The sequence below is a fragment of the Deltaproteobacteria bacterium genome (assembly GCA_009692615.1).
In the GTDB taxonomy this organism is placed as follows: Bacteria; Desulfobacterota; Binatia; order UBA9968; family UBA9968; genus DP-20.
This window is the reverse complement of the sequence record SHYW01000038.1, coordinates 1-42,109: the sequence shown is the minus strand read 5'-3', so window position 1 is coordinate 42,109 and position 42,109 is coordinate 1. Positions and strand designations below refer to the sequence as shown.

At 56.6% G+C, this 42,109-nt stretch carries 40 protein-coding genes; 3 read left to right on the top strand and 37 right to left on the bottom strand.

Annotated elements, in window-relative coordinates; all coding sequences use genetic code 11:
- Positions 1–212: 212 nt before the first annotated feature.
- Positions 213–1,703 (top strand): amidase, encoded by a 1,491-nt coding sequence (locus EXR70_11335; protein MSP39073.1) that lies wholly within the window; start codon positions 213–215, stop codon positions 1,701–1,703.
- Between the two features lie 136 nt (positions 1,704–1,839).
- Here EXR70_11335 and EXR70_11330 read toward each other — a convergent pair whose 3' ends face one another.
- From EXR70_11330 to EXR70_11265, 14 genes are all read right to left on the bottom strand, one after another.
- Entirely contained in the window at positions 1,840–2,913 is a 1,074-nt protein-coding gene (locus tag EXR70_11330) for an amidohydrolase (GenBank protein MSP39072.1), read from the bottom strand.
- A 127-nt stretch (positions 2,914–3,040) separates the two neighbouring features.
- Complete coding sequence (locus EXR70_11325; GenBank protein ID MSP39071.1) at positions 3,041–4,084, bottom strand: LLM class flavin-dependent oxidoreductase; 1,044 nt, start codon at positions 4,082–4,084, stop codon at positions 3,041–3,043.
- 54 nt (positions 4,085–4,138) lie between these two features.
- Positions 4,139–5,239 (bottom strand): alpha-hydroxy-acid oxidizing protein, encoded by a 1,101-nt coding sequence (locus EXR70_11320; GenBank protein ID MSP39070.1) that lies wholly within the window; start codon positions 5,237–5,239, stop codon positions 4,139–4,141.
- Positions 5,240–5,293: 54 nt separating this feature from the next.
- On the bottom strand, positions 5,294–6,244 hold the full coding sequence (locus tag EXR70_11315; protein ID MSP39069.1) for an alkaline phosphatase: 951 nt from the start codon (positions 6,242–6,244) through the stop codon (positions 5,294–5,296).
- A 6-nt stretch (positions 6,245–6,250) separates the two neighbouring features.
- Positions 6,251–7,183, bottom strand: a complete 933-nt coding sequence (locus EXR70_11310; protein ID MSP39068.1) for a hypothetical protein — start codon at positions 7,181–7,183, stop codon at positions 6,251–6,253.
- Positions 7,184–7,231: 48 nt separating this feature from the next.
- The gene (locus EXR70_11305; GenBank protein MSP39067.1) at positions 7,232–8,332 is read right to left on the bottom strand and encodes an extracellular solute-binding protein; all 1,101 of its coding nucleotides are present in this window, start codon (positions 8,330–8,332) and stop codon (positions 7,232–7,234) included.
- Positions 8,329–10,059, bottom strand: coding sequence for an iron ABC transporter permease (locus tag EXR70_11300; GenBank protein MSP39066.1), 1,731 nt, complete (start codon positions 10,057–10,059; stop codon positions 8,329–8,331). Before EXR70_11300 ends, EXR70_11305 begins: the two co-directional genes overlap by 4 nt.
- Before the next feature lie 167 nt (positions 10,060–10,226).
- A complete protein-coding gene (locus EXR70_11295; protein ID MSP39065.1) occupies positions 10,227–11,318 on the bottom strand; it encodes an ABC transporter ATP-binding protein in 1,092 nt (363 codons plus the stop codon).
- Positions 11,319–11,384: 66 nt separating this feature from the next.
- On the bottom strand, positions 11,385–12,116 hold the full coding sequence (locus EXR70_11290) for a class II aldolase/adducin family protein (protein ID MSP39064.1): 732 nt from the start codon (positions 12,114–12,116) through the stop codon (positions 11,385–11,387).
- A gap of 184 nt (positions 12,117–12,300) precedes the next feature.
- The gene (locus EXR70_11285; GenBank protein MSP39063.1) at positions 12,301–13,467 is read right to left on the bottom strand and encodes an aromatic ring-hydroxylating dioxygenase subunit alpha; all 1,167 of its coding nucleotides are present in this window, start codon (positions 13,465–13,467) and stop codon (positions 12,301–12,303) included.
- A gap of 232 nt (positions 13,468–13,699) precedes the next feature.
- Complete coding sequence (locus tag EXR70_11280; GenBank protein MSP39062.1) at positions 13,700–14,878, bottom strand: aromatic ring-hydroxylating dioxygenase subunit alpha; 1,179 nt, start codon at positions 14,876–14,878, stop codon at positions 13,700–13,702.
- Positions 14,879–14,886: 8 nt separating this feature from the next.
- Positions 14,887–15,534: an RraA family protein gene (locus EXR70_11275; protein MSP39061.1), complete on the bottom strand. Its 648-nt coding sequence runs from the start codon at positions 15,532–15,534 to the stop codon at positions 14,887–14,889.
- A gap of 15 nt (positions 15,535–15,549) precedes the next feature.
- Positions 15,550–16,212: an RraA family protein gene (locus EXR70_11270; GenBank protein MSP39060.1), complete on the bottom strand. Its 663-nt coding sequence runs from the start codon at positions 16,210–16,212 to the stop codon at positions 15,550–15,552.
- 121 nt (positions 16,213–16,333) lie between these two features.
- Complete coding sequence (locus EXR70_11265; GenBank protein ID MSP39059.1) at positions 16,334–17,317, bottom strand: extradiol ring-cleavage dioxygenase; 984 nt, start codon at positions 17,315–17,317, stop codon at positions 16,334–16,336.
- A 462-nt stretch (positions 17,318–17,779) separates the two neighbouring features.
- Between EXR70_11265 and EXR70_11260 the strand changes: the two genes are divergently transcribed.
- Positions 17,780–18,871: a hypothetical protein gene (locus EXR70_11260; GenBank protein ID MSP39058.1), complete on the top strand. Its 1,092-nt coding sequence runs from the start codon at positions 17,780–17,782 to the stop codon at positions 18,869–18,871.
- 199 nt (positions 18,872–19,070) lie between these two features.
- Here the strand turns inward: EXR70_11260 and EXR70_11255 are convergent, their stop codons facing one another.
- The 17 genes from EXR70_11255 to EXR70_11175 all read right to left on the bottom strand — a co-directional run bounded on the left by EXR70_11255 (position 19,071) and on the right by EXR70_11175 (position 35,245).
- Positions 19,071–20,087: an ABC transporter substrate-binding protein gene (locus tag EXR70_11255; GenBank protein ID MSP39057.1), complete on the bottom strand. Its 1,017-nt coding sequence runs from the start codon at positions 20,085–20,087 to the stop codon at positions 19,071–19,073.
- Between the two features lie 29 nt (positions 20,088–20,116).
- Positions 20,117–21,142, bottom strand: coding sequence for a hypothetical protein (locus EXR70_11250; protein ID MSP39056.1), 1,026 nt, complete (start codon positions 21,140–21,142; stop codon positions 20,117–20,119).
- A 23-nt stretch (positions 21,143–21,165) separates the two neighbouring features.
- Positions 21,166–21,768, bottom strand: coding sequence for a thiamine pyrophosphate-binding protein (locus EXR70_11245; protein MSP39055.1), 603 nt, complete (start codon positions 21,766–21,768; stop codon positions 21,166–21,168).
- Entirely contained in the window at positions 21,765–22,271 is a 507-nt protein-coding gene (locus EXR70_11240) for a hypothetical protein (GenBank protein MSP39054.1), read from the bottom strand. Before EXR70_11240 ends, EXR70_11245 begins: the two co-directional genes overlap by 4 nt.
- Before the next feature lie 719 nt (positions 22,272–22,990).
- On the bottom strand, positions 22,991–24,130 hold the full coding sequence (locus EXR70_11235) for a cupin domain-containing protein (GenBank protein ID MSP39053.1): 1,140 nt from the start codon (positions 24,128–24,130) through the stop codon (positions 22,991–22,993).
- A 71-nt stretch (positions 24,131–24,201) separates the two neighbouring features.
- The gene (locus EXR70_11230; GenBank protein ID MSP39052.1) at positions 24,202–25,275 is read right to left on the bottom strand and encodes an ABC transporter substrate-binding protein; all 1,074 of its coding nucleotides are present in this window, start codon (positions 25,273–25,275) and stop codon (positions 24,202–24,204) included.
- 37 nt (positions 25,276–25,312) lie between these two features.
- Entirely contained in the window at positions 25,313–26,200 is an 888-nt protein-coding gene (locus EXR70_11225; GenBank protein ID MSP39051.1) for a xanthine dehydrogenase family protein subunit M, read from the bottom strand.
- The gene (locus EXR70_11220) at positions 26,197–27,225 is read right to left on the bottom strand and encodes an ABC transporter substrate-binding protein (protein ID MSP39050.1); all 1,029 of its coding nucleotides are present in this window, start codon (positions 27,223–27,225) and stop codon (positions 26,197–26,199) included. Before EXR70_11220 ends, EXR70_11225 begins: the two co-directional genes overlap by 4 nt.
- A 51-nt stretch (positions 27,226–27,276) precedes the next feature.
- Positions 27,277–27,960, bottom strand: coding sequence for an MBL fold metallo-hydrolase (locus EXR70_11215; GenBank protein ID MSP39049.1), 684 nt, complete (start codon positions 27,958–27,960; stop codon positions 27,277–27,279).
- A 49-nt stretch (positions 27,961–28,009) separates the two neighbouring features.
- The gene (locus EXR70_11210; GenBank protein MSP39048.1) at positions 28,010–28,486 is read right to left on the bottom strand and encodes a (2Fe-2S)-binding protein; all 477 of its coding nucleotides are present in this window, start codon (positions 28,484–28,486) and stop codon (positions 28,010–28,012) included.
- 4 nt (positions 28,487–28,490) lie between these two features.
- On the bottom strand, positions 28,491–29,708 hold the full coding sequence (locus EXR70_11205; protein MSP39047.1) for a hypothetical protein: 1,218 nt from the start codon (positions 29,706–29,708) through the stop codon (positions 28,491–28,493).
- Complete coding sequence (locus tag EXR70_11200) at positions 29,594–30,730, bottom strand: xanthine dehydrogenase family protein molybdopterin-binding subunit (GenBank protein MSP39046.1); 1,137 nt, start codon at positions 30,728–30,730, stop codon at positions 29,594–29,596. The genes EXR70_11205 and EXR70_11200 overlap by 115 nt, the downstream gene beginning before the upstream one ends.
- Before the next feature lie 289 nt (positions 30,731–31,019).
- Positions 31,020–32,078, bottom strand: a complete 1,059-nt coding sequence (locus EXR70_11195) for a hypothetical protein (GenBank protein MSP39045.1) — start codon at positions 32,076–32,078, stop codon at positions 31,020–31,022.
- 162 nt (positions 32,079–32,240) lie between these two features.
- Positions 32,241–32,780: a hypothetical protein gene (locus EXR70_11190; protein MSP39044.1), complete on the bottom strand. Its 540-nt coding sequence runs from the start codon at positions 32,778–32,780 to the stop codon at positions 32,241–32,243.
- A gap of 3 nt (positions 32,781–32,783) precedes the next feature.
- Positions 32,784–33,650, bottom strand: coding sequence for a UbiD family decarboxylase (locus tag EXR70_11185; GenBank protein ID MSP39043.1), 867 nt, complete (start codon positions 33,648–33,650; stop codon positions 32,784–32,786).
- A complete protein-coding gene (locus EXR70_11180) occupies positions 33,651–34,205 on the bottom strand; it encodes an OsmC family peroxiredoxin (GenBank protein ID MSP39042.1) in 555 nt (184 codons plus the stop codon).
- Positions 34,206–34,579: 374 nt separating this feature from the next.
- The gene (locus EXR70_11175; protein ID MSP39041.1) at positions 34,580–35,245 is read right to left on the bottom strand and encodes a GntR family transcriptional regulator; all 666 of its coding nucleotides are present in this window, start codon (positions 35,243–35,245) and stop codon (positions 34,580–34,582) included.
- Positions 35,246–35,513: 268 nt separating this feature from the next.
- On the opposite strand from EXR70_11175, the gene EXR70_11170 reads away from it, so the two are divergent.
- Positions 35,514–36,266, top strand: coding sequence for a class II aldolase/adducin family protein (locus EXR70_11170; protein ID MSP39040.1), 753 nt, complete (start codon positions 35,514–35,516; stop codon positions 36,264–36,266).
- An 87-nt stretch (positions 36,267–36,353) separates the two neighbouring features.
- On the opposite strand, the gene EXR70_11165 is transcribed toward EXR70_11170, so the two are convergent.
- The 6 genes from EXR70_11165 to EXR70_11140 all read right to left on the bottom strand — a co-directional run bounded on the left by EXR70_11165 (position 36,354) and on the right by EXR70_11140 (position 41,796).
- Complete coding sequence (locus tag EXR70_11165) at positions 36,354–36,872, bottom strand: hypothetical protein (GenBank protein ID MSP39039.1); 519 nt, start codon at positions 36,870–36,872, stop codon at positions 36,354–36,356.
- Between the two features lie 32 nt (positions 36,873–36,904).
- Positions 36,905–37,126, bottom strand: coding sequence for a DNA-binding protein (locus EXR70_11160; GenBank protein MSP39038.1), 222 nt, complete (start codon positions 37,124–37,126; stop codon positions 36,905–36,907).
- Between the two features lie 367 nt (positions 37,127–37,493).
- Complete coding sequence (locus tag EXR70_11155) at positions 37,494–38,978, bottom strand: UbiD family decarboxylase (GenBank protein ID MSP39037.1); 1,485 nt, start codon at positions 38,976–38,978, stop codon at positions 37,494–37,496.
- 27 nt (positions 38,979–39,005) lie between these two features.
- Complete coding sequence (locus EXR70_11150) at positions 39,006–40,010, bottom strand: ABC transporter substrate-binding protein (protein ID MSP39036.1); 1,005 nt, start codon at positions 40,008–40,010, stop codon at positions 39,006–39,008.
- A gap of 45 nt (positions 40,011–40,055) precedes the next feature.
- Positions 40,056–41,213 (bottom strand): cupin domain-containing protein, encoded by a 1,158-nt coding sequence (locus EXR70_11145; protein ID MSP39035.1) that lies wholly within the window; start codon positions 41,211–41,213, stop codon positions 40,056–40,058.
- Positions 41,089–41,796 (bottom strand): hypothetical protein, encoded by a 708-nt coding sequence (locus tag EXR70_11140; GenBank protein ID MSP39034.1) that lies wholly within the window; start codon positions 41,794–41,796, stop codon positions 41,089–41,091. The genes EXR70_11145 and EXR70_11140 overlap by 125 nt, the downstream gene beginning before the upstream one ends.
- Positions 41,797–42,109: the final 313 nt, after the last annotated feature.

The following is a 42,109-nucleotide window of genomic DNA, read 5'->3' as shown; positions in this document are numbered from 1 at the left end:
CCTCAACCACGGTGATCTCGCTGCGATATACTCGTTGAATTACGTCTAGTCGTTTCTCGTCTTTCATTGTCAGGGTTGTCATCCTTCCACCCTGACATAATTACGTTGCCGTTAACCCCTGACATAATCACTTTGCTACAACACTTACCGAATTCGAGACTGGACATTTCCAGTGCAGTTAAATATCATAGACAGTTACAAGGAGATCCGCTATGGCTCAATCATTCAATATCGTCGAAGCGACCATCGAAGACATCCACGCCGGCTACAACTCTGGCGCCCTCACCTGCCGCCAAGTCGTGCAGATGTATTTGGCGCGAATCGAAAGCTTCGACAAGAAAGGCCCGAACATCAATGCGCTCGTCACGGTCAATGCCGACGCGCTCAAAGAAGCCGACCGGCTCGACGCGGCATATAAGACTTCCGGCGCCGTCGGTCCGCTGCACGGCATTCCGGTGATCGTCAAAGATCAGGCCGATGTCAAAGGCATGCCGACCACCCTCGGCTCGCTGTTGTTCAAAGATTATTTTCCCGACCGCGACAGCTTCGTCGCGGAAAAACTGCGCCAAGCCGGCGCGGTGATCTTGGGCAAAGCCACCCTCGGCGAACTTGGCGGCGGCGATACCCACGGCTCGCTCTTCGGCTCAACGCGCAATCCCTACGACACGGCGCGCACCGTCGGCGGCTCGTCCGGCGGCTCAGCGGCGTCTGTCTCAGCAAATTTCTCCACCGTCGCCGTCGGCCAAGAAGGATTGGCTTCGATCCGCCGGCCGTCGACCTGGAACTGCATCGCCGGCATGCGCCCCTCGGCAGGTCTCGTCAGCCGCGGCGGCGTTTTCGGTTGCTGGCCGGAAGTCTTTGGCTCGCTGGGACCGATGGCGCGCACAGTGAAAGACTTGTCGACGTTGCTCGATGTCATGGTCGGCTACGACAAAGAAGATCCGCTCACCGCCCGCGGCGTCGGCCGCACGCCCGACACGTTTACGAAATTTCTCGACAAGGACGGTCTCAAGGGCAAGCGGCTCGGCATCCTGCGCGAATCGATTGGCTTGAATTCTGAACCGGACTCCGACGACTATAATAAAATTTCTGAAGTCTTCGACAAAGCAATCAACGAACTCAAAGCCGCCGGCGCGGTGATCGTCGATCCCGTGGCGATTCCCGATATCAAAGAATTGCTCGCTAAAAGATCGGGCGGACCGGGCGACACCGATCTATCGTTCAAGAACTACTACGGCCGCAGCGCCAAAGCGCCGTTCAATACGCCGCAGGAAGTGATCGCCCATCCCGACTTCGCCAAAGTCGTGCGCCGTTCCCAACAGCGCTTCAAGCGCAATCCGACGACAACGCAGCATTACGAAAGCCTGCGCGCCCAAGACCAGTTAATGACGAATTTTCTAAAAGTGATGGCCGACCACAAACTCGACGCCATCGTCCACAAATCCGTTGAGCACCAACCGACGCTGATCAAGGACGGCATCGCCGAGCCCTTCGTCGATCAAAAAGGCGCGCCGCACTTGAATACATTTTTGGTTTACGTGCCAACCATCGTCGTGCCGGCGGGCTTCACGCGGGATAATTTACCGGCCGGCCTCTGCTTCATCGGCCGCCCTTATGACGACGGGAACTTAATTAAGTTCGCCTACGCCTACGAGCAAGCAACCCAGCATAGAAAACCGCCGGCCAGCACGACTGCGCTGTAGCGCTGACGGGTGGTAAATATTTTCACCACGAAGAGCACGAAAGACACGAATGGTTCGGATAATTTAAACTCCGAACTTCGTGCTCTTCGTGTCCTTCGTGGTGAAACGTATTTTAATTCGTACGGTGGAACTGAAACTAGAGCGCGAACAGCGCTTTCGGATTATCGTAAGTGATCTTGCCGTACTGCGCATCGGTAATCATGCCGGTCTGTTTTAGATTGCGCAGCGCTTCGACTTCGGTGGACTGGTCGTTGTGACCGTAGTCGGTGCCGATGGTGATATTTTCTTCGCCGGCGTAACGCATCACGTAGTCGACATCGTCGTCAGTTTGGCAGGAAACATATTGCCGGTAAGCTTTGAGCGGGTTGTCCGGCAAATCTTTTTTCTGCGTCGCCCAGCGCCGCTGCAAATCTTTGACGACATAGGGAACCCACTGCGCCGCCGCTTCGGCCCAGTGGAAGCGCAGCGCGGGAAACAGTCGCGGCACGTCGCTCATGATCACCGAATGAAACGCGCCGATCACCGGCAGACGGAACTTCCAGAAGCTGCCGCCGCCGTTGTACTGCGAAACCAGATCGGCATTCTGCGGGCTGCCGTTGCCGACATGCACGCCGACCGCCAAGTCGAGCCGGCTCATCTCTTCATAGAGCGGATAGAAATAGGGATCGGTGATCATGCGCTGCCCTTCGATGCCGCGCATGAAAACACCGCAGGCGCCATGCTGCTTGCAGAATCGCAGCTCCTCTAACGAAGCGCTGATATCGAGCAACGGCAAGACGCAAATCCAACGCAGCCGGCCAGCGGCTTGACCATGAATATCGGCGAGCCAGCGGTTGTAGCCTTTGCAGATGGCGATCTCCCACGCCGGCTTGTCGCTGATCTGCTCGATGAACATGGTCGGGTAGAGAACTTGAACGTCGATGCCGAGTTCGTCCATGTGGCGCAGCCGCGCGCCGACGTTTTCCATCTCGCGGGTCTCACGCGGCGTGTTCATCACTCGGCCGGTACGATTGGCGACGTCGTCCATATCCTGCGCCGTCATCACCGCTCGAACCAAACCGCGAATCTTGCCGTCGATGAACCAATACTCAGAACCGCTGTCGCCGCGCGGCTTGACGATCACCGGACGAAACTTGCGATCGCCCGCTTCCATGAAGTCCCAAGTATGTTCCGACTCGACCACATGAGCATCAGAATCGATGGTTGGCATATTTACCTCCTGGGAATATCGACGAAATCCTTGTTCACCACGAAGAGCACGAAGGACACGAAGGGTTCGGATAATTTAAACTCCGACCTTCGTGCTCTTCGTGTCCTTCGTGGTGAAGTTTTTCTTCTCACACGCGCAGCGCCGGCATCACCTTGCTCCCGAATAGTTCAATCGAGTGCATCACCTGCTCATGCTTCAAGCCGCCGAATTGAAACATGCCGACCAAGCTGTCCGGTTTCGCGGTCTCGATCATCGCCCGCGCTTTCTTGATCACGGTCTCCGGGCTACCGATCAGCGACGTGCCCCATTCATCCAGGCGCTCGACGGTCAAACCGCCGGGATAATAAACGTAGCGCTCGGTGTATTTTTTCAAATCATCGGCCGTGAGCCCATCGCCGCGCCAGACGTTGTCCGTCGCCAACTGCCAGAAGCGCATCAGCTCCGGCACAGCTTCGCGCTGCGCTTGCTCGTCGCTGTCGGCGACATAAATATCGCGCACCATGATCGCGTCGCCGCTGCCGGTTAAGTGCGAATGTTTGGCGCGCTCGGCGCGATAACGTGAAATCGCCTGAGCGCAATTGCTCAGCGGCTGGCGCGATAGTGCTAAATTCCAACCGCGACGCGCCACCATCGCCGCGCTCTCCGGCGCCGTGGCGCCGTAGTAAATCGGCGGATGGGGTTTCTGCAGCGGCTGGGGCCGGCACGAGATCTCTTCGTAGCCCCAAGCTTTGCCGGAAAAACTGAAGGTCTCGCCGCTCCACGCGCGCATGAGAATCTCGATGCCTTCGTCGAAACGCGCCTGCGCGGTCTCGCGGTCGAGACGATGCTTCATGTCATCTTTCGGCACGCCGCGCCCCAAGCCAACATTGAGCCGGCCGCCGGTGAGAATATCCAACATGGCACACTCTTCGGCCAGGCGCATGGGATCGTAAAGCGGCAGCACGCTGACCAGGTTGCCGAAGCGCAGCCGTTCGGTGCGGCGCGACAGAGCCGCGATGATCAAATTGGGCGAGGCCAACATGCCGTAGTCCGAATGATGATGCTCGGCTAACCAAGCATCGTCGAAGCCGAGCTTTTCCGTGAACTCGATCTGCGTCAGCAATTCGTCAAAGGCCTGGCGCTCCGTTGCCCAAGGCCGCGCCTGATTGTAACTAAACGTCCCAAACCGCATGCATCAATCCTCCGTCAATTCCGAACGAACTCGACCACGACCCACGATCACGATTCACAACGGCGGCGCCTTCACAATCGTCGTCGCATCGATACTCGCAATCGTCGGCCGGCCGCACTTCGCCATGGTGATTTCCATTTCTTCACGCAAAATATTCAACACGCGAATCACGCCTTTTTCACCGTCGACCGCCAAGCCCCAGAATAGCGGTCGGCCGATGAACACCGCTTTGGCGCCCATGGCGAGCGCTTTGACCACGTCGGCGCCGCGGCGAATGCCGCCGTCGAGATAGATTTCCATTTTGCCTTTGGCCGCGGCGACGGCTTCAGATAAAACTTCGACGGTGGCCAACGTGTTGTCTAAATGGCGTCCGCCGTGGTTGGAGACGATCACACCGGCGGCACCGACTTCGGCGCAGAGCTCGACATCTTCGCCAGTCATGACCCCCTTAGCGACCACCGGCAAATCGGCGGCGGCGCGAATCCATTCCAAATCTTTCCAAGTCGCCGCCGGATCGGAACCGGCGCCGCTGCCGGCGGGCCGCGGCGCATTGGGATGTTCGCTGCTTTCGGAATAATTTACCCCGCGGGTGCGCCGATAGCGATTGCGAATATTGCGTTCCCGTTTCGGCGGCCACTGCGAGTCGAGCGTGACGACCACCGCTTTGTAACCGTTATCCTTAACACGCTTGAGCCAATCCTGGGTCAGAGATTTATCGCGGAACGGATACATCTGCACCCAGAGATTCCCCGGTGCGGCGTTGGCCAACGCTTCGAACGACGTGTTCGAGTTGGCGCTCACCGCGAGGATCGTGCCGCACGCCGTGGCGGCGCGATAGGTCGCGATCTCGCCGTCGGGATGGGCGCGCTTGTGACCGCCGCAGGGCGCGATAAGAACCGGTAAGTTTACTTTCGTGCCGAGCACGGTGGTCGACAGATCGAGCGCGCTGACATCGCGCAACACCCGCGGCCGAAACGCCCAGGATGCGTAGGCGCGGCGATTGCGGTCGACACTGAGCTCATCGGTCGCGCCACCGGCGATATAGTCGTATTCCTCTTTGGGCAAGCGTTCTTTGGCGACCGCTTCGAAGTCAAAAAGATTGATCGGTTCCACATCGCTGTCCATGCCGTCCTCCATGACTCGCACACCTGGCACTTACTTATCTTTTCTCGAAGCTACCGTCTAGAGCGGCAAAGGACGAGCGTGCGATCACTTCGTCGCTTTGGTACCGTGGCATGACGCGCTGCCGCGGTCGCGGAAACTTTGCCCGGCGATGGGAATAAATTCCCAATCGTAGCTGGTGGCATGAAGCGTGAATTTGATCACGCCATGGGTGGCGCTGTTGCGCACTTGGCTGTTAGGTTTGACCACGCCGATCTCGTAGAGCGCCGCGCCGCCGGTGCCGGCAATAAATTGGCGCACGCCCCGCCCGTCAGCCTTGCCATCGGCATCCTGCGGCCCGAAGCGCTCGTAAATATGATCGTGGCCGCTCACCGCAACGTCGGCGCCATGGCGGTAAAGAATCGCGAATAAATTTCGCATATGCGGACTGTTGCCGTGGTTCTTACCCGAACTGACAAAGGGATGATGCCAATAGGCGAGCTTGCACGCCGAGGGATTCGCCGCCAAATCTTTGCGCAGCCATTCTTCTTGTTGCGTGCCCCAGGTGGGCGCATTGGTGTTGCTGTTGAGCGATAGGATATGCCACGCGCCAAGATCGTAACTGTAATGGCCGCGACCGGCGGGCCCAGCGTTGGCGCCGAAATATTTGAAATAAGGCGCCGCCTGTTTAGTTTCATAATCGTGATTGCCCAGCGCCGGGCGAGTGCGCCCACGATGGCGCCCCCAACTGAGACCGTAACATTCGATAAACTCTTGATGGGTTCCGTTCGGATAAACGTTATCGCCAGCCGTGAATATCGAGCCAGGAATTTTATCCAGCAACTTTGCCGTGGCCTGCGCTTTGTCGGTATCGCAACTGGCGATATCGCCGGCGCCGGCTAAAACCTGCGCGCCATTTTGCGCCGGCAGTGATCGCGGAAAGCTGAGCAGCGCTGCAATCGCCAAGACATACGACAGGCGGCGATAAGACAGAGGGGACTTCGGTGACGATTCCGAAGTCCCCTCTGGTGAAAAAAAATGACGGATCAACAACCGCAGCGCTGCCTAGGCATAAAGTTTTCGAATGTAGCCGCTATCGTCGATCTCTTTGACGTAGTGGAGATCCCACAGCGCCAGCGGATTGAACTCTTTGATCTCGGGACTGCGCTTGACCCCCAGGGCAAAGACGTTTTGAATCGCTTCGATGGAAGGATAAGGTGCGCTTTCCAGCGACTCCGCTTGGTTTTCGTAGAAACAATCCCACTCTTCGTCGCCCTTCATCTTGAGCAGCTCCGAGCAGTGCTTGTGCAAAATCTTCAGGGTGTCGGCTTTGTTGGTTTTGTAGAAATGAATGCCGTCGACCAGCGCCTTGATCAGCCCTCGGCATTCCTCTTCGTGACTATTTACATAAGTCGTTGTCGTGGTGAGCGTCACGCCTTCGATCATCGCCATGGACGGCAGCTCGATAATCTTCGCGCCGAACTTGAGCGCCCGCAGTCGATCGACGGCGCGGATGAAGCTCGCGTCATATTTGCCTTCCATGACGTCGCGGGCGCGCTCGGTGCCCTTCTTGCCGTTCTCGACCAACTCGACATCGCGGCCTTCTTCCAAACCATGCTGCTTGAGATACAGCCAAACGTTGAGCCCGGTGTGGCCGTCGAAGTCGTCCATGACAACTTTCTTGCCCTTTAAATCCTGCAGGCCGTTGACGCCTTTGCCGCAGACGAGAAAATTTTCTCGCCAAGAATTATTGCTCTGGGCAATATGCACGTAAGGCTCGTCGTGGAGCGCTTTGCGCGCGTAGAGATTATGATGATTGCCCGACACCACGTCGAGATCGCCCGCCTTCAAGCCGTCCGCGGCGCGCTGGCGTTGGCCTTCTAGCGAGCCCATCTCCATCTCGATGCCATGTTTGCTCAAAAAGCCGCACTCTTCCATCACCTTCCACAACGGCACGTGACTCGGTGCGCGATAATAGATTTTCATTTTCTTTGCCATGAGGTTTCTACCTTTCTTATGTGATGCTAATTCAAAACTATTCCAAGCTTATTTGCCTTTGAGCACTTGCCAAACTTTTTCGCGATACTCCTGGCGGCCGCTGATCACCCACTTCCAATCGGTGTCGTCGAAATATTTGATATTTTTTTTCGGCAAATTGGCCGGATTGAGAAACGACTCGTCGATATCCGTGCGCAGCGTCGCCGAACCGTAGCCGCGCGCATAAGTCTCCAAGCCTTCCTTGGCGATCATCCAGTTGGCGAACAATTGCGCCGCTTTCGGATTGGGCGCCTTGTTAGCCAATGTCATCATCCACGGTGAGCCGTTGATCGACGGCGGCATGTCGACGAGTTCGAAGATCTCCAAAAGTTTAAAGCCGTCTTTGATCAGCGGCCGGACGTCGTCTTCGCGGCAATTGAGACAAATCGGCTGGGTGCCGCGCGCCAGCCAATCGGTCATCTGGCGCCGTTCGCGAGTGCGCACGGTTTTTTGCTCGACATAAAGCTTGCGGACAAAGTCTTCGCCAAGGTCGTGATAAAAACGCGCCGCGGCGTTGGAGCCGGAGCCGATAGCGGTCGGATCTTCGGCGGAAATTTTGCTGCGCCATTTGGGATTCAATAAATCCTTCGCCGCGCGCAGCTCCTCGGGCTTGACGTTATCGGTATTGATAAACAGCATGGTCGCCACACTGCTAAACGCCCGCACCACGAAACGCTCTTCGGGATCGGCGAACCAAATCTTGCCGCGCTTCCACTTGGCGCCGTCGGCGACTTCGGGCATGACCAGGACCGGCTTCAAAGGATCGATCAACTTCTCACCATAGAGCACCGTCGCCGTGGTGTCGGGCCCGGCAAGAAACACGTCGACACTATAAATTCCCGCCGCGCGCTCGGTTTTAACCCGGCCGGTAATTTCACTCGACCGCCCGGCGATAAACTCGACCGGAATGCCGTAGCGCGCGGTGAATTTAGGAATCACATCGTTGCGCATCACTGGATCGGGAGAACCGGCGACCACGACCTTGCCCTCTTTCTTGGCCCCGTCGACGATCGCCGCCCATTCCTTATCGCTAGCTTTGGTCTGCGCAAATGCAGTCGCATCGCCTAAGGCGATCAGTATCACGAGCCACGAATATCCCAAGCGCATCATTCACTCCCCGCCAATTGCAGTCCCAACTTGCGACCGACCAGCATCATCGCGCCGACAATCAATGTCATCAACAACCCCAACGCCGCGGCGCGCTCCAGCTCGCCGGTGAAACTATATTCCATTAATAAAATCGCCAGCGGCCGCGATTGATGGCTGTACAGTAGCACGGGAGTGCTGATGCTGGTCAAGGCGGCGCCGAAATTCATCAAGCCCACCGCTGCGGCGATCGGCGCCAACAGAGGCAAAAGAATTCGCCGGTAAGTATAAGTCCAAGACGCGCCGCTGACCCGCGCCGACTCTTCCAATTCGGCGCCCAACTGCAACAGGCCGGCCTTGAACGCTTGGGTCGTCACCGGACTATCGGCGAGTATCAGCGCGCAGGCGATACCCCACACCGAACCGTAAAAAATAAAGCGCAGCGGCGTCGCTAAAAACAGCCAGAGCACGCCGAGGCTCAAGAGAATGCCCGGCAGCACATGGGGAATCCAACTCAAGCTTTCGAGCAGCGGCGCGCAAATCGTCCGGCGCGAGACCAGCAAATAAGCCAAGGCGGAATAAAGTAGAATGCCGCCGACGGCGGCGATGCCGGCGATGATCAAGCTATTTTTTAGCGCGACCAGAAAGATTGGATCCGTGAGCATGGCGCGCCAATGGTTGAGCGTGAACGGCGTCGCGATGTGAAAAAAGCCGTAGCGCCGCATAAACGAACCGATGACGAGAAAAGTCAGCGGCAACAGCATCATCACCGCCACGTAAGCTAGACAGCCGCCCAGGGCGGCGTAACGCCAACGGCCGAGCTTCACTTTCAAAGTCGAGTAACCTTGGCCGCTGACCACGGTAAATTTTTTATCGCCGCGCAAATATTTCCAATAGAAAAACAACAGCACGCCGAGCACGACCAAGAACACCGAACCCAGCGCCGTGGCTTCGCCGTAGGCGCGCGGCTCATGCTGGAGAAAATCGTAAATCTTCGTCGAGTAAACGTAGATGCCGGCGGGCGTGCCGAGCAACAGCTCGGTATTGAACGACTGCAAGCCGCGGATGAAGCTCAATACCGACACGGCGAGAATCATCGGCGCCAGCACCGGCAAAGTGATGCGCCAGAGCATGGTGGCGGCATTGGCGCCGGCGACCCGCGCCGCTTCTTCCAAGGTCGCACCGAGCCGGCGAAACACCGGCACCAGCAACATCACTTTGAACCAGATGCCGCCGGTGGAAGTATGCACCCAGACGATGCCCCAAAAGCTATAAGGATTGAACAGCGCGTGCTCGACCCCCGGCAGGTTTTTCGCCAGCCCATTGAGAAAACCAAAATTAGGATCGAGCAGTAAGATCCATGCCAGCACCAATGGAAAATCTGGCACGAAGTAAGCGATCCAACACAGCGACTCGATGAACTTACCGCCAGGCATATCCGTGCGCGCGATCAGCCAGGAAAAAATCACCGAAAGAACGATCGCGGGAATCAGGCGCACGACCGACAGCAGAAAGCTCATGCCAAGCGCACTCAACGTGCCGGCGTCGGTAAAAGCTCGTACCCAGTTGTCAAAACCATAAACCGCCGGCTTGCCCGGTGCGGCAAGATTAAAACTGCCGGTGAGCAAGAACAGCAGCGGCAAGCCCATGGCGACAGCGAGAAAAATCAGAAAAGAAAATTCGGCGAGACGAATCGGCCCCAGGCGAAAGCGGCTGGCGCTGGGCGTAATGATGTCGGTAGATGCTTTCATGGACGATCTTCAATCTACAATCGATGGGAAAGAATATTCACCACAGAGGACACAGAGGACACAGAGAAAGAATTTTGTTGACCCCTCTGTGATCTCTGTGCCCTCCGTGGTGAAAAATTCTTCACGTCCCGCTCGGAAAACCAATCCGCTGCCAAACCGACGCAGCTCTAAGCCAGTCGCAAGTTTATCCGCGCCGGATCGAGCGTGAGCTGGACTTTTTCGCCGGCGTGAAACCGCTGTTTCTTCGACGCCAGTAGAACTAAAGAGACGCCCGCCGCTCTGACGTGATACTCGAAACGATCGCCGAGATAGGCCGTCTGTTCGATGGTGCCGGCGAGCCGATTGCCGTCGCTGCCGCTGCCGGCAATAATTCCCACGTCTTCCGGTCTGGTAAAAACTCGCACCGCGGCACCGTCGCCTAACGCCGCGTTGGCCGCGCCGTCCAACGCGCAACGACCGGCGCCTTCGGCGAACTCGATCCAACTACCGGCTGCAGTTTTAATAACCTTGCCGGTGAAATTCACCATACGTCCTAAGAACTCGGCGACAAACGGCGTCAACGGCGTTTCATAAACCTCTTCCGGCGCGCCGACCTGTTCGAAGCGGCCTCGGTTCACCACTGCGATGCGGTCCGACAGGGTCATCGCTTCGGCTTGATCGTGGGTGACGTAAAGTACTGTCAGCCCGAGTTTTTTCTGCAACGCGCGAATCTCCACGCGCATTTGCTCGCGCAGCTTGGCATCAAGATTGGACAGCGGCTCGTCGAGCAGTAAAATCGCCGGCTCGTAAACCAGCGCGCGCGCCAAGGCGACGCGTTGCTGTTGGCCGCCGGAGAGCTGCGTGGAGCCACGCTCCGCCAGACCGTCGAGGCCGACGACATCGAGAGCCTGATGCACGCGCGTACAAATACTTTCGTGGGATTCCTTACGCACGCGCAACGGAAACGCGACGTTCTCGAAAACCGACAGGTGCGGCCAGATCGCGTAGGATTGAAACACCATACCGAGCTGGCGCTTTTCCGGCGCCAAGAATAATCCCCGCGCCGGCGCGGCAACGCAGTGGCCTCGAATCAAAATTTCGCCGCCGTCCGGCTCTTCCAAACCGGCAACCAGCCGCAGCGTGGTGGTCTTGCCGCAACCGGAAGGGCCGAGCAAGGTGAACACTTCACCGGATTGAATCGAAAAGCTGACTTGATCGACGGCGTTGAGCGCGCCAAATCTTTTAGTGACGGCGCGAAACTCAAGAACGGGATCACTCATAACGCGGCAGGGAAAAGCAATTGCTGTTCAGCATTCGAAACGATTGGAACGGTTTGAACGGGTTGGTTATTCTTCATCGAGCAGCTTACAGTAATAGCGCCAGTTGGAGCCGGCGTGCACCGATTGATTGCCCGCGCCGCGCGATTTGCCGACCAGAATATCGATGTCTTCTTGCACGATCGAGCGCGGCGTGCCGAGCAGATTGGCTTGATAGTTGATCACCGCCGCGTCGTTTAACTTAATCGCCGTCAGCGTCGCGTCTTGTACGTTAGGCCCGGCGCTGGTGATGCCGTGGCCGCGCATCAAACAGGCTGGCTTGTCGCCCATAGCTTTGGCGAATTCTTCACCCAACGTTTCGTTGGACACCGTGATGCTGCGCGGATAGGTCGCCAAACCTTCGACGATCAAGCGCAAGCTCGACGGATCGTAGGCCCCGAACAGCGGCTCGATCGGCTTGTTGCAAATCGTAAACAACACCACGGTCAGCGGATGAACATGGACCACGCATTCGACATCGGGACGTCTCTTGTACAGCCAGGTGTGAATGAAAACTTCCTGGGGCACGTCGAGGCCGTCGTCGCCGGCAACTTTCTTGCCGTTGAAATCGACGGTTATCACATCCCTGGCTGAGACAAAGCGCAGGCCCGATTCTTCCGGTCCGCGCGCCTTGATCAGCAGCTTGTCTTCGCCGGGCACCCGCGCGCTCACGTGGCCGCTCGGTTCTTTAGTTAAATTGAGTTTGCCGAGAATCCGACAAGACTGCGCCACCAGCTCACGAAGTTTGGAAAGATCGGCCATAAGTAGTTCCTCGCGTAAAATTGAATTTCAAAAACGCCGAAGCGAGTGGATCATAATCTCGCCCGCCGTTGATGGCAAGAGCGCAAGCGGAAAGGCCGAGTCGCGCAACGCTTCCGAGATCTGAGATCTGAAATTTGTAATCTGAAATTCCAGGTTACGCGAACTGGCGCGCAACCTGGACAGATTATTGATTGACCGCGCGCGGCGCGCGATCGTAGCCGCCCTGTTCGATGGATTCGAGCAAATGCGTATCGATGAACGGATTGTTCGCCGGATCGCGAATCACGCCCATCGGGTCCAGTCCCTGCTGAACTTTTTTCATCTCGCGAAACATCACTTCGCGCAGCAGAATCACGCCGCGATCGGTGGAGGTCAGCCGTTCCTGGGTGCGGTCGCAGATCGGCCCTTGGGTCTCCCACGCCATGTGATCCTGAGCTTGCACCATGTCCATGCGGAAACGCGTGAACGGATGTACTTGATCCGGCGGATTTTTATACGATGGGATGTATTCCACCGGTGGCTCGTCGTTCTCGACGATCTCGCCGTTTTGGGTCGGAAAAAAGCGCACGAAGTAAACCTTCGTGTGGGTATCGTCCATCGGCACGCGAATTTGGCCGACGTTGCCCTGGCGCAAGATGTTCGGGAACAGCACCGGATGTTCGTCGATCATGCCGTTTTTATAAGTACGCCGCTTCATCAACCCATAAGAAGTCTCATAGAAATCGAATTCCGCCACGTCGTCGGTAAGACCGCGGGTGCTGTCTTCGATGGGCCGGCCGCGATTGGCGGTGTCTTGATGGAGAATCTGCAAATGCGCCGGGTCCATGGAATTTTCCATCGGTTGTACCCAATTACAATCGAGCTGCGGCTGAATAAAAATTTTCCGATGGCCGTCCTTGCGGAACCACACATCGAAGTTGGTAATCAGCGGCGCCGGCAACGGGCCGAGGTAAGCCCAGTAAAGGCCGACCAGTTTTTGCACCGGATAAGCCCTCTGCTTCACCGTCAAACGGAACTTGCTCTCGCAGGGCTCCGCCGGTGTCTCCAGACAACTGCCTTTGGTGTCATAGAGCCAGCCATGATACGCGCATGCGATGCCGCGTGCTTCGACCCGGCCATAGCTCAACGACACGCCGCGATGGGAGCAGCGATCTTCAAGCAAACCGACGTTGCCGCTTTTGTCGCGAAACAGCACCAAAGTTTCGCCGAGAATTTTTACAATCTGGGTCGGACTCTCCGGCGTCAATTCACTGGCGACGCCGACTGGAAACCAATAGCGGCGCAACAATTCGCCGCCCGGTGTCCCTGGACCGACCCTGGTAAGCGTTTCATTTTCTTCTCTGGTCAACATGACTTTCTCCTTAGAAAATGACCCATACTAATTAGTATCGGCAGCTTTCACGAACTTTTGCGCTCACTGCGTTGTTCCCGATCATAATCGAACAAGTCCCGTCCGCGCAAGCGAGAAGCGCCAAAATTTGCAATAAAATTAGGAACTTATGTTAGGTCTGGAATGTTTAAGCGTTAACGACTTCGGCGTGAGTGCCGAGATCGAAATGCGCCTTGACGATTATTTTGAAGGCTTAGGAATCAGTGTGGTTCGGACAATGATTTTCTTTGGCAAACAGACCGATACGTTCGTTGATGACGCCCAGATCGATGACTTGGTTTTTCGCGGCATCGCGGATGATACCGATCGGTTCGAGTCCCTGCTGCACGCGTTCGATCTGTTCTTTGAGAAGCTTGCGTAATTCGATGACGCCTTCATCGCCGACGCCGAGATGTTCGGTAGCGCGGTCGGTAAGATGACCTTGGGTTTCCCAGGCCATGGAATCCTGGGCCGAAACCATGTCCATGCGGTACTCACGCGGGGCAGTTTTGAGCGGCGTGAAGCGAAACGGCACCGGCGCGTCGGCCGGCGAGCGCTCGGTCTCCGATGGAACAAAGTTGGCGCGAAACACTTGAGTATGATGATCGTCGATAGGTACGCGTATCTGCAAATTATGGCGCACCAACTTCCCTTCATCGAACGGCGCGACGTGGCGTAGCACTGACGGAAATAATAGCGGATGTTCGTCGACCTCGGGTTTGCCGCCGGTGGCTAGCGGCTGGGTCGTGCGCCGTTTCTTAATGCCGTACTCGAAGCGAATAAACTCATGCTTCTCGGCATAGGTTTTCACCCGCGGCGCCAAATGCGCCGTGTCGCCGTGCAGCCAAAACAAATGTGACGGGTCGACGGAGTTCTCCATCGGCTGAAGCCAGTTGCATTCGATCACCGACTCTTTGACTATCCAACGTTTGCCATGTTCCCAAACCAAAACATCCCAGCGCGGCAGCAGCGGCGCCGGCGCGGGACCGAGATAGGCGTAAATCAAGCCGCCAAGATATTGCGCCGGATAGGCGACATGTTTGATGCGATCTTTGAATGTACCGTCCGCCGGTTCCGCGGGTTGTTCTAAGCACTTACCCGAGCCGTCAAACTTCCAACCATGATAGGGACAGCGAATCCCCTGCTCATCGACGCGGCCATAGGCGAGGGAAGCCAAACGATGCGGGCAATGCTCGCCGACTAAACCGTAATTACCTTTCTTGTCGCGATAGACGACTAACTCTTCGCCGAGAATTTTGACGGCGCGAATGGGTTTCTCTTCGGTTAACTCTGCGGCTGCGGCAACCGGATGCCAATAGCGGCGCAACAGCTCGCCGCACGGCGTGCCCCGTCCCACTTGCGTCAACAGAATGTTTTCTTCAGTTGTCAGCATGATCGCTTCTACGCTTTGCGTTGCAGCTCATGGTACTTGTGAATCTTGCGCGCTTCATCCAAACGCATGCCAGTGAGCGCTGACTGCAAGATTTTATCTTCGGCTACCGAGATCGACTCCGCCAGCGCCAAAATCTCTTGCTCTTTTTCCTTCGGCACCGCCAGCACGCCGTCGTCGCTGCCGAGCATGATGTCGCCCGGCTGAATTTGAACTTCGCCGAGGGAAACCCGGACGTTCATTCCGTCGACTTCCACTCGGTCTTTGCCCGTGCGCATGTATTTCGCCCGGCTGAAAATCGGATATCTCAATTCGAAGCTGCGCGCCACGTCACGGCACACACCGTGGACCACGGTGCCGCCGACACCGCGCTTATGCGCGACGGCGGTGAGAATATCGCCCCACACCGTGCAGTCCAAGCGGCCGGCATTGTCGAGTACAACCACATCGCCGGGCGGAATGTCGTCGATGTAATCGCCCACCGTGCCCTTGACGACGCCGCAGGGAATATACTTGATCGTGAACGCGCGCCCGGCCATCTTGTTGCCTTGATTGATCGACTGAATACCCAAGCATTGGCCGACCACACCGAGCCGGTCCATGGCATCCGACACCGCCGCCACCGAAAGTTTTCTGAATCCTTCGACCACCGCGTCCATGTGAAAATAAATCTCCTATTTCTTATTCAACATCTGCTCGTAGCCGAGCTTCTCGAGCATTTCGCGGCCGGAATAACCCTTGCGGATTCCCGCGGCCATCTCTTGTTCCTTGGCGTAAATCGTTTCCGCCGCGGCGACGACTTCGTTTTCTTTTTCCTTGGAAATAATAATAATGCCGCTGCCATCGGCTAAAACCAAATCTCCGGGATAGCATTGCACGCCGGCGAATTGAATTTCTTGATTGTAAGATTCCTGCACCACGCGATTGCGCGCGGTCATCGGCACCACGCTGCGCGCGTAGACGGGAAATTCCAACTCGCGCGCTTCGTCGATATCGCGCGACGCGCCGTCGATCACCACGCCGCTCACGCCTTTGAGCTTGGCGGAAAGCGCCAGCAGTCCGCCCCAGCAGGAAAATTCCAACTTGCCGCCGTTGTCGATGACGATCACGTCGCCCGGCTGCGCCGCTTCAATGGGCGCCGTGCCCAAATGCTGCGTCGGCTGCTGCAATCCCGCCGGCTTGATCTTCATGGTCACCGCGCGACCGGCGATCTTCGGGCACGGCCACTGCGGCCGCACACCCCAAGTTGCGCCTTTCAAACTCAAACTGTCCAAGGCATCCGAAACCGCGCAGCTGTCGAGCTTGATCAATCTTTCAATAATCGGTTCACGCGCCATTGATTAGTTTCTTTCCAGTTCACCAAACGATTTTGCCATGACCAGAAGGAGCGAAAGATTTTTCGCCCCTACAGATTTTCTTTGCGTACTTTGCGTTCTTTGCGGTTAATTTTTCCTGATCCTAAATCCAATACGCGAACCCCATCCCGCAGCCAGTCGCCGCTGGCGAACGATAGGTAGTGACGTATTCCAAATATTTCAGCTCGCGCTGTTCCATCGCGCCAGCCAGCGCCACCCAGTTCAAGATTTCCGAAGTGCCGCCTTTGAGTTTTTGCCGCGGTAGTTGAAACAGCACCTCGGGCTTTTTATTTTTCAAACCGTCGATCACCATGGCGTCGATCTCTTCGTCGATGACGACGTGACTCAAGCCGCCCGACGCCATCAGCGCGACCCGTTTGTTGGTATCCCAAGATTCGATCGCCTTGCGCACCGCTTGGCCGAAGTTGTAGCAGCGCTTGGGCGTCGGTTGATTGGGTGGATAGTAAGTGTTGACCATCATCGGCACCATCGGCACCCTGCTGCCGGGCAGCACACGGCGATAGAGAAAACTGAAAGCGTGGCCGACACCGATCTCGGCGCGCAGCTTGTTGCAACGCGTGATATCGAACTCGGCGTCGGTGAGGGCGCAAATCAAGTGATCGGCCAGATCCGCGGCGGTTTCATACTCCGGCGCGGTCTCGGCCCAGCCTTTCTCCTCGGCTTCTTTCCATGCCGCCGGACGCAAATTGTTATGCCGCACTACTGGCAAACCTTTGCCGTGATAGATCGCGAACATCGGCATATTATCGTCGTGAAATTGTTCCTGCTGATCGTCGCCGAAGACGACAACGATATCCGGCTTGGCAGCTGCAAGCGCATCACCCAAGACTTTGATTCCCGCGAGACAAGCCTGGTCCCTCTCGCGAAACTTGTCTTCGGTCAACTCCTTCTCCAAGCCCGGCTTGGCCTTCTGCAGCAAGGCCTGATAGTTGAGCCGCGGATCGGTTTTGTCTTTGTCTCCGAGCAGTTTTGTCCAGTCCTTCGCACGAATGCTCAACTGCGGACTATGCGAAGTGCCAACACCGATGACGATCTCTGCCATAACTTTTTTCCTCCATCGCCCCATCGGGCCGGGAAGCTTTCTGATGTAAATGATCTAAAAGCAAAGTTCCGTGTCTGTCAAGCAAGCGGTTGTTGCCCGGTGAATCAGTAACGGATGAGATAAGGATGTTTCACCGCAAAGAACGCAAAGTACGCAAAGGGAAGAAAACTAAATTTCCGAACTTGGCGTCTTTGCGCCTTCGCGAGAAACATTCCGAATCCGACTCTGTGAACTCTGTACTACTATCCATGATAATTTCCGCGGCTTGCGCAAATTTTGCTTGTAGCCGATCCGAAGGGCGACCAGCCGGTCGCCCCTACATCCGTTTTGCGTACTTTGCGTTCTTTGCGGTTAAATAATCCGAGTCCAGTCTTTGGTTGCGGCTATGCCGCGCTAGGCCCTCTGTGGTGAATTCTCCGATCCAATTTGACTTGACGCCCGCACGTCGATTGCCGTAACAATCGCACAAAACTTCGGAGGTGATCCATGGCAGCAACCAGCCGCGGCGCGACATTACTCGGTCCGGACAAATTAGAAATCCGCGAATATCCGATCCCAGATATTCCCGCCGACGGCGGCTTGGTCAAAGTGGAAATGGGCGGCGTCTGCGGTTCGGATTTCAAATATCTCCACGGCGGCAAAAGCGGCATGCCGTATCCTCTAATTCTCGGCCACGAAATCCTTGGCCGGGTCGAAAAACTCGGCAAAGAAGCCGCGCAAATCCACGGCATCAAGGAAGGCGACAGAATTATCATGAAAGGCGCCAAAGGCTGCGGCCGCTGCGCCCACTGCCGGCGCGGCGCCGCGCGCTTCTGCAAAGCGCGCATCGGCTACGGCGGCCAGACGACTTGCGCCAATCCACCGCATCTGTACGGCGGCTTCGCCGACTATCTTTACCTCGTGCCGGATATTCTCGTCACCAAAGTCAGCGACGACTTGCCAGCGGAAGCCGCAGTGCTGATCGGCGCCGTGATGGCCAACGGTTTTCAATGGGCGATCCGCCAGGGCGGCGTCAAGATGGGCGACAGCGTGCTGATCCAAGGGCCTGGGCAACAAGGACTCGCCTGCACCTTTGCGGCGAAAACCGCCGGCGCCGCGAAAATATTCGTCACCGGCATGAGCCGCGACGCCGAACGGTTGGAAGTCGCGAAAAAGTTCGGCGCGACACGGACGATCGATGTCGAGAAGGAAAATGTCTTGGAAGTGATCAAAGCAGAAACCGACGGCGAACTGGTCGATGTCGCCGTCGACGTTTCCGGCAACGTCCAAGCGATCAAAACTTCAGTGGAATGCGTGCGCACGTTGGGAACATTGGTGGTCGGCGGCCTTACACGCGACGGCGTCGACGTGCCGTTAAATGTAAATTTGATCGTGCGCCGCCAAATCCGTTTCCAAGGCGCCTTCACCACCGACAACGACGCGACGGAAATCGCCATGAACGCCATCCAAGCGAGCAAGTTTCCCGTCCAACAAATGGTTACCCACCAGTTTTCTTTAGACGAAACCGAAAAATGCATCCGCGCCGTCGGCGGCGAGATTCCCGGGCTGTATCCGGTGAAGGCGGTGATCAAGCCGTAAATTGCTTGGATCAGCAAAGACTCAGCTCGGACCCATCGGAAATCAACCACAAAACACACGAACGACACGAAAGGTCGGAAGTTTCTGGATCTTATTTTCGTGTGTTTCGTGCTTTTCGTGGTTAATGATTTCTTCGTCCAAAGCCCATAGGATAGGTCGAAAGAATTTTAAGTTGAAAGTCATTGAGGAAGCGACAAACTTACCGGCCCTTCTGCAACACTTCCTCCACCAACGACGCATCCGCCACTTGCGTCCAAAGAATATTCGTCGCGCCTTCGGAATCTAGGATCGCCCGCACCGCCTCCGCGGTGACGCGTACGTCGTCGATGATTAGCGGCGCGTAGACGTTGTAGGATTCGACGGCGGTGGACTCGTCGGTGCCGAAGAACTGGCGCAGGAACTGAATCGCGTCGCTCTTCTGATTTTTGATCCAGCGCATCGATTCCATCTGCGCTTGAATCATCCGCTTGATCGCTTCACGGTCGCGCTGAATTTTTGCCGTGCTGGTCGACAAACCGGTGAAGGGAACGTGCAGGACGTCGCCGGCGGTGCCGAGAAAGCGGAAACCTTGCTGCTTGGCCAACACCGAATGCGGCAACGATAACGTCGCCGCGTCCATCTGACCGGAGATCAACGATTGAAAGCGCGTCTCCGACGCGCCCACCGACATCATCGCGACATCCCGGCGCGGATCGAGGCCGGCTTTCTGCAAGATCGCCCGGGCGACTAAATCATCCGTCGCGCCGACGTTGGAGATCGCGATCTTCTTGCCTTTGAGCTCCGCCGCCGATTTGAAACTCTCGCGGCCGACCAAAGCGTGGAATGAAGACTTGAGGCCGATGGTGACCAGCTTGAGCGGCAAACCTTTCACCGCCGAGCGAATCGCCGTGCTGGTCATCATCGTGTAATCGATCTCCCCCGCCTGCACCGCGACCACGGAAAGATTCGGCCGCATGGTGATGACTTCGGAATCGAATCCATACTTGCGAAAAAAACCTTTTTCATGCGCCACCCAAATATCGAAGAAGCCGATGGACTTCGACGACACCCCGATGCGCACGCGCTCGCGGGGACGCTCGGCGGCGTCGCTTTCGCGCAACGCGGCGCAAAGAAACAAAATCACCGCAAACTTGATGGCGATTGCAATTTGCAGATTGTACCGGATCGACATCACTTCCTGTGTAGGGGCGCAGCATGCTGCGCCCCTACAAGACATTCTCCGTCATCTCCGACGCGATCATGTTTTTATTTTTTCTTCGGCAACAAAATATCCTTCAACCGCGCCACCGTCGCCGGTTTCAGATCGTAAAGTCCGCTTAAGGTTTTCGCGATGGTCGGGCCGTCCAACGGGTCGACATCGAGCTGGGCGCGCTTCGCTTCGGCGATGAGATCGGGGTCTTTCAATGTCCGCATGAACGCGCGCTGCAACGATTCGAGCCGCTCCTTTGCCATGCCGGGCGGCACGGTGAATGGAAACTGCACCACATGCACGTTGTCGGCGATGGTGAGAAGTTCACGCGCCTCTTCGCTCTTGGCGTAACTGATCGCCGACGGGATCTGTTTATACTTTGGCAACGACTTCAACGACGCTTGCAATACCGGGACGATTTTTTTGCTGTCGTAGGCGCTGCGCCATACCGTCTCCACCGTGCCCCACGAGCCGCAGTAGCCGTCGACCTCGCCCGACTCCACCGCCAAGCGCGCGTCGGCGCCGCCTTTGTAGCCGTCGATCACGTCCATCGGCAAATTGAGCGCGGCTTTGAGCAGTTTGGGAATGTCCGAGGTGCTGGTTCCGGGGCCGATGGTGGAAATCTTTTGCGGCCGCTTGGCGTTGATCCAATCGTCCATTTTGGTAATGCCGCTCTGCTGGTTGAACGTGCACACCGTGTCGTAGGGACTCGGCACGCCGAGATAGCCGAACTTGCGGCCGTCGAATTGCGCTGCGTCGTTGCCCATGATGTGTTGCAACACCAGCGGCGAGGCCCACCCGCCGATAGTCAAACCGTCGGGCTTGACGCGATTGTAGAGATGATTGGCGGCGATGATGCCGCCGGCGCCGGTCATGTTCTCTACGATGCGGTTGGGATTGCCCGGCAAATAGCGACCGATGTAGCGCGCGATCACCCGCGCGTACAGATCGAAGGAACCGCCGGGCGAATAACCGACGACGATAGTCAGCGTCTTGTCCTTGTACTCCTGCGCGTCAACCGACAACTGACTAATGACAACTAAAATCAGAGCCAACGCCAAACGGCGAAAATATTTTCCCATGATACTCTCCTAATGAATGAAAATTAGCCGCGCCCGACGAACGGAATCGCCCGCTCTTCGGTCCGTTCGAGATAACGCACGAAGGTGTACTTGTTTTCAGCCAGATCGGTATTGGGCCGGGGAATCTCGCGGTGCATCAAGCTCTCGTCGACTTTGCAGACGAAGAAGCCGAGCTCATTGCGAGTCAAAGCGTCGACGCCGGATTTTTTAAACTCATCGAAGTCGCGGATCGTCTGCGCGTTTTTAATACCCGCGCCGCGTGCCATGGCGGCGAGATCGGTGTTGCCCGAAGTCGCCGTCGGATAACTGATGCGGCTGCCGCTGTAGACGCCGTTGTCGAACACGTAGACGATCAAATTTTTCGGCTGCAAGTTGCCCAGCGTCGGCAAGTTGAACAAAGACAACAGCACGCTGCCGTCGGAATCGAGCGCGATGACTTTGCGATGCGGTAGCGCGAGCGCCAAGCCGGTGGCGACGCCGATGGCGCAGCCCATCATGCCGACCAACAAATTGCCTTCATGGCGCGACAGATGCGACCACTCAATGCGCTGACCGCTTTGCGATGTCACCACTAATTGATCGGTCATCTTAGTCGCCAGCAATTGTAAACATTCGTAGCGAATCATTCGGAAAACTCCCCGGCGAACAAGAGTGCGTAGGGCGCGCGCAAAGAATTGGCCGCCCGCACCGCGTCTTTGATTTTGATTTCGAGTTTCGCGCCGTCTTCGATCAGCGCATGGTCGATACCGACGCCATCAAGCACGGGAATCGAATGTTTGCCGATGGTGGCGTAGAGAAAACTATTGCGCAAGTCGGGCACGCCGCCGAGATAGGCGATCACCAGCAAGAGCGGCACGCCCAACTGCTTGCCCACCGTAACCAAGGGATAACAGGAAGTATAGATGCCGGTGTTTTCCATGTACACCGCCGCCTGCTTGCCGCCGAGCGTCGCGCCGGCGGCGATGGTGATCGCCTCCGACTCATTAGCCACGGCGATCAGTTCCATGTCGGGATCGTCACGAATCAACGGCACGATCTGACTCAAGCGCGTCTCGGGAAGATAAGTGACGAAATTAATCCCAGCGTCCTTGAGACTTTGCACCAGTCGTCGAGCGAGTTCGTCTTTCATAGTTGGTAATGTGAATTAGCAGGGAAAATCGCCTGACGCAATTGCAACCCCCTTCGGAAGGACTACCACAGGGGGTTGCCCCGACAAATCTCGAATCCCTATTGGCGTACTTCGAGCTCTTTACGGTGAAGGTGGAGAGTTCACAATTCATTCGAGATTAGAATTTGGCAAACGAATTATCGTATGGATATGCTAAAAACGAGGTTAAGAAAAGGGCGAAGCTGCTGTCAGGGCTGGCCACATTACGGGGTGTGCACCACGGCCAAGTTGCGGTAAAAGATCGTTCGGTTCGCCCATTAACACGACAAGCTCAAATTCGAATCGTAGACAGGATGAAGCATCCAAGGAGATCTATGATCGTAAGAAGATACGGGCCGAGCATCCCTTTGGAGATATCAAAAGATATCTCAAGACCGCTAGTTTCATGTTACGGGAACCGACGGGGTTCAGGCCGAGACCCGTTGGTTGGCGGTTTGCTTCGAATAGTCGCCAATTTGTGCAGCCTGCGCTAATTTTTTACGCCACTGTTCCCAAGTTGCGGTGCTCAATGAAAAATACCCTCTCACCACGAAGGACACGAAGGGTCCGGATAAATAATTTTTCGAACTTCGTACTCGTCACATGTGGTGAGCACAATCGAACCATGGCCTTCATGGTGAATAACTCTTTCCCATTCGGTTGCGGCGTTGCCGTCCTAGGATCTCTGAAGTGAATTCCTTTCACTCCGAGCCGGAATGATCGGCGTAATCCGGCGCATCTTCGATCTGCACGATGCCGCCCAGCCCAAGATCGGCGCTGACGCTCGGCATCGACACCAAAAATAGCGCCGGGTCGCGATCGTCGTCATTGAAATGTTGGTGCTCGGTCATCGCCGGGATGTTGATCAGATCGCCGCGCTCCCAGTTCCAGCGCTGGCCGTCGTGAACGTCGTGGCCGCGGCCGCGCAGCACCAGAATCTGTTCTTCCATCATGTGGCGGTGCTTTCCCGACCGGGTGCCGGCGGCAATTTCCTGCATGTAAAGCCACAACCGGCGCGCCGCGCTGTTCATCTCGGGATGAGTGAACCATTTGAGCTTGCCCTGGCGGGACCATTCCCAGGGTTGATCTTCAAATGCCACCACATGGGTTAGGTCATTGCAAAAACAGCCTTCGTCTTGGAACATCTTCAAATAGCGGTCGTAGGTGTTAGCCACCGGCCCCTGCCACGGTTCGGCGTTCTTGCGGCCCTGAAACACCGCTTCGGTCTCTTGATCGGCGCCGAGCATCACGTCGATATCTTCTTTGATGCCGAGCACGCCTTTTTTAATCCGGTAGCCAATCAGCTTCTTTTCGTCATCGTAAAGCGGCTCGGTATTTTGCGAAAAGGTTGGCTTCTCGCCAAACTTGATCTGCTCGCGCTTGGTCAAACCGAGCAGACTGAACATCCGGCTCTGGGGCACGAAAATCTCCGCGCCGATCTGCTCATCGCCGCCATGTTGATGAATCGTGAACGGCGGCACCACCAGCATGTCGTAAGTATTGAACCAGTAAATCTTGCCGTCGTTGCCTTCCCAGCCCCGCCCGCTGACGCAGAACAAAGTCGGCGCGCTAATATGGCGATGGGCGCCGCGCACCGGCGCTTTCGGTTTGATATCGGAAAAATGGCCGGTCAGATCGTAGAGCGGCGCGCGCTTGAGATAATCGTAGCAAACGATATCGCCGGTCTGGTGCGGGCTGCTCTTGCCCATCACCGTGCCCTGCACCGCCAACGGCTTGATCACGTGGGGCAGTTTATTTTTGAACGCTTCTTCGGCGCACTGCTGCGCGTGCGGATCGATCGCTGCGGATTTTTCATCTTCCCAGGGCCAACGCTCTTCCATGTGAATTACCTTTTCAGCCGACCTGGGCAAGGGCGAGACGCCCCTTGCCGATGCGACAATTTCACTCGGCCTTAACGCCGATACAGTCCGTCGATAAATCCTTGCTTGTCCAACTTTTCGATAACCTTGGTCTGAATGAACTGCGCCGGGCTGGCCTTTTTGGCATCCGCCCGTTTCGACCAATCGAGAATCGTCTGAATGCCCTTGGCCGAAGGATAGGGTTTTTCGGCGAGCAGTTTGACGTAGAAATTGTAAGTCTCCAGCAGCTCTTCGGCGTTTTCCAGCTGCATATATTTTTTCATGATCGCCGTGGTTTTGACGCGCTCGCTCTTGTAGAAATGAATCCCTTCGATCACCGACTTGATCACCGCCTCGCTCACCGTCGGCTCGGCGTCGAAATATTTTCTGCTGGTGATCAGCGCCCCGTTGGGTAATTCCGAATCTTTCATGGCCGGAATATTTTCGAAAAATGTGTAACCGGCTTTGCGCGCCGCCAAAGTAAACGGCGGTGCCAACGGGGTCGCGTCCACCTGGCCTAATTGCAGCGCGCCGAAACGGCTGCCGCTCGGACCGGTGGCTAGGTAGCTGACATCGCGCTCGGGGTCAAGGCCGGCGGCGGCGAGAATCATCTTCAGCGACAACATCGCCGGACCGGCAAGACTGTTGACCGCTAACTTTTTGCCTTTGAGCTGGGCGATATCATTTATTTCGCGGCGCGCCACCAACACCTGCGGCTCTTGATTGATCGGACTGGCGACGATGAAAATATCCGCGCCGCCGAGCATCGCATCGACCACTCCGCCGCCGCCGGCATTGATGAACTGCACGTCATTGCTCACCAACGCCTGAGTGGCGATGATCCCACCGCGCATGTAAACCAGCTGGGCATTGACACCGTTCTTTCTGAACAAGCCCGCCTCCTTGGCGATCCACACCGGCGCGTACTGCGGCGAAACCGAAGTGTAAGCGATGGTAACGTTGGCGAGCGGCGCCGCCGTCTGCGTGGCATATGACGCAGTGCCGAGCGAGGCAAGAATGAACAAAGTCGAATTCACCACGAAGGCACGAAGGACACGAAGTTCGGAGTTCCAATTATCCGAAACCTTCGTGTCCTTCGTGACCTTCGTGGTGAAGACTCCTCTCATGTAAGCTGACAACCCGCCAAAAAAACTTTCTGCCCGTTTACGTCGACCGCTTCGCCTCTGCCCGACGCAGCGCTTCGGCGATCGAACGGCGCAAGATCGCGCCGAGCGCTTTGGTTTTGTAGGCCGCCGAGCCGCGCATGTCTTCGATGGGCTCGGTGCCTTGTTGAATCAAGGCGCCCGCCTGCTCGATCAGCTCTCGGGTAATTTTTTTGCCGCGCAGTAACGCTTCGACGGCAACGCCTTTGGTCGGCACCGAATGGCCGCCGGTGACGCCAATGCCGATGGCGCTGCATGCGCCGCGTTTATCCAGACTCAACTGCACCGCGGCGCTGGCGATGGCGAAGTCGCCGGCGACCCGTTCGAGCTTCACGTAAACTCCCGCGCTGCACTGGTCCGGCAACGGCAAAATCACTTCGGTGAGAATTTCATCAAACGCCAATACCGTGCTGTACGCGAAAGTGAAAAATTCCGCGGCGGGAATCATGCGCTCGCCGCGCGGGCTGAGGCATTTCAACTGACCATTGAGCGCCAACGCCGCCGCGCCGTAATCGCCGCACGGATCGGCCTCGGCCAAGCCGCCGCCGATGGTGCCGCGGTTGCGCACCTGCGCGTCGCCGATCTCGCTCGCCGCCTCGGCGAGCATGGGCAAAGTATTTTTTACCAGCGCCGACTCTTCGATTTCGATATGGCGCGTCATCGCACCGATACGAAGCACGCCCGCATCCTCGCGGATGTAGCTCAAATCGCTAATGCGATGAATGTCGATCAAATATTTCGGCCGCGCCACGCGCAGTTTCATCATCGGCACCAAACTCTGGCCGCCGGCTAAAATTTTCGCGTCGTCGCCATGCTGGCGCAACAGCGCCAGCGCTTCGGCCACGCCCCTCGGCCGTAAATATTCAAAACTCGCTGGATACATGGTCACATCGCTTTCTTGCTGTACTCGTAGCGCATCGGGTCCCACTTGCTGGCGCGCAGTTCCTCGTAAGCTTTTTTGACGAAGCTAAAATCGTAAACCTGATCGAGGGTCACCGGAGTCTTGATCCGGCTCGGCGCGCCCACCGCTTTCATCTGCACCTGCACGCGCTCGATGTTGGAAGTCATCACTTCTTCGCTCGCCCGGCCGATGGCGGCGAGCTCGGAAACCTGCTTGTCGCGCTCGCGCCAAATTTCTTTCGCCTCGTTGAAATCTTTGAGCCGCAGAACCTCCATTAAAAATTTCACCGACTCATTGACGTTGCGATGGAAATACATATGTCCTTTGAGGGTCGATTTGACGACGCGATAAACCTCCTCCGGCGCGTTTTGACGTTTGTCATCGGCGGTTTCCAGATTGGCGCTGAGGGACGAAACGTAATCGCCGCTGTAGGCGAGAATACGAAAGCCCTTGGCCTGAAGCTGTTTGGCCATGGCAATGGAGATCATCGTCGCGTCCACCGTGCCGGAAAGCATGGCGCCGAAGCGCACCGACGGTTCGCCCAGGGCGCGCATCTGTACCGTTTCGATGGCGACGCCGTTTTTGCCGAGCAGTTCGCGAAACAGCAATGTCGAATTGCCCGAGGCATCGGAGATTGCGATGGTCTTGCCGTTTAATTGTTTAACGTTGGTGATCTTGGGCGAGACGACTAAGTATTGCGAAGGCTTGTCGGTGCTCACTTGACTGATCTTCAAGCGCGCGCCGCCGAGAATCGCTGGAATCGACCCGCCGTTGCCATAGTCCACCGCGCCGCTCAGCACCACCTGCGTGGTCACCGTGCCGCGGGTGACGATCACGTCAACGTCTAAACCTTCTTCACGGTAAAAACCCAGACGCTGAGAAATCAGATAGGGCACCAGCGATTCGCCTGGCGCTTTGGAGGCGATGCGGATTTTTTTCAGCGCTTCGGCGCCGAACGCCGCTGGGCTGATAAACTGCAAAAACAAAGCAATCGCAATAAATTTTCGCTGCATAAGATTTCCCGAATCGCGTCCGCGGTTTATCTCTTAAAATAGCTCCACAAGCTATGGCCGCGGACCGGCGAAGATGCGCGCGATATTTTCTTTAGCGCCAAAGTAAACATCGTCGCCATGCCCCACCAGCAGCCGCTCCAGATCCAGATTCATACCAATCAGGCGCCGAACACTTTCATGCGCCGCTTGCGGGTCGGAGGACAGATAGGTCGGCGATACCATCAAATGCTCGCCGGCGCTGACGATCGCGTCGCCCGCGATCATGGTCTTGATGCGCGGGAGATGCAGACTGATATGGCCCGCGGTATGGCCCGGCGTATGAATCACGTTGATGCCGCCGCAGTCGGGCAATCTTTCGCCGCCTTGGACGATATGTTCGACGTCGTAGCCGGTCGCTTGCTGGATCGCCGGCATGTCGAGCTCATGGGCCATGACTTCGAATTTGAGCGTCTTTTTGAGTTTCTTCAAACCGCCGGTGTGATCGCCGTGGCGATGGGTCAGCACACAGAGTTTCAAATCCGCATGTTTGTGATCCATGTCCTTGATGGCGTCCATTATAATGTCAGCGTCGGCGTCCGACGCGCCAGTGTCGACCAAGATCACCCGATGATCGTCGCCGGCGACGAGAAAAGATTTAACCACGCCGCGATTGCCCATGGCGATGCGGCAGGGCACAATTTTCACGCCATCGATGGCAATATCTTTGAGAATGCTCACCATGTTCGCTCCGCTCATAATTACAAATTTCAGATTCCAGATTCAAAATTTTGAAATTTGAGATTTGTCATTTGGAATCCACGAAGTGGCTCGCCACCTCTTTGATCGCGGCGACGATATTGCCATAGCCCGTGCAACGGCACAGATTGCCGGAGATCGCTTTTTTGATTTGCTCCTCCGTCGGGTTGCTTTCTTTGCTCAATAAACCGTAGGCCGACATCAACATGCCCGGCGTGCAGTAGCCGCACTCCACCGCGTCGTTTTTCCAGAACGCTTCTTGCAACGGATGCAATCGTTTATCCTGAACCAAGCCTTCGACGGTGGTAACTTCATCGCCGTCGGCTTGCACGGCGAAAACCATGCACGACTTCACCGCCGTGCCGTTCCACATCACCGTGCAGGCGCCGCAGCGTCCGACCACGCAGCCGACGTGCGTCCCGGTCAAACGCAACCCGTCGCGCAAAAAATGCACGAGCAGTGTCCGCGACTCCACCTCGCCCGAGTACGGTTTGCCGTTTACAGTTAAAGAAATTGCCTTGGCCATTGCTTTACGTTGCCTGCGCTTTCTCGATGAGATTCAAAATTCGATCCGGCGTCAGCGGCGTCTCCCGCACCTTCACGCCGAAGGGACTCAAGGCATCTTCCACCGCACTGCACAACGCCGGCGGCGGTCCGAGCATGCCGGTCTCGCCCGCGCCCTTGGCGCCCAGCGGCGTGAACGGATTGGGCGTGATGATATGTTCCAAGTGCAGCTCCGGCACTTCCTCCGCCGACGGCAAGCGATAGTCCATGAAGGTCGACGACAAAAGTTGACCGTCTTCGTCGTAGCGCAGCTCTTCGTAGAGCGCCGCGCCGATGCCTTGCATGATCGAACCCTGCTGCTGAGTGTCGACGATCTGCGGATTGATCATGTTGCCGCAGTCATGAACGGTGAAATACTTGACGATCTTGATCATGCCGGTTTCGATGTCGACATCGACCAGCGCGATCACCGCCGCGTAGGGATAGCTGGAAAAAGTGTTCATGCGCCCTTTGTCGTCCGGCGTGTAATCGATATTGGGATTGATGAAGTAGCCGGTCACTTCCAAACCCGGCTCCATGTTTTCCGGCAGCAAATGAATCGCGCCGTAGGCGGTGCGAATGATTTCCATCACCGCGATCGACTGCTCGCTATTTTCTTTGGCGAACACTTTGCCATCGCCGATCTGTAAATTCTCCGGCGCTACTTTTAATTGCCGCGCGGCGATGCCGAGGATTTTGTCGCGCATCAGTTTACCCGCCACCCACGCCGACGGCATGAGCACGACCGAAGAGCGGCTGCTACCGGTGCCGAAACCGTAGGGCGTCGGCAAGGTATCGCCGTGAATCACGGTGATCTTGTCAAAGGGAATGCCGGTTTGGCTGGCGACGATCTGCGCCAGCGTCGTCTCGTGGCCTTGGCCCTGCTCGCCCATGCTGGAAAATACCGTCGCCGCTCCCGAGGGATCGATGCGCAGCCGGCACGACGCGTAACCGCCGGTGGCATGAATCCGGCTGGAACTCGTCGGCTCCATCACGAAGGCGACGCCGATGCCGCGGAAAATTCCTTGCTTGCGCAGTTCCAACTGTTCTTTACGCAGTTGAGTGTAGTCCGCCATTTCCGCCGTGCGCTTCATCGCCAGATGATACTGGCCGCTGTCGTAGAGCGCGCCGGTGACGTTGCGATAGGAAACGCCTCGCTGGGAATAAAATTTTTCATCCGAATGTCGATGGGATCGATCTTCAATTGCCGCGCCGCGATGTCGACCAGCCGCTCGAGAATGTAAGAAGCGTCGGCCTTGCCGATGCCGCGCAGCGAGCCGTGGGTGGTCTTGTTGGTCGCGACGCCGACGGCGTTCACTTCGTAGTTTTGAATTTGGTAAACGCCGGTCATGTACAGCGCCGCCGCTTGAATCGAATGATCGACGGTGTAAGTCGAGCCCATGTCGGCGATGATCTTGTCGCGAATCGCCAACATGGTGCCGTCGTTTTTGAGCGCCATTTCAATGTAGTGAATCTGATCGCGCCCATGGCGGCCGTTGCGCATATGTTCGACCCGGGTCTCGCACCATTTGACCGGCCGGCCGAATTCCCGCGACAGATAGGGCAACAGCAATTCTTCTTGGTAGGTTTGAATTTTCACACCGAACGATCCGCCGACATCCGGCGCGATGACGCGGATCTTGCCTTCGGGGAAGCTAAGAATATCGGCGATGCGGCCGCGCAGCGAGTGCGGATTGGCCGTCGCCGACCACATGGTCAAGCTGTCTTCTTCTTTATTGAACGACGCCAGATAAGCGCGCGGCTCGATGGGACAAGCGGTGATCCGATGGCTGCGGATTTTTTCTTTGATGATAATATCGGCGTCGGCAAAAACATTGTCGATACCGTCGGTGGCGAAGTGATATTTGTAAACGACGTTGCTGCCGGCCTCTTCATGGACCAACGCCGCGCCCGGTTCCATCGCCGCTTCGACATCCACCAACGTCGGCAACATTTCGTACTGCACCGAAACCATGTCGACGGCGTCTTCGGTGAGATAGCGGTCGTCGGCGACCACCGCCGCAAGCGGCTCGCCAAAATAGCGCACCTTATCCACCGCCAGCGGATAGAGCTTCACCGGCCGCAGCACCGAACTGCCGCCGACGCGCAGCGGTTTGACATGCTGCGCAATGTCCGCGCCGGTGTAAACCGCGCGCACGCCGGGCATGGTCCGCGCCGCTTCGACGTCGATGAATTTAATCCGCGCATGGGCGCAGGAGCTGCGCACGAACGAAACGTGCAGCGTTCCCGCCGGCAGCAGATCGTCGACGTAGCGGCCGGTGCCGGAAACGAAGCGCTCGGTTTCTTTTCTTCTAACTCGTTAGCCAATCGGCGGATTGATCGGAAATTCCATAAATTTTATATCAAGCTCGTTAATCGATTATCGCTACCTTGCGAGAAAGACTTTTTTACCACGAAGGCACGAAGGACACGAAGTTAAGAAAAGTTTTCTCTCCTTTCCGAACTTCGTGCCCTTCGCGTCTTCGTGATGAATGAATCCGAATTCGACACCACACTCACACTTTGAACTGCCCGTTCTCGCAGATCACTTTGTTGTCGTCGACGACAAACGTCACCCGCCGGGCGATTCCCTCTAAGCGCATTTTACTATTCACCTGGCCGCGGTCGGCGCCGTGGCCGATGCCGAAATGCATGGCGCCATAGGCTTTCTTGTCATTGCGCATCAAGCCCATGGGCGCCCAGCAGCGATGATTGGTGCCGACGGCGATTTCGCCGCCGACCAACCAGGAAACTTCGTCGCTGTAAGTCTCAAGATACCAGCGCACCTGATCCGCCTCCGAGCCGCCATCGATGGCCGTCACCTTACCGTTCTTGATCGTCAAGGTCACCGGATCGCGCCACAGCCCCGAGGGATAATGCGATGTCGTATCCCAGACGATTTTGCCGTTGGCGGTTCCCGGCACCGGTTCGATATGAATTTCGCCGAAGGGCCAAGTGCCGCCACCCAGCTTGCCAGTTTTAGCGTTTCTCTCGAACGGCAGTTTGCGCCATCGTTCGGCAAAATAGCCTGGCGGCATGCCGGAAATATCCGCGACTAAATCGCTGCCGGCCGGCGAAGTGACATGAATTTTCTTGCCATGATCGTAGACCTCGCCGATGCGCCGCTGCAAGTCGCAAATCTGTTCCAGGTCTTCGACCGTCGCGCGGCCGCCGCCTTCGGTGATAATTTCCGCGGTGAGTTCTTCCATCAGCCAGATCGGCGTGCGTCCGCTGCCGCCGCCTTCGGCGCGAATCGCGCGCAGCCCCGGCGTACCGCTGTTGAGCGCCGTGGTCGTCAACGCGACGACGACATCAGCCTCTTTGGCCGCCGAAACCGCCATCGCTGACGGATCGCCGCAGTGATAAGTACGGCGCGGGTACAACGCCAGCGTCACCTCCGCGCCGCGGGCATTCAACGCCGCCATCGCCGACTGCCAAACCATCGGGTCCATGGCATCGTCGGTCATGATCAACAAGCGATCGCCCTTTTGCACGTTGCGAAACGGCACCTGCCAATTGGCCATCAAGCTAATTATTGTAGTCGACGGAATGCCGTATCTTTCTGCCATCACCATAAATCGCCCCTCCGGGAAATTATCTGGCCCGCTCGGGCCATCAACATTCTTTGAAAACGAAATCCAAATTCACCACGAAGTGCGAGCTGAATTTTTTTTGCGCCCTTTGCGCTTTTTGCGGTTAATTCTCCGAATCCGGTCAGGGCCGGTCGCGACCGGCTCCTACTTAAAAAACTTGCCCCACTTCTCTTCGGTTGCTTTCAACAACTCTTCGTCGATCTTGGTGGTGCGCGGAAATTCGTCGATCCAATGATAGGGCCGGCACGCGTCGATGATCGCCACCGCGCCGGTGTAATCGCCGGCTTCTTTTTTTTGTTTGGACAAACGCGGATCGATCTTGTAGCTCCAGATTCTCCGGCAGACATCGAGCGAACTTTCCGGATCGCAGCGCGTCGCCAACGCCCACATGATATCGTGCAAATCGAACGGATCGATGTCGTCGTCGACGACGATCACGAAGCGGCCGTGATAACCCGCCGTGCCGCCCAACGCGCCGTGGGCCGCGCGCATGGCATGTCCGGGATAGGCTTGCTTGAGAGAGATGATCGTCATCCCCCAGGAATAATTGACACCGATGATGTTGGGAATACCGAGTGCTTCGAGTTCGTTCCAGATGAGAATGCCGCGCGATGAGAGAATGCCGCGGCTGGCGCCCAAAAACGGCGGCGCGCCGAGAATGATCGGCTCGTTGCGATAGAGCACGCTTTAAATGACCGTGATCGGCGCCGGCCGCGCGCCGCCGCCGTAGTAGCCCGACATCTCGCCGAACGGTCCTTCGATCTGCGTGCCGTCCTCGGGCGGCAACATCTCGCCTTCGAGCACGACTTCGGAATGAGCGGGAATCGGCAAGTCGGTGCTAACACCGTTGGTCACTTCCACCGGCGCGCCGCGCATCCAACCGGCAAAGCCGTATTCGGAAACGCCCCAGCTTAAATTGGTCCCCGCGGTTTCAAACAGCGCCGGCTCCTGGCCGAGAGAGATCGCGACCGGACAAGCTTTGCCCTTGGCCCAGTATTTTTTTCGGATCACATCGCCGTGATGGCCGGAGCCGATATGCGCGACAATTTTGTTCTTGCCGAGCAACATGTAACGGTACGAACCGACGTTGATGTAACCGGAATCGGGATCGCGCGTGACGGTCGCGGTAGCGCAAATATAGGGTCCGCCATCGCGTTGGTGCCAACGCGGCCAGGGAAATTTCGTCAGATCGACACTGTCGCCCTGCATGACATTTTCTTTGACTGGCCCGCTGGCGACTTCTTTGGGCTCGATGGGCGCCACCGTCTTTAATTTGTTCTTCCAGAACTTGACCGCTTCCGAGTCGGATAAATTCTCATCGACGCCGTAAACCATCCGCTCGCGGGTTTTGTGGGCGAGAAAATTGGTCAGCACACGAAAACCTTTTTGATGACCTTGAATCGAGTCGAACAGCACCGCCGGCGAATTGGCTCGCGCCGTCGCCATCTCGGTGATCGCGCCGATCTCCAGCTCGCAGCTGGCGCCCTCGATCACCTGCAGCTGGCCGAGTTTTTCCAGCGTCGAAACGTAATGTCTGAGGTCGGTGAAGATCACTTACTTTCTCCTGTCGTAGGTTTTCGCGCCGAGATTCTTCTCGTTATGCAGGATCGTCACCTCGATGGGAATCGCCCGTGACGCCGAGACGAACGCCGGACAGCGCTTGGTGGCCGCTTCGACGATGGATTGAACCGCCGCGGCGGGATTCGGGCTGAGAATCGTGACCGTATACTTGATCAAGTCGAAGCCCCGTTCCTTCTCGACCCCACCTTCGTTGCCGCCCGCTTCGACAAAGCCAGAGATCTCACCTTCGAGCTTATCCAACTGCACATCGGCCACCGCCGAACTCTTCACGCACCATACTTGATGACACATCATCATACCGGCGAGAAAATAGCGCAGCGGCGCCGGCCCGGCATCGTGACCGCCAGCTTCATCCCCTTCATCGGAGATGAAACTGTGTCCTTCCACCTTGGCGCGAAACTGCAAACCATGCAGCGCCTGGCAATTCACCGTAGTCACCGGCCGGCGCGCCGCACCCTCTTTGCGCGCCGCACGTTGCGTCAACTGTTTGGCAGCGATCTCTTTGAGATTGGCTTCGACTTTGAACATCGCGTCCTCCAACTTTCACGGCAAGAAATTTAATTTTGCCTCATACCTATCTTCACACGGAGAAAAACTCAAACCACTTTTTTGCGCGTTTCGCGCACCGGCTCGATCACCTTACGTGTGTTTCTGATTTCGAAAATACCGCTGGGATTATCGCGGCAAAGCTCGGTTTCGTAGACGTCCCGCGCCACTTTGCGGTCGGCGATACAAAAGATTTTTTGATGGAGTTTTCGAACTCGTCGGGCAAAGTCCACCGCTCGGCACCATCGGGCGTAGCACGCCAATTTCTAGTTGCAGAAATCGTCTGAGGTGTTTTTTGCTCTTTGCGGTGAATTCGCCGAAGCAGAATTCCGATCGTCAGCGGGCCACGTTAGCAATCAGCTCGCTTGGGCCGCGCGTTTGCGCACGGCGATCTGCTTGAGCAAGGTGAACTTGATCTCGTCCAAATGCGCTTTCATGAGTTCCTGCGCTTTGAGCGTATCTTGCACTTTGATCGCCCGAAGAATATCCCGGTGATGGCGCAACACCGAAAAACCGCCGTGGGTGACGCCCTCGATGCGCCGCTTGAGCACCAGTTTCTCGCAAACGTCGTCCAACACCCGCCACACCGCGCGGTTGCCGGCGAGTTGCGCCAAAGCAAGATGAAAGTCTTTGTTGATGATGTAGCGATCGACCAACGCCCGGTTTTTGGTAATCGACTGGCGCGAGCTTTTCACGCTGCGCTCCAATTCGGCGATGCCGTCCGGCGTCATGCGCTGAATCGCACCCTCGACACAGCGCGCTTCGAGGGTTTCGCGCAATTCGAAAAGCTCGACCACTTCCTCCGCGGTCACCTCGCTAACCCGATAGTGGCTCTCGTTGAGCCGGATCACGAATCCTTCTTGGACCAAACGCGACAGCGCCTCGCGGATTAGCGTCTGGTTGATTTTTAACCGCAGCACCAACTCGTCGTGCGACAAACGTTCGCCTGGGACGATTTCACGTTTGCGGATCGCCGCTTTAATTTTTTTGTAGGCGATGTCCGCCAAACTCAGATACTCCACAATGATGCCTTTCCCAGCGGCGCGTTGAACAAAATCAACTTGCCTCGCACAACCGTACTGCGTTACATAGTAAAGAATTTATAAATTATCAAATCATTCTTTTGTCCGATGATTTTTTTCACGGCCTACCGATAGGACGCGAATCTGCGCAAGCCTCGCAGCGTTGCTCTGGTTATCCTTCACTGAACCAGGATGGAGCCAAATTCTCGACGCGGCGGTTCGCGGCTTGAAATAGTAATAAAAAACTAAGGGGCGAGAAAATGGCAAAATCAAACCAACGCGAAACCGTGCGGCAACTGCGGAAAAAAGTAATGTACTCTGCCGTATCCTGGGCGATCGCGGCGTGACCCGCGGCTCCTTCGGCCACGTCAGCGCGCGCATCCCGGGCACGGACAAGATTCTCATCAAATCGAAAGGCGTCAACGAAGAAGCGCTGGAGTTTACCCGCGAGAAGGACATTATCACCATCGACATCTGCGGCAATGTCTTGCAGGCCTCGAACGGTCTCGACGCGCCCCATGAAACCGCCATGCATCTGGCGGTTTATCGCGCCCGGCCCGAAGTCATGAGCGTCATCCACGCCCATCCCGACTGGGTGGTCGCCTTGACCGCCAGCGAAAAACCGCTGCTACCGATCTACGCCGCCTACAATCCGCCAGGATTAAAGTTGTTGCTCGAAGGTATTCCGCTCTACCCGCGCAGTATCACAATCGTCGACGACGCCTTGGGTAATGATTTTATCAAGGTCATGGGCGACAAAAACGCTTGCCTGTTGATCGGCCACGGCGTCACCACCGCGGGCCGGAGCGTCGAAGAGGTGACGCTCACCACGCTCAATCTTTTTGAGCTGGCGCGCTTGAACTACCTGGCCTACGCCATCGGCCAGCCCAAACCGATTCCGGCGATCGACATCGAAGAATACCGCCAACGATGGAAAGCCAATCCTGGACGCAGCCAAGTCTCCACCAAGACCGAGCACCCGGACTGGCGCTACTTCAAAAAATTGCTCGGGAAAAAATAATCGTGAGCGAGCGCGCCAGTGCCTCACCGGCTGGCGGTCGTACGAAAAGTGCAAGAATGATTTCCGTTGATTGACGGGATTAAATGGCTAAAGCCGACGACGTTGCGCCAACGATTCGATACGGGAGCGAATGGCCTCGTTAAGATCCAGAGTTTTCAATTCTTCAGGCAGCGCCTCGGGTAGAGCGCCGAGCGCGCTCAGGCGCGTATTGACGGCGATCAACGACGAACGCTTGGTCTGGTATTCGTCGACACGATCCAGACAAGTTAAAATGCACTGATCGATCTTTGCTAAGCATTGCTGCAACGCGCCATGATCGTAACCGGACTGTTCGCGTAACTGCGCTACCTGAGCATCGACGACTTGTTGCGCCATCGGCCGCACGCGCTGTTCGATCTGCACTTGCATATCGCCCAAGGCCTGCAGCAACCGGCCATAGACGAGATCTTGATTGGGCGGCGTCGCTTCGTCGGGCGGTGGCTCCGGCACGGCCGCGGGCGGCGCGGTCACTGAACCCAACGCGGAATGGATGCTGGAAATTTTTTCCAGCACTTTACCGCGATCCTCCAAGAGGCTCTGTAGTTGCTTGATGGGGTCGAAATCCATCGTCAACCTACCAGCCTTCTCGTGAACCAGGCCTATTTGCCCCCATTCGCCACGGCACGCAGATCGTTCTCGCCGTTGTCCGATAAGCTCATTGCTTTGCTCGAAACCAACTCCAAGACATCGCCGCGGCTAAAACGCCAGCTGCGTCCAATCCGATTACCGGGGATAACGCCTTTCTCAGCGAGCTTATACACGGTCTTCAAATGAATCTTCAGCAACGATGCAACTTCTGAGGGGGTCATGATCTCTTCCATTCGACGGTTCTCCTTACTATGATTTAAATCGCCTGTGACAACTCACCAGTGGCTAAGAATGAGCACGTCTCGTGCCAACTGGCTCTACCGCCTAACGACACTGGTTAAGACCCCAATTTTCCAAAGATATCCCTCGTGACGCGAAGAAATGTAAGCAACGACACAGAAGCGCGAGCCTATACTGTGCGCGGACAAAATTGGCCAATTAATACGGTTTACGGCCAACCATGTGTGTCGCCAACAAAAAATACTGGCACAATCGCCAGGTTGAATTAATCGATAAGAAAACTACCTTACGAGCTTCGCCAAAGACAATATCCATGGCGAAGACACTGTCAAACCTTTGACAGATTACTGGCGGAAAAAACTATTCGCGCCCGCGCGTGACGCTATGGCGCGCCTGGACTTGCTCCAGTTGGCGACGCCATTTGGTCGCGTACTGGTTGCGCGTCTCATCGGTGATCGCGCTGGTGGCGGGAAATTTATCGCGCCATTCCCAAGGCCGCACCGCTTCGATGATCATGCGCGAGTTAAAACCCTTTTGCCCAGGCTGAATGATCGGATCCAACGGCCCGCTCCAACAACGGCGCAAAATATCGACCGAGGTTTCCGGATCGGAACGAGTGCAGATCGCCCAGAGGATCTCGTTGGTGTCGGTGATGTCGATGTCGTCGTCGACGACGACCACGTAGCGGCCGAGATAAGCGCCGGCGTGGCATTGACAGGCCACCAACGCCGCTTGCTTGGCGTGGCCGGGATAGCGCTGCTTGATCGCCACGGCGATCATAAAGCGCTGCGCCGGCGGCGGTAAATAGACGCCTTTAATATCGGGGACACCGGCTTGCTCCATGCCGTTCCAAACCGTCGCCGCGCGCAAACAAGAACGATACATGCCGTGAATCGTCGGTTTGAACGGCGCCGCGCCGGTGATGATCGGATCGTTGCGATAATAGAGAGCCTTAACGCGCACGAACGGCTCGGCGCGGCGCGCGCTGGCGTAATAACCCGGCCACTCGCCGAAGGGCCCTTCCTGCATCGATTCGCCGGGAATGATTTCGCCTTCGATGACGATCTCCGAGTTGGCCGGAAAGTGTAAGCCAGTCACCGGACCTTCGATGACATCGATCGCTTGGCCAATGAGTCCACCAGCCCAATCGTATTCATTGACGCCGAACGGCACGGCTTGAGACGCGGCGATGTAAAGCAGCGGATGCTGGCCAAAGGCCATCGCCACCGGAAACGGCTTGCCCTCCTTCATCGCCTTCTCGTAATGAATCTTGCCGTGTTTTCCCGGCGAGATGTACAAACCGACTTTGTCCTTGTCCTGCAGCATGACCCGGTAGCAGCCGATATTTTCCACCGCGGTTTCCGGATCGCGGGTCACCACCAAGTGCGCCGTACCGAGATAGCGACCGCCGTCGCCGGCGTGCCAGCGGGGCACGGGAAACTTCGTCAAGTCGATCTCATCTCCGTGCGCGACGTTCTCGAACACCGGACCGGTCTTAACCACGTTGGCGGGAATCGGCTGCATGGCGCGCAGCTTGGCGCGCAGCGCGTCGATTAACGGAATAGTTTTCAAATCCAACGGCAGGTTGAGCGTCAGCGCCGTGCGCTCCAAGGTTTCCAGCATGTTGACCAGCACTCGGCGGTTGGGATCGAAGCCCGGCACGTTGTCGAACATCACCGCCGGCGGCGTGGGATTTCTTTCGAGAATGATTTCGGTCAACGCGCCGAGCTCCAAATCCCAGTGGGCGCCGGAAATCTGTTCGAATTGCTCCAGCCGTTTGACCTCTTTGAGCCAGTCGCGCAGATCGACGCTTTGGGTCACATTCGTTTGGGTTGCGGTCGCCATGGAAACTCCCTTCGAAATCGCGGCAAGTTACTCAGTTAAATTGTGGGTGCTGGGATGGAAAATTTCTTCCGGTGCGATCTCTCGGCCGGAAATTCCCTGCCCGTGACAATAGGCAAAAAACTTATCGAGCACATGGCGGTTCGCCGCTAAGCCATAGGCCCAAGGATCGCTTTGAAAAACTTCCCGTTCGTCGTCGAGATACTGATTGGGCCAAGCCTCGACCAAACTCGGAATCGCCCGGCGCCAGCGTTGGGCCCAGCGCTTGGCTTCGACATAAAGTTGAAACAGCTGCGTCGGCAGCTCGGGATGGCGCTCAATGAGATTTTTCTGTATCGCCAACACATGCATGATCGGCAAAATTTTCGTGTCGCGAAAATAACGCGCTTCCACTTGCTGAGGATTTTCGAACAGCCGTCGAACACTTTTATTGGCGAGGAGCGTCGGCAGCTGCGATTCAGTGACGCCGAGAGCGTCCACTTGGCCGTCGAACAAGGCAAAGCAAGCGCGCTCGGAAGTGTTCTTGCCGCGGTTTTCGATCATGCGGATCGCCGAACCGTCGCGCGACACCACCGTGGCGCCGGGATCGTGATCGTCCCAGTGGTGCATCGACGCCACATGCCACTCGGAATCTTTGGCCGACACGCCGTAGGAATCGACCAGCATGCCGCGCATCCAGATCGCCGCGGTTTGCACCCAGCGGAGAAAACCGATCTTGCGGCCGTTCAAATCAGCCGGCTGGTCGATGCCCGAATCCTTGCGGCAAAAAATAAAACCATGACGAAACATCCGCGAAGGAAAAACCGGAATGGCGATAAAGTCAGCTTTGCCGCGTGAAGTATAAGAGATCAATTCGCCCAGCGACATCTCGGAAACATCGTACTGTCCTTTGTACATACCGGCGAACATGCCCGGCACATCTTCGGTCTCGGTAATTTCGAAGTCGAATCCGGGAATCGCCATCTGCCCGCGCAGGATCGGCAGCGTACCGTCATAGGCGCGGCTGGCAAGGCGAATTTTTTCGTTTGCGGCCATAAGTATCTCAGAAAAGAAATTTAAGCACGAGAATTCTGCGAGAAGCTAACCGCCGGCCTCTTCGCGATATAGTTGCAACGCTTCCATCACCGGCCGATCGCTCATGGAAAAAAGCATCGCTTCGTCGTTGCCGAGGTTTTCGTGTGAATGCCATTGCCAGAGCGGGATCACGAAACTGTCGCCCTTCTTCCATTCCAAATAGCTGTCGCCGACTTTGCTGCGCCCCTGGCCTTTAACGACGTGATAGAGTGCCGAGCTGGTGTGGCGGTGCGTTTGCGTCGTCTCTTTGGCGTTGAACAGCTGGATCTCGCAGGACATGGTTGGATAGGTATAACCGCCGGTGGCGGGATTGATGTAACGCAGCAACGTCCCGTCGTACGGATCGCGATCGGCCGGGCCCATCGCCTTGAGCGCCTTATAGGTGTCCTTGAAAGAATACCGAAATGGCACGCCGCGGCGAAAATTCTCGGTCGGTTTCGGCGTGCGCGCGAAACCGAGACGGCTGAGCGATTCGCCGGTCTGCCGGGTAATCTCCTGCTCTGGCTTTTCTAAGTCTTCGAAGAACAACACGTTGAGGGATTGAATCAGCGGCCCGTCCAAGCCGTCGAGCCAGATGATCGGATCCTCCGACTCGTTGTGATGATCGTGCCAACTCCAATTGGGCGTTAGAATCAGATCGCCCTCTTCCATGTAGAATTTTTCGCCGTCCACCGCCGTGTAGGCGCCTTTGCCCTGCACGACAAAGCGGATCGCCGCCATGTTGTGGCGATGCGCCTTGGCGACCTCGCCAGGATTGACGATCGAGAAAGTAATCTGCAGCGTGTGCGACGTGGATTTAATCTCCAGGTGCGGACTGACCAAGCGAATCGCCCGGCGCTCCGCCTGCTCCATGCCGATGGTCTCGCTCGCCTTGAGCAAGCCATCGAGCAGCGCTTCCCATTTCCACAGATACGGCGCTTCCGACGAATGCGACGGCACGCGGGTGCGCCAGAAACCGGAGAGTTGGTTTTTTTCCAGTTGGCTATCGAGCTCTTCGAGTTTCATCCGGCGCTCCCTTGGCAATGCTAATGCGAAAGATCTAGTTAACTTTTTCCATCGCCTGGGCCATGCCGCCGAAATAGGCGCGGTGAATGTCCATGGATTCTTTCGCGGTGGTGAGCACGTCTTGTTCGCGTCCCGGCACGACATACTTTTCCAAGACATCGATGAACATGTCTGAATGCTTCACGTCGGCCTTGGCGTGCGCGGTGAAGTTCGGCATCTGAGCGTCGGTGAAATTCAAATCGCCCTTCCAATTTTTGTACAGCCGTGTGCAATTGCCGCCGCCCAGATCGCCGAGCAAACGGTCGTCATTGGTCCATTCGGCGATGGTCGACGCCGCTACGGCTTCTTGCCAACTGCGCGTGCGCGCGATCCACCACCAAGCGTAGACCGCCGCTGTGGTCGTCGGCAGCGGTTCGGCGCCGAGGATATCGTCGACGCTCAAGCCGACCTCTTTGCCCTGGCGAAAGATCAGATCCAAGTGGCCATGCTTCGAGTGCTCATCCTCGATCAGCTCTTCATATTCATGGGACATGATACGCTGCTTGACGTCGAACTCCGGACAATTGGCGGCCACTTGCGGCCAAAAGTCGCGCCGCTTGCGGACATAGAGACTCAACTGCAAAAGATAAATCTGCGCCCGCTTCTGGGTCAGCTTGACCGAATAAAACTGCGTCATCTCCGGCGAACGAAACAGGTCACGCACGCACTCGCCTAACTGTTGCCGCCATTCTTGTGGTTTCATAAAAATTCCTTCCTTCTATATGTCACTGCCTGCATGACGAAGCGCCATCCATGCAAACGATTCGAATATCCGGCTCGCGCTCGACTTTTATAGACGTAATCAATCCACCGATAAATTGTCAAGCAGATTAGGCCGCCGTGTTGTAGCAAAGTGATTATGTCAGAGGTTAACGGCAACGTAATTATGTCAGGGTGGAAGGATGACAACCCTGACAATGAAAGACGAGAAACGACTAGACGTAATTCAACGAGTATATCGCAGCGAGATCACCGTGGTTGAGGCCGCACGGGTGATGGGAGTGAGCGAACGGCAA

Coding starts and splice junctions, on each gene's coding strand:
- EXR70_11335 (MSP39073.1), top strand. CDS start 213: ATGGCTCAATCATTCAATATCGTCGAAGCGACCATCGAAGACATCCAC.
- EXR70_11330 (MSP39072.1), bottom strand. CDS start 2,913: ATGCCAACCATCGATTCTGATGCTCATGTGGTCGAGTCGGAACATACT.
- EXR70_11325 (MSP39071.1), bottom strand. CDS start 4,084: ATGCGGTTTGGGACGTTTAGTTACAATCAGGCGCGGCCTTGGGCAACG.
- EXR70_11310 (MSP39068.1), bottom strand. CDS start 7,183: ATGGCAAAGAAAATGAAAATCTATTATCGCGCACCGAGTCACGTGCCG.
- EXR70_11305 (MSP39067.1), bottom strand. CDS start 8,332: ATGATGCGCTTGGGATATTCGTGGCTCGTGATACTGATCGCCTTAGGC.
- EXR70_11300 (MSP39066.1), bottom strand. CDS start 10,059: ATGAAAGCATCTACCGACATCATTACGCCCAGCGCCAGCCGCTTTCGC.
- EXR70_11295 (MSP39065.1), bottom strand. CDS start 11,318: ATGAGTGATCCCGTTCTTGAGTTTCGCGCCGTCACTAAAAGATTTGGC.
- EXR70_11290 (MSP39064.1), bottom strand. CDS start 12,116: ATGGCCGATCTTTCCAAACTTCGTGAGCTGGTGGCGCAGTCTTGTCGG.
- EXR70_11285 (MSP39063.1), bottom strand. CDS start 13,467: ATGTTGACCAGAGAAGAAAATGAAACGCTTACCAGGGTCGGTCCAGGG.
- EXR70_11280 (MSP39062.1), bottom strand. CDS start 14,878: ATGCTGACAACTGAAGAAAACATTCTGTTGACGCAAGTGGGACGGGGC.
- EXR70_11275 (MSP39061.1), bottom strand. CDS start 15,534: ATGGACGCGGTGGTCGAAGGATTCAGAAAACTTTCGGTGGCGGCGGTG.
- EXR70_11270 (MSP39060.1), bottom strand. CDS start 16,212: ATGGCGCGTGAACCGATTATTGAAAGATTGATCAAGCTCGACAGCTGC.
- EXR70_11265 (MSP39059.1), bottom strand. CDS start 17,317: ATGGGGCGATGGAGGAAAAAAGTTATGGCAGAGATCGTCATCGGTGTT.
- EXR70_11260 (MSP39058.1), top strand. CDS start 17,780: ATGGCAGCAACCAGCCGCGGCGCGACATTACTCGGTCCGGACAAATTA.
- EXR70_11255 (MSP39057.1), bottom strand. CDS start 20,087: ATGTCTTGTAGGGGCGCAGCATGCTGCGCCCCTACACAGGAAGTGATG.
- EXR70_11250 (MSP39056.1), bottom strand. CDS start 21,142: ATGGGAAAATATTTTCGCCGTTTGGCGTTGGCTCTGATTTTAGTTGTC.
- EXR70_11245 (MSP39055.1), bottom strand. CDS start 21,768: ATGATTCGCTACGAATGTTTACAATTGCTGGCGACTAAGATGACCGAT.
- EXR70_11240 (MSP39054.1), bottom strand. CDS start 22,271: ATGAAAGACGAACTCGCTCGACGACTGGTGCAAAGTCTCAAGGACGCT.
- EXR70_11235 (MSP39053.1), bottom strand. CDS start 24,130: ATGGAAGAGCGTTGGCCCTGGGAAGATGAAAAATCCGCAGCGATCGAT.
- EXR70_11230 (MSP39052.1), bottom strand. CDS start 25,275: ATGAGAGGAGTCTTCACCACGAAGGTCACGAAGGACACGAAGGTTTCG.
- EXR70_11220 (MSP39050.1), bottom strand. CDS start 27,225: ATGCAGCGAAAATTTATTGCGATTGCTTTGTTTTTGCAGTTTATCAGC.
- EXR70_11215 (MSP39049.1), bottom strand. CDS start 27,960: ATGAGCGGAGCGAACATGGTGAGCATTCTCAAAGATATTGCCATCGAT.
- EXR70_11210 (MSP39048.1), bottom strand. CDS start 28,486: ATGGCCAAGGCAATTTCTTTAACTGTAAACGGCAAACCGTACTCGGGC.
- EXR70_11195 (MSP39045.1), bottom strand. CDS start 32,078: ATGGTGATGGCAGAAAGATACGGCATTCCGTCGACTACAATAATTAGC.
- EXR70_11180 (MSP39042.1), bottom strand. CDS start 34,205: ATGTTCAAAGTCGAAGCCAATCTCAAAGAGATCGCTGCCAAACAGTTG.
- EXR70_11165 (MSP39039.1), bottom strand. CDS start 36,872: ATGGATTTCGACCCCATCAAGCAACTACAGAGCCTCTTGGAGGATCGC.
- EXR70_11160 (MSP39038.1), bottom strand. CDS start 37,126: ATGGAAGAGATCATGACCCCCTCAGAAGTTGCATCGTTGCTGAAGATT.
- EXR70_11155 (MSP39037.1), bottom strand. CDS start 38,978: ATGGCGACCGCAACCCAAACGAATGTGACCCAAAGCGTCGATCTGCGC.
- EXR70_11150 (MSP39036.1), bottom strand. CDS start 40,010: ATGGCCGCAAACGAAAAAATTCGCCTTGCCAGCCGCGCCTATGACGGT.
- EXR70_11145 (MSP39035.1), bottom strand. CDS start 41,213: ATGTCTTGGAAAAGTATGTCGTGCCGGGACGCGAACAAGACGTGCTCA.
- EXR70_11140 (MSP39034.1), bottom strand. CDS start 41,796: ATGAAACCACAAGAATGGCGGCAACAGTTAGGCGAGTGCGTGCGTGAC.